Raw genomic sequence first — 57,671 nt, forward strand, 5'->3', positions numbered from 1 at the left:
CTCTTGTGGGGTGGGCAGCGTTCGACTGACTTGTACTGACTTTGCCTGCCCTGAGTCCTTCGACAAGCTCAGGGTAACACCTATCGAAGGGTCGAAGTAGCGCTCACGCCGAAGTCTTGCCCGCCCTAATTATGCAAGTTAAATGTGGAACAGCTTATCTCTCTCAGGGACTTCTAATTGAAAAATATCCCATCGTCGAGGCATATTACAATCATACGTGTCAACTTAACGTAAAAGCCATGTCCCGCAAGGAACTGAAGTTCCTTGGCTAATAGCTCAAGTCAATCTTTAGATGACTAAATAATCCGAAAAGTCTTTAGTCTACTTCAGTAGACTTTAGTTATTAGCCCTGAAATTTATTTCTGGGCGGGCCTGGAAGTCAACAAGCGATTTCTAGCTTAAGTTGACACCAATGTATTACAATACACCCCTACAAATGTAGAAATAATTTGGGATGATTTATTTTTTGTCAGTCCCTTATCTGCCTCATTTTTCCATCTTCCCTGCAAGGGCTTGTTCCCAAATCGGCAAATCCTCCGGTCGGTCAACATCAGCTAAAAGCGACAAGTTCACATGAGATAAATTCAGTTTCTGGGCAATATCCACAGTTTTCTGGAATACTTGAGCAGTCCCCCACTCGATCTTAACGAACAACTCCGGGATGGGTTGGCGCAAACCAATTAAGTAATATCCACCATCGATCGCAGGGCCAAGTACCAGATCAAAGGCGTGTAAGTTCTCAAAAGCTGTTGCTAGAATCTGGGCATTTACTCCAGGACAATCTGTACCGATGATAATTACATTTTCTGCACCAGATTGAAAGGCATTTCCAAGCGATCGCGCCATCCGCGAACCTAGATCGCCTTCACCTTGAGAGTGGTAAACCAAATCCAACCCCAGCCAGTCTTGCATGAGTTGCAAATCGCCACCTGTAAACCGCACTTCCACAGATATGGCAATGGCTTTTTGCAATTCTTCAACCTGAAATATTGTATATTCAGTCATCTGACGTTGAAGATTGGCAGCACCAACGCTTCCCAAAACAGGTATCAATCAAGTTTTTGTCTTCCCTGGTTCTGGATAGCGAGTGAAAATAATCAAGTGTTGTTTTGGGTTTGCTGGTAAGTTCAGCACACAATACCTTATCTAATTAACTCCACAAAAAATATCTTAATAGCAATACTTGTCGTGATCAGTTGTAGTATGCTCCTTTGCTGTTCGCATTGCTCCTAAAATCGTCGAAACTATTACACAACGTTTAGCTTTACCACCAGACTTGCTGGATAACGTGATCCTTCCTAAATCTTTAGCATTACCTTTGTAGTCAAATCTAACTTCTTGTACAGTAGTGAGTGACGGTTGGAAGTTTGTCTCAGAATCTAAACGCACATTAGAATGTAGATTATTCCAGTTAGCAGCAGATGGGTTTACTGTAGCAGGATGAACCGCCCATTGAACAATACCGTTTTGTTCACGAAAACTAGCTTGCCAACTCAATTTTTCCTTGGTAGCTTGGCTTTTGGCTTGGCGCATAGCAAGGTGCACTTCGCTTCGGGCAGTATTGAGGCGTTGAATGTTCACAAAAGTTAGCCAGCTGGGTATTCCCTGCGTAGCTAATATACCAATTAATAGAATAACTACTAACATCTCTGGTAAGGTAAAACCACTGTTAGAGTGCTTATTCAATAGATTTTTTGCATTAAATGTAGATGCACTTGAGTATCCATTTTTGTTTTCTGGTCGTTTTTCAGCTTCCCATCTGTTGAGCAATGTTTCCGGTTCTGGGCTTCTTGCTTTACGTTGGTTAGTAATACTGTAGAGCAAGGAGGGGAAAGTAAAAATTATGACAATTTTCAATGACATTTTTAAGGTGAAATTTATATTCTGAAGTCTTGAAGAGTCGTTAAGAAAATACTTCCATATAAATCTCGCAGCAGTTAAACCTTTTTGTCGATTAAACGGCATTTGTAGGGCTTTGCAGGTCAGGTATTTGTATAAATTTCGTAGGCTGATATTCCAACTATTCTTAAGTGTGGAAGGTCTTTTTTTGTACGCTCTCTCAAGCACTTGCAAGCACGATTTTTCCTGCCTGAGAAGATTGCAAGAAACTGAATTAGGACTTATGCGATATAAAATTTGTACAGATGGTACACAGATAAAATCAAACTTAGAAGCTAATCGCAGCCACATATCCCAATCCTGAGCCGCACTCAGAAATTCGTCAAAGCCACCTAATGTAATTAAAGCTTTTTTACAAATTAAGGGATTAGAACCATTCTCTAGAAAGTTATTTAGTAATAAATTCTCATAAATATTTCCATTTTCATTAATGCGTTTACCTGAAAATAGAAATTGACCCTTTGTATCAATATAATCAGTCCAACTGTAAGCAACTTTTGCAGTAACGTTTTCTTGCAGAGCTTTTAACTGAGACTGAAGTTTATCAGGTGTCCAAAGATCATCTGCATCTAAAAAACTAACAAATTCTCCACCTGCACGGTCTAGTCCACGGTTACGGCTGACGTTTCCACCAGCATTGGAATAGGAAAATACTTTTATTCTTGGGTCTTGGATTTGTGTAACAACTTCTAAAGTCGAGTCTTGTGAACCATCATTAATTACAATTAATTCAAAGTCAATAAAAGTTTGGTTCAAAACAGATTGAATTGTTTCCTTAATAGTTTTCTCGGTATTGTAAGCAGGTATGATTACAGAAATTATGGGTAAATTTTTGCTATTTTTAATCATTTTATAGGGCTGCTTTATTTTTTAATCCTCTGCCTAAATTAGATTTTAAGTAGTAAAAAGGACTCATCATACTAGCCAAGTAAAACTCTATCTCAAAAAGTGCAATAAGATTACTTTTCAATTCCCCTCTATACTTAATCAGGTGCTGTAATACTCGGCGTAAATTCCCTAAAATAGTTTTTACAAACACTATTGGTTTTTGCCAATTTTTAGTATTTATCAAACGTAACTGGAAAATACACAAGCCACAGCCGCGTGCCAAAGTTAGGAGGTAATCTCTCTCAAGTCGCCAATGTGGTATTTGATGATAAGTATGCATAGTAGGGTTATACCAAATTTGCCAACCTGCATAATGTATGTAAAGCAATGGTTCATAATCATCACCCTGCACTAAAATCCCAGGCAACTTCCCACTTAAAGTAGGTCGTTGTGGTACATTATCACACCATACTTGTTTGCGAACAACAAGAGCCGCACCAGGAGGAAGTCTTAAATTATCTGCATCAAACAAATGTGGATTTGAACCATGTTCTCTGATAGCTAAAAAAGCTTGAATTCTTTCAAAATTTTCTGGTGGTTTTACTTCAAAATCACCATGAATCTGTCCACTCCAAGCACCTGCTTGAGGATGCTCCAAGCCAAAGGTATATGCTTGGGCTAACCAATCAGAAGCAGGTAAGTTATCATCATCTAAAAATGCGATTAGCTGGCCTCTGGCTTCACGTACTGCTCGCAGTCGTGCAAAAGCGGCTCCCTGTTCGGTTTCTAAAAAATATCTTAAATGAGAACTTCCATCATATATTTTTTGGTAATTCTGGATGATTTCAGATGTGTTATCAGAACTATTATTATCCACAATAATAATTTCCCAGTTAAGTTTTTCTACTCCTGTCTGGGTTAATAGCTTATCCAAAATTTTAGGTAAACGGGTTGCTCCATTATATGCAGGAATGGCTACGCTCACATCTAAATTCTCAACTAATAATTCACTCATACATAATACCTAAATTTTTAATAATTTATTTTTTAAAATATCCGTTTTTCCAAAGATAAAAAGGACTAATGAAACTACTTAAAAAAAGTTCCATTTCGCAAGCAACTACTAAATCATATTTTAGTTTGGTTCGATATTTGAGTAAGTGTAAAGCAATTTTACGCAAATCATTTATCATATAAGATAAAAGAGCAACTGGTCTATACACCTGTTTTATATTAACCATTCTAGTTACATAACGGCTAAGTCCAATACCTCGAAAGAACGGAATTAAATAGTCTTTTTGTAAACGAAACTTTGGTATTCTGTGAAAAATTTCCATTTCTGGGTTATACCAAATTTCCCATCCTGATTTTTGGATGTAAGACAACATTTCTAAGTCTTCACTGGTAAGCATATTGCCTTTAACTCTCCCAGTTAAAATAAACTTATCTGGGACACTTTCTAACCACGCTTGTCTACGAACAACAAGTCCAGCAGAGGGGGGTAGTAATTTTTTGCCTGCTTCGTATAAGAGCGGTAAATTACCTCGCTCTGTAATTGCCAAAAATGGAGCAATTCGAGCAAAATTTTCTGGTGGTTCTACTTCCCAGTCAGGGTGAATTTGGCTGCCATAAGCTCCCGCTTTCGGATATTTTTCACCAAAAGCATAAGCTGCGGCTACCCAATTTGATAGTGGGTAGTTGTCATCATCTAGAAAACCGATGAATTTACCTTTAGCTTCTGCAACTGCCCTTTTTCGGGCATAAGCTGCTCCCTGTCGCGCTTCAAAGCAATACTTTAAAGGGTAAGGACACTGCCAATTTTGTTGATAGCTTTGGACAACTTTAGCTGTGTTATCAGTGCTGTTGTTGTCTACAACTATAATTTCCCATCGCAAAGCGTGTTGTAGACAAGAGAGATTTTCGGTGTGAAGTTGGTTTTGTAGTCGTTCTAGTAGTTCAGGCAAACGACTTTCACCGTTATAAGTTGGGATAGCTACAGTAAAGTCAAGGTTTTCAGTCATTTGACAAAAGTTACATTTTGATATTTTGATTAAGTAGATGGGTATATATATAATAGAGTGTGATTGCGCGAACGTCATTTCATCTCGCAATAACATATTACATTTAATTATGCCTACCTACTTAGGAAGCTTTTTAGATGTTCAGCCAAGGGCTAATTTATCAACGACTCTTAAATAAATCTATCAAAGATTAAAACTGTACACGATATTTCAATTTTGCTATCAACGTACAGTTTTATGCACAGTATTATTACGTATTTTTATAAAATTTTGCTATAAAAACTACTTAATTGCATTGGGAGTCTTTTGCTGTTACCATTGTTCCCAAGAGAGTTTCCACAACGACGCATCGCTTTATGCTACTAGGCGATGTAGAATTGGCAGAGCTTGGAACAGCTACCACTATTTTTAACCCTGTAGCTGTTCCAAAGTTTGGAGATGTTGAAGTTGCTAAAGCTCCCGTAGAATCAAAGGTAATCGTTGCTGACGGACTTGAAGTTGTTAACACACTTGAAGCAGCGTAGGATACAGTAGAAGTAGAATTGACAATGTTTGTACTACTGAGATTTGCGCCCAACAGTAATTGATTAGAATTGGCTCCCACATCTGCCCCTAAAAGTTTCCATGTGCTGATGCTGCTGATTCCAGCATTAGTACTATAAATAGCAACCTCTATATCTTGATTTGCGCTATTTTTCTGAAAACTAACACTGTAGCTAAGTTTAGTTTTCTTAGCTTGGCTCTGTGCTTCTTCCAGTGCGGCGAAAACAGCGTCGTTAGCCTTATTTATCTGCTGTCGATTTACAAAGGCAAGCCAACTAGGAGCTGCGATCGCTGATAAAATTCCGATCATCAGGATTACTACTACTAATTCTATTAAAGTAAAGCCAGTATCCTGTTGAGGATGAAATCGCTCCTTGGTATCTTTATTACATATCTTAGTGTGGAATAACTTTAAAGTTAGGTTGCTCATAATGCCCCATCATTAGTTGTGCTGTGTATTATCGAGTTTATTTAGCAAATAAATATCCACGTCCCTGCACGCGGACATTTGCTGTTGGAAAGTAAGTTTGGTTATTTGAAGAGTAATCAAAATTGCTAGTTTGCAACCGAGCTAGTGCATTACCTCGTAAAAACACCTGTGCTGTCGTGTTGGCAACATCAACGCAAGTATAGAAGCCCATAAAACTACCTGAACTAAGTGTTCCAGTGGGGCAAGTAGGAAGTGTTGAACCAATAGAGGTTTGATCGATATAATCAATTAGTACAGAAGCTTGTTGAGTGTAAGCTGTTGAGGCTGTAGCTTTCCATGAATTCATTTTCTGAGTTAGACCTGTGGCACTTGCTAGATTCAGGTTAAAACGCTGAAAACCTGCATCAGGGCAGTGGCTGGTGTCAATATATGTATCATTGGCATAGCCAGTACAATTCCCAGTAGTGCCAGTAGTAGTACCACTAGCCGCCAGAACTCCATCGGTAATTTCAAATCTGGCAATACGAGCCGCTTTTGACCAAGTAGTACTACTATCTTTGATTAAATAGTAGGCAACTAGTGAGTAAACAAAAGTGTCATCTTTTGTGTTTGTTGTAGTGCTGGTGGAAAGTGTAATCGAACTTGTGAGAAACTTGCGTTTCCAAAACACCAAAATTGGTTGACAAGTAGAAGAATTACATCCAGTAGCGATGTTAACAGGGGGTATTTGGTCTTGAATTCCTGGTGGGACAGTGCTTGAAGTGTGAGTCAGTGCGTAATTATCATATATGTAGACAGCTTGTTGTAAATCATTGGCAATGTAATCAACTGCTGTCTGGATTTCTTGTTCAGAATTTGCCTTTGCTTGCTCCTTCTGATCTGTACTGAGAATATTAACCATGAATCCTAGCAGCGGTGTAAGCACGAGGAATGCTATCAATAAGGCTACCAAAAGTTCTATTAGGGTAAAACCATTAGCTTGCTGAACAAACTTAGAGTGTTTCAGCTCAATGCTGAGAATAAATTTGAGTACATTCTTCATAACTACAGTCTGCCCCTTAGAGGATATTTTAAAAGTATTGGGCGAATATAATTCATTACTACATAACTAAAGTCCACACTTCGACCCTTTGACAAAGCTCAGGGCAACGCAAGCTCAGTGACCGCCTCCGTGAACTAATACAAATTCAAGGGTTTGTTAACCTGCGGAGGCAGGTTTTGTCTGTGTAGCCGCGACTTCTAGTCGCCCAGGCGAATATAATTCGCTACTACATATCTGGAAAACCTCTCTCCAAACCTCTCTCCTAAGAGGAGAGAGGCTTTGAATTTTCCCCCTTACCTTGTAGGGAAGGGGGCTAGGGGGTTAGGTTTCGCGTTGGTTTTTCCACATAACCTGAAAAGTCAGTTTTCAACCTGACTGCATAGGATTAATTACAAGTGCTGTTACTAGGAGGAGGAGTGGTGCTGCTATAAACAGCAAGACGCTGACACAGAGCATTGAAGGAAGTGTTTTTAGAACCAATTACAGTGGTCATTTCCACTAGTGGGAATTGGCTATTGCCCAAAGTCCCAGTGAAAGTGTTTTGTCTATTATTCTGACTACTGTTGCTAGCCTTGGCATTCGTAAAGTCAATATCTGACCGATAAACTCGAATTCCTAAACCGTAACCATCGATTGGTAAACCTGTTGTGCTATCAATTGGGGTACTTCCTGTTCCTATAATTTTTACAGCCTGAATGTAAAATAGGGTACTTGTACAGTTTGGGGGACTAATAGTTAGGTTGTTGTTTGCGTCTTTTGTCACGCAATATAAGGATGTTGATGCTGTAGGAACTGGCATATTTCCGGTGGCACCGGTGGTAAGTAAATTGTCAGCTAAACTCCTGGTTGCATTGGTTGATGCAGGCAATACAATAGTGGCATTAGTCGTAGTAGTGAAATTAGTGGGTTCAGGAATTGCCACTGCTCCGGTTTTAACACCATCAATGAAAGTTCTGACAGCTTGTGTCGCTAGTTCTACGCGTTTTGATTGGACGCGAGTTGCTGTTGCAATCACAATTGTAGGCGCGATCGCTGCCAGTAAAATAGCAACCACAATTATTGCTACCAGTGACTCAATGATGGTGAAACCAGACTCATCAGATGGTTGACTTACTTGCTGTTGTTTGTGCTTAATCATAGTTAATCACCAGTTTCTAAGAATTAAAGATTAACTACAGCCAGAGGTAGGACGTTGATCGGCATCGACGGCATAAGTACTGTCTGTGGCTTTTTTGGCACATAACAACGTTTGCACCCATGTATCATCTCGACCAACTTCTCGGAAGTACTCATTGGGTTTGTTATTTGGCGTTATCGCTAACTTTTGCGAAAATGCATCTGGTGATTGCGACAGCAAGGCGACATCATAACCCCACTGGCGAGTGGGAGCCTGGTAAAAAGGTAATAGACCACTGCCATTACCGATCGGATATGCTGCGGATGAAGAACTTAAGTATGCTACAAATGGTCCAGTAGCATAGGCACTACGAGTTCTTTGGATAAAAGAGCCGTTAATTGTAGCTATAATAGCTGTGCTGCTAGTTGGGCTCCAATTTTCTAAGAAGCGGACAAAATTGTGTAAGCCACCATTATCTTCTGTAGGACGAGCTGGGGTGTCTGCTCCTGCTGCGACTAAGTTAAAGGTGGTAGGTATTGCCCATTGCATCCAATAAGAACCCTGTTGGTTGCCAGGTCCCATTAGGTTATTAGATCCTGATGGTGGTGCATTTTCATCGCTAGTGCTGAAAGCAACTTCAATTTGTAACACTGGCGATAAAGCTGGTTGGGTTGTTGGTGTAGCAGTTGCTGGTGGTGGAGACACTATTGGGGGATTAGTATCACTGTTGCTTGATCGGAACCATAGAGCATTAGCTTTGTTAGTTGGTTGGCTAGAACTAAAAGTACTCAGTGGAAATGAAGTTATTTTCCCGCTCTTGATACCTATAATGGTTGGTTGTATAATGGTTGGTTGACCACTAGTAAGCATGAGTTGTCCAGATGCAGCATTACGGAGAAAGGCAACACGACGAGGATAGCTTAGATATTTAGAATTAGTCGGTGATTGTGCTGTTGTACCTGCTAAATGGGTACTCAGAGAAAAAGTCTGTCCACCAGCAGGAAGAGCAGCAGTAACATCCGAGGCTCTTAGACCTAGTGGATATAGAGCAACATCACCGGGTAGTGTTACGTACCAACCAATACCCGGAGTACCAGTACCTGGATCGCAAGCTGAAACAGGTAGTGTCTGACATACTTCCATTAAATACTCTGGGGCACTTTTCCTTCGCTGGATGGGTGTAACAAAGTTATTGAGGTAAGAACTACCTTGAATACCAGGAAGTGTACTATCAAGGTCTTGGGGCAAGCCGTCACTACCATACCAGGCAGCATTGATGACATTAGCGTTGTTTGTATTAAAAAACCCATTGTTCAGAAATTTGGTAATAGAAGTGCTATCCCCCAAATTATTATTCAGGTCATAGTCTCCATCGCTGCGGTAACCCCTCACAAAGTTACCAGAAAGAAGTGTGATCGCATCTGACAACACGCTGACAGGTCGCCATGCGTCCCCAGTGGTACAGTTTGGTAATCTAGAGTCACCAGTACGACAAGCAAAGTTTGTATTAAAGTCTGATGAGGTTCCACCGCGAGAGTAAAAATTGCCCCAATTACTAGCTAGAGTTGTATTGAACTCTTCTTGGGTATGTATATTAAAGTTGCCTAGAATATATACAGGTAAATTAGAAGCTAGAACCAAGCCTTTTTCTGCATCTGTGTAACCCGGAACACGCCAGACGCTTCCGTTGGGGTTGCCAGTGGGAGTGGGGTCGCCGTTGATCAACATAATCGCATTGGGACGGCGAGTTGGGTCAAGTTTGAAGTCTACAGGGCTATTTAATTTTTGTATATCTGTGCCACTACTAGAACTGGCACTTAAATCTAAAAGTGCATCATCACGAGTAGCGTAAATAATACCGCTATTGGGAATTAAGTATTCCTGTGGTGTTGCACTACCATATTGCTTCAGCCGCAGCGCGTTATAGTCTAATACAGTGGTGCGAATTTCCAGAGGTTGGCGGGTTTTTTTGTCCAGTTCATAGTCTGGAGCCGTCAAACCAGGAGATGGATCTGGTACGTGTGCTATTGTCCCAGTAGTTCCATCTCGATTTGTACCATCAGCGTTGGTGAACGTTTCTACACCAGCTGTTGATACATCTTGATGAATTGCCTTAATCTGTCTGGCATCTAAAAAAGCAGTTTCGTAAATTGCGCCGTGAGGGATGACACTAGTACTTGGAGAGCCGATAGTACCATCTAATATTTGGATGGCACAAATAGCAGCATCAATAGCAGACTGCTGTGAGATTGTCGGAGAGGAAGCTGCCAGAGCTTGGCTCAGTATTTCATTTACCAACCGCCCATTGGGATACATTAAACTAGCTTGGTAGGTTAGTAAAGCTGAATAGTCAGAAACACCCTTTGTTGGAGCTGCGTAGACAATACCATTATGGGAGTTGCCACCCGTGGCTTTGTTATAGATAAAACCTGTCACAGACGGAAGACTAGTGCTATTGAGGTTCTTAGCTGTAGTGCTATTAGTGGGGTCGTAGAAGCTACTTATACAAGCAATTGGTGTAGGGGTTGCCTGATTGTAGCCAGTCGATTGGTAGTGATAAACTGCTGTAGCCCTCATCCGTAAATACGGCGTAAGAGGCGTAAGAGGCGAAAGCAGAGGAGGAATTATTGGTAATACTATCTTGCTGCTATTGTAGGTATCTTGGATTGATTTATCAGCATTAATGGCAATACTATTAGGCACCGGCATCATATCTGACCAAATTCTATTTGTACCACCAACAGCTGGATTTAAGGCGGTGTTCAAAGCCGCTTGGGTACTACTACTAACAGTATAACCTTGAGGCAAATAAATCCCTGCACCAGTCACTACCCGTAAGCCACCCACAGGAGCGGCGACAGTAGTTGGTACTGTAGCAGCTGCTGATTCCCAGTCTCCATCTCGAACAACAGTTCCTAAATCAGCTAGTTGCTGTACACGAGTGCTGCGAGTGCGAGTTGAAGTTGGCGTTGACGGGAAATTCCAGTTAATATTTACAATATTTTGGGTATCTGTGGTAGTATCTGCACCAACAAATGTCGTTCCGTTCCACCACAATGCAGGTAGGTTATTGCCAAGCAAAACGCGATCGCCAAGGTATTTTTCTTGACCTAGTTGTTGTTCTGTAGTTGGTTGTGTAGCACTAGGTAGCAGGTTAGAACTACTAGTATTAAGTGTTAAATTGGAATAATTAGTTTTAGTTTTACCATCACTAGCTTGAAAGGGATAAACCCAAGTGTCTGGTGGACGCAGTGAATTACCACTTCCTTGTAGCGGTGTATTACTAGTAAGATTATAAGTTCCTACTGCATTTACACCAAAAGCAACTTCACCATAGGGTACACGGCGGGTACGTTGTTGAAAGTAAAGTACTAACTGGTTATTACGGGCAGTAGCTAGTTGCGCTGCACTGGCATTAGCTATGGCAGCAGCTGGAGTTAGAGTTGGATTTAAATTTTGTAGTTGCTGTGTAATGGCGTTTTGGACTACCTGTGGATCACTAGATGGAGCCTTAGCCGTCTGTGCTTGCACCAAAAGATTGGTACGCTGTACATAAGCTAGGCTATTGTAGGCAATATTACTCGGTTGGTCAGTGACTGATTTCTGATTTTGAACACCATAAGCTGTATTAGGAGTAACTCCTTGGCCTTGGAATAAATGCACTCCAGTACTGTTACTTGAATCACCACTAGCAGTGAAAAGACCCGCTCCTAAATTGCCACCTACAACAATTTTGGCATTTTCCTCACTGTAGTAACAGGAATTTTGACTACTAACCTGATAAAGTGTGATAGTAGCATTATTGCTACCAGTCAGTAAGTTACTATTAGTCAAGATCCGTCCATTTAGGTTAAATGTGGTACCAGGGGTAAGTTCTATATCATCGTTATAAACCACCGCATTGTTAACTAGCGGTAGTTGTACACGGTCTTGCTGATACTCTAAACTTGAAAAACCTTTATTCCCTGTAAAAGTTTCGTAATTATTACCTGGATCACTAAGAGTGGTTGGTTTAATAGTGATAGGAACATTAGCAGTGTAGACAAAAAAGCTTTTTTGGAGCTGACTAGCAATACTAACCCAGCCCGAACTGCCCACCAAAGTAGCACTTGTTGCCACACTATTTTTACAACTGTTGCTTACACTACCAGAACTCATGGGCGGAGTTCTTGCCTCTAGAGGATTTCTAGGGCGGCTGTATGTGCCACTAGTTATAGGCGGAGTTCGGAAGTAAATTCCATAAAGAGTATAGGAGTCAAACTTCCCATTGTTATTTGTATCAATGGGGAACATCCATGCAGTTGTCATATCTGCTGGCTGATTTGTTTCTCCTGTTGGTACAGTTGGATAGTTATAATGTACTTTTAGTGGAGTTTCGTCTCCAAAAGTATATTGAGGCAAATTAGCAGCACTACTTAAGGTACTCTCTAAAACTGTATCTGAAGGTACGGCTCGTGGCAGTCGGGTGTCAATAAATAGCTTGTCTAATTTTGCTCTAGCTCTGTCAAGGGCTGGTGCTGCGGCGTTAAGTACAGCCTGATTCACGCGGACATTACTAGCATTTTTTGAGCGCTCAAAAGACCGAAACAAAATCGCAGTTGTTAACAGCACGACAACTAAAGATACCATCGCCACTGTCGGCAACAAAAACCCAGCATTCTCCGAGCCGCGTCTTCTTGGAGTGCCAGAAATAGTCCGCAGTAGCCAAATGATTTGCTTGTTAATTGCAGATAAAAACTGCTTGCTAATTTGTCTAAAGGTTTTTTGAATTACCTTGAATAGCTGAGGTTTTCGAGACATAGCTGCTTCCCTGTCAAGTGATTTATAGCGGATTTTTTATTTTTTATCAAAATTGATAATTGTGCCTACGAATTAATTTTTTAGGCAAAGAATAAAACTATATTTATGTAACTACTGCATCTGGCTTTCCTAACTTCCAAATCAAGTAGCTAAAACAAAAGAGAATTTACTAAAGTTATATCATTTATGAGTTGTTCATCTTATCCGGTAAATACTGATTTTTTGAGAATTATTTAATCCAATTCCACAAATAATAAAAGCATGATGTCACAGTAGAATTGCGGTAATGTATTTTATTTGAAGGCGAATTTATGAAGATATTGTTAGTATGGCAAGCTTATAATACCCACCTGTTAAAGGAAAGATATCAGTTAGGTGCAAAATAATCAGAGGTTCGGCTCAAATTCGCCGGGCGTCTGGAAGTCGCGGCTACACGAGACTTTACCCACAAGAAAAGCGACGGGCTGAACGTTTAGCAGAGCAGCTACGCGCACTTGGTATCAAGCCTGATTTTGGTGATGAGTAAGATTAATTAATTTTATCATTCAGGTTTAATCCTGCTCCCCTCTCCTTAATAAGGAGAGGGGCTGGGGGTGAGGTTCAACTACTATCCCCTTAAATTTCGTATATTCTGAGCAATACTTTCCAGCACCCCAGACAAATTAGCATATACATCATTATTGCTAAATCTAATAAACTTAATTCCTGCTGATTGAATAAATTCTTGTCTTGCCTTATCGTATTCAGCAGCACCTTCTTGAAAATGGCTTTCACCATCAATTTCTATAGCTAACTTAAATTCAGAACTATAAAAATATATAACAAACTTATCGACACTATATTGTCGGCGAAACTTGCAGTTTTCTAGCTGTCTATCTCTTATTTTATCCCAAATAAGTTTCTCGGCTTTTGTGATATTTTGGCGTAATATTCGCCTTTTTTCTATTTCACTATTTTTGTTATAAAGTTTAGTCATTTTTATTTCCGATTCCAGTCCCCTCTCCTTAATTAGGAGAGGGTTAGGGTGAGGTTATTGTCTAGCCTACAAGATAATAACCTCACCCCGCCCTTCGGGCACCCCTCTCCTTGGTAAGGAGAGGGGAAGGATTAGGCGCTGTGTTCACAAGATAATAACCTCACCCCGCCCTTCGGGCACCCCTCTCCTTGGTAAGGAGAGGGGAAGGATTAGGCGCTGTGTTCACAAGATAATAACCTCACCCCGCCCTTCGGGCACCCCTCTCCTTGGTAAGGAGAGGGGAAAGATTAGGCGCTGAAGTATTTTGCTAGTGGGTGATAAGCAATAATCGCAGTGGTAGACTGTTCTGGATAAAGTTGTTCGCTTTCATCCATATACAAGTTAATTCTGTCAGTCTGCAATAACTCCAGTTGCTTATACTGGTCTTGGATATTCGGGCAAGCTGGATACCCAAAACTATACCGTGAGCCACGATAGCGTTGTGCCAATATATCCCGAATATTGTCGGGTTCTTCAGCAGTAAAACCTAATTCTCGGCGAATTCTGGCGTGTGTCCACTCAGCCACAGCCTCCGCTACCTGCACGGTCATACCGTGGAAATACAGATAATCGGTGTATTGATTATCAGCAAACAGCTTTTGAGCGAACTCTGTTGCAATCTCCCCTACAGTCACCGCCTGCATCGGGAAGACATCAATAATTCCTGACTCCTTTGATGCAAAGAAATCTGCTATGCACAGCCGCCTTAATGACTTTTGTCTGGGAAACTCAAAAGTTGCAACCTGTTGTGATTGGTTTTTTGAGTCATATATATGTAGAAAATTCCCCTCAGACTGACAAGGGAAATACCCATAAATCACTTGGGGATGCAACAGATTCTCCTCAATAATTCGCTGTTTCCAAGTTTCTAAAATTGGATAAACCTTTTCAGCTAAGAAAGCCTGATATTCTTCCTTAGATTGCTCTTTTGGTTTGCGGAATTGCCACTGTCCAGCAATTAAAGCTTGTAAATCCAAGTGCCAGAATATTTCCTCGATGGGAATATCACTAGGCTGCAATAACTTGGTTCCCCAGAAAGGTGGTGTCGGGCGTTCAATATCTATCGCCACAGCATCAGAACGTCTCGTATCTACTTCTTTTGGTTCAGCAGATGTTGTTGCTTCAGCAGTTGTAGTTACTGATTCTTTGTGACCATTTGTCGAAGCATCAGCAGTTTCGACTTCGTTCAAAAAACCCTGCAAATCTTCCCAGTTACCAGCGGCCTTTGCTGGCATTAATTTATCCATGAAGTGCAAGTCAGAAAAAGCATCTTTGCCATAAACAACTTTACCTTTGTAGGTTTTTTGGCAATCTTCATACACAAATTTGGGAGTCAGCGCCGCACCACCTAATATCACCGGGACACTAATTCCCTTTTCGTTGAATATCTCCAAGTTCTCTTTCATGAAGGCGGTGGATTTTACCAGCAAACCACTCATGGCAATACAATCAGCTTTGTGCTGTTCGTAAGCTTTGATAATATTTTCCACGGGCTGTTTAATTCCCAGGTTAATCACCTTGTAGCCGTTGTTGGATAAGATAATATCCACCAAGTTTTTACCAATGTCGTGGACATCGCCTTTGACTGTGGCAATGATAAAGCTTCCCTTACCATTGTTGCCAGATTCTGATTTTTCCATGAACGGTTCTAAATACGCTACCGCCGCTTTCATGGTTTCCGCAGATTGTAAGACGAAGGGTAGCTGCATTTGTCCAGAACCGAATAATTCCCCGACAACTTTCATCCCATCTAGCAGGAAGGTGTTGATAATTTCTAAGGGGGGATATTCTTCTAGGGCTTTTTTCAAATGTTCTTCTAAGCCAATGCGTTCGCCGTCGATGATATGGCGTTTGAGACGTTCTGGGATGGGAAGACTTTCATCTAAGGAGCGATCGCGCTTAGTTGTCACCCCAGCAAATACTGTGGTAAGCTCTCCCAAGGGATCATAAACGCAAACATTACCCTCAAACTTGCGATCGTCATAAATCAACTGGCGACAGATTTCTTGATGGCGTGCCTCAATCTTCGAGAGTGGTAAAATCTTATTAGCGCTGACAATGGCTGCATCCATTCCCGCCGTCGTCGCCTCGTGCAAAAATACTGAATTCAGCACCATGCGCGACGCTGGATTTAAACCAAAGGAAATATTGGAAACACCCAAAATTACATGACTTCCAGGCAATTCTTGACGAATTCGCCGGATAGATTCAATTGTCGCCTTGCCGTTTTCTCGGTCTTCTTCAATCCCGGTGGAAATTGGTAACGCGAGGGTATCAAAGAATATTTCTGTGGCAGGTATGCCATATTCTACAGCTTGACGGTATGCGCGTTGGGCGATCGCAAACTTTTTGTCTGCTGTCCGCGCCATCCCATCTTCATCGATAGTACCAATGATTACACCAGCACCGTACTTTTTCGCTAACTCCAGCACTTTCAAAAAGCGCGGTTCCCCATCTTCGTAGTTGGTGGAGTTCAGCAAACACTTACCACCGGCAACTTTTAAACCCGCCTCCATCTTTTCCCATTCGGTGGAGTCAAGCATTAAAGGCAGTGTCACATTATTCACAATGCGCGAAACTAATTCGTGCATATCCCGCACACCATCGCGTCCCACATAATCCACGTTGATATCAAGGATATGTGCGCCTTCTTTTACTTGCGCCCTCGCCATTGAAACGAGTCCATCCCAATCTTCCGCATTTAGCAAATCGCGGCACTTCTTGGAACCACTGGCGTTAAGACGTTCACCGACAATCAAGAAGGAATTATCTTGGTCGTAGGGCTGAGTGGTGTAAATTGATGCTGCTGCTGGTTCTAAGCTAGGATGTCTAACTTTTGGCTTCAGGTCTTTAGCAAGTTCTGCCAATTGTTGAATGTGTTCTGGACGCGTCCCACAGCAACCCCCAATCACTTGGACACCCAAATCTTCAACAAAATGCATCAATGACATCCGTAATTCCAACGGTGTCAGGCGGTAGTGCGCTTGACCGCCGACGTTCTCAGGTAAACCCGCGTTGGGAATACAGGAAACGATGAAAGGTGAATGTTCTGCCAAATACTTAATATGTGGTTTCATCAAGTCTGGGCCTGTGGCGCAATTCAAACCGAGAATGTCAATTGGATAAGGTGCCAAAATTGTCAGCACAGCACTGATTTCGGAACCAACCAACATTGTGCCCATGCTTTCCATTGTCACAGATACCATCAACGGCCGGCGATCGCCTTTTTTGGCAAACACTTCTTCAATCCCATTCAGCGCCGCTTTAATTTGCAGCACATCTTGGCAAGTTTCCACCAGAAATAAATCGACACCACCATCCCACAGCGCTTCTGCTTGTTCAGCAAAAGTTGCTTTCATGGTGTCAAAGTCAATATGTCCCAAGGTAGGGAGTTTAGTTGTGGGGCCAATGGAACCTGCCACAAATCGGGGTTTTTCGGGCGTGGAAAATTCCGCCGCCACACGCTTGGCTAATTCTGCGGCTGTCCTGCTGAGGTAATATGCTTGGTCTGCCAAATCATATTCTGCCAGCACCAGGGACGTACTGCCAAAGGTATCCGTTTCAATGACATCAGCACCAGCCGCGAGAAAGTCGCGGTGAACCTTAGCGACAGCTTCCGGTTTCGTGTGGACTAAGTATTCGTTACAACCTTCATACTGTGGGCCGCCGAAGTCTTCAGCAGTCAGGTTTTGGGTTTGTAAGTTGGTTCCCATCGCCCCGTCAAAGACGAGGACTGGGCTATCTGGACTACGCAGGCGTTCGAGGAAAGGATGAGTCATATTTTCCGAGAGGAATTTGGGTCAGTCGTATAATATTCGACTTACTTTCTTATTTTCCCAAATTGTGATATTTTTGGCAGCCTTTATTCTGAAGTTAGGTAAAAGCGCCTTGGCGAATAGAATTCGCGTGTACACCGTAGGCAAGCGAGGAGGGGGCTATGATGTACTTCATGGGATTGGGAAACGCTATAAGTAGGTAGGCGTAATTAAACATAAGATCAAACCTCACCCTCAATCCCTCTCCTTACTAAGGAGAGGGAAGCCGGAGGCAGGGTGAGGTTTTATATTTAATCTGACCCACTTACTTATAAGTTCTTAAATAAACAATGCGATTAATTTTATACAGTAAACCCGGCTGTCATTTATGTGAAGGTTTGCAAGAAAAGCTAGAACAAATCCAAAATCTCAGTTTCGAGTTGGAAATTAGGGATATTACGACTCGTGAAGATTGGTTCGCTGCGTATGAGTATGAGGTGCCAGTAATTTATTTATCAAACCACAGAGGCGCAGAGGGGAGTGAGAAATTATTGCCGCGTCCTTCTCCTCGTGCTAGTGTGCAGCAGTTGGAGCAAATGTTGCGTAAGTATTTAGCTAATTAGAAAAAAATAATGCAGAATAAGCGCAAGATTAAGAATGTGAGGGGATTCACAAGATGAAATTGCGGGAATTACTAACGGCGGTGGATAGTGTTGAGCAATTGCCTAGTTATCCGATTTTTGAGGATGTGGAAGTTAGGGGTTTGAAGACGAATTCCCATGCTTGTATTGTGGGAGATTTGTTTATTGGGATGCCAGGAACGCGGGTTGATGGTGGGGAATTTTGGCAAAGTGCGATCGCATCTGGTGCCGTAGCTGCGATCGTCTCTCCCGAAGCTGCACATAAAAATCCTCCCACAAATCAGGCTGTGGTGATCAGCGCAAGTAACATAACTCAAGCTTGCGCCCAGATAGCCACTGCTTTTTACGGTTATCCAGGACAAAAACTCAAGCTGGTAGGCGTGACTGGTACAAACGGCAAAACTACAACGACTCATCTAATTGAATTTCTGCTGATTAAAGCTAATTTAGCTACAGCTTTGATGGGAACTCTCTACACTCGTTGGCCAGGTTTTGAGCAAACTGCTACCCACACTACGCCCTTTGCGGTGGAACTGCAACAGCAGCTAGCTGAGGCTGTAAATGCTGGTAGTGAGTTCGGGGTGATGGAAGTAAGTTCTCACGCTTTGGCTCAAGGTAGAGTGTTGGGTTGTGAATTTGAGGTGGCGGTATTCAGTAATCTTACCCAAGACCATCTCGACTATCATAGCGACATGGAAGATTATTTTACTGCCAAAGCGTTGTTGTTTAGCCCTGATTATCTCAAGGGACGGGCAATAATTAATGCTGATGATTCCTATGGCAAACGGTTAATTGCCTCGTTGGATTCCCAACGGGTTTGGAGTTACAGTGTCAACGATAACAGCGCTGATTTATGGATGAGTGATTTAAATTACCAGCCCAATGGTGTCAGTGGGACATTACATACACCTCATAGTAAGGTAGCTTTTCGATCGCCTCTAGTCGGACAATATAATTTAGAAAATCTTCTCGCAGCCGTAGGAGCAGTTTTACACTTAGGGCTAGATTTGCAGTTAGTTGCATCTGTGATACCGGAGTTTCCAGGAGTCCCCGGACGGATGGAACGGGTACAAATTAGTCCTGACCAAGATATTAGCGTGATTGTGGATTATGCCCACACACCGGATAGTTTAGAAAATTTACTGAAAGCTGCACGTCCGTTTATACCTGGGAAAATGATTTGTGTGTTTGGTTGTGGAGGCGATCGCGATCGCACTAAGCGCCCAAAAATGGGTAAAATTGCTGCTGAATTAGCTGATGTAGCGGTGGTGACATCGGATAATCCCCGCACTGAAGACCCAGAACGGATTTTGCAAGATATTTTGGGGGGAATTGGTGACACAGTGCAGCCAACTGTAATTTGCGATCGCGCGATCGCAATTCGTACTGCTATTTTACAAGCACAACCCGGTGATGGAGTCTTGCTTGCTGGTAAAGGTCACGAAGACTATCAAATTCTTGGTACTGAAAAAATACATTTTGACGACCGAGAACACGCACGCGACGCTTTACACCAAAGACTGAATACACAAGTCTAACTCCAAGGGTAGCACAGCTGTGCTACCCTAAAATGTGGATTTCACAAAATTCAAATCGTCCATAATTGATTGTTCATGTTTCTTTCCGTGGGGATTTTGTAAAAAATGCACACATAAAGCTGAGAATCGAAAACAGAATTATTTCTTGCTTGATCCTTGTTGTGCTTGACTGATGAATGTATCTCTGACTAAGGAACTGTCTGTTTATCAACTGGTTATGGGAGTGCAAGTGCCTCCTAAACCATTGTCCCTCAGTCCTGCTACTCTGCTATCACTGGTGAGAGCGCAAATTGACTTACTAATTGAGCAGCAAATTGCAGCAACTTTATGGGTGAAGCTACCACCAGATAAAATTTGGCAATCAGAATTAGCGCGTTATAAATCCTCGGTAGGTGGATCTAGTCTCATTTATACTTGCCAGATTGAGGAAGCAGGGGGAGATGGGGCAGAGGGAATAAATGCATCCCCCTCATCCTCTCATCATGTCTCTGTTCACCTCCCACCAGATAGCCAAATGCGACGGGAAAATTTTTTGATGGTGTTATCGCCCCAGTTTTGCAGTTTAATTTTGGCTCATCGACCACTTAAAAAACGCCAAAATCAGATATCGGTGAAGGTAAATACTAATAAAAACAAAAAACAGCCGTTGCTGATTATAACTACTGTTGAGGGGAGAATAATTCAGCAAGTATTAGATGGCATCCGAAAAGGGATTCCGCCAGAATCATCGCCGATTTTACTTGCTAGTTTTGTTTGTCCAACTGTGCCTCAAGCCGCACTGATGAATCAACTGTTGGCAAAACAACTCCTGCGACAAGATGAAATTAATCGTCAAATCATCACATTAGGCACCACTCGGTTGGAGCAGAAAAAGCAAGAACTGCACAACAAAGAGCAACTCAAAGATGAATACCTGAAAAATGTATGTCAGGAATTGCGTACACCCCTAACGCACATGAAGACAGCACTTTCGATATTGAATTCCCCTAATCTTAAACCCCCCCAGCGACAACGTTATTTACAGATGTTAAATACCCAGTGCGATCAACAAAATTCCCTGATTACTGGTTTGTTGGAACTAGTGCAGCTAGAAGGGAATTTGGAGGGGAGGGCTTTGGAGTCAGTGCGTCTCTCAGATATTGTGCCTGGAGTAGTCAGTACGTATCAAACTGTAGCCCAAGAAAAAGGGATTATCTTAGCCTACACTGTACCGCCTGAAATCCCATCTGTTTGGTGCGTGAGCGGTGGTCTGAGGCAAATTGTGATCAAAATGCTGCATAACAGCATTAAGTTTACCCCTAATGGTGGTCAAGTATGGTTGCGTGCCCGGATTCAAGGCGATTATGTCCAATTAGAATTCCGTGACACAGGTATCGGTATTGCCGAAAATGAGATTCCCAAAATCTTTGAGCGGTTTTATCGTGTGCGTACAGCCGCAACTGAAGATTATGGTGGTGCTGGGTTGGGGTTAACAATTGTACAGCAATTGCTGTTGCGCTCTGGCGGATCTATTTCTGTAAAAAGTAAATTATCTGAAGGTTCCACATTTACAGTGCAACTGGCAATTGTTGGCAATAGCCCAAGAGCGTAGGCGTAGCCAGCCGTAGGCATCGCTACAGAAAATTAGTGATGAGTTATGAATTTTTAACTCCAAACTCCTGTACAGACGCGATTAATCGCGTCTCTTAACTCCAAACTCCTGTACAGACGCGATTAATCGCGTCTCTTAACTCCTAACTCCCGGCTTCTGCTTGCTAACTTCTAAAGGCAGGAAAATCGTCAAAACTTCCCCATAATGTGGACGCTGGCGCACAATCAATTTACCACCGATCGCCTGAAACAAATGCTTGGTTGCGGCAATATTCAAACTAATCGTACCCGTTTCTGGTTGGAACATCAGCAGTTGACCCAGCGCCTTACGAATTGGTGGCCTTGTAGGTGTGGCGGCTTTACTTGAATCTTTGCACCCGAATTGGGGCGATAATTGTAACTTCAGTTGATCTCCAGCCGGGATAACTTGTACTTGAATATGGCTGCCGGGGGGTAAGGTGCGAGTGAAATTCTCTATCAAACCAGTGAGTACCTGATCCAGCATGGTAGGATTACTCACTACCGTTGGTAGTTGCTGGGGTAAAACAACATTTAAAGTTAAGTTCCGCCGATGCGCTGCTTGTTCCCACCGGGGAATACTCTGCTGCAACACTTGATCTAAAGACATCGGCGTGAGTTGAGTTTTTGAAGATTTTGTGGAAGCAGTAGTTTCCAGTTCTGCTGCCTTAAACAGCAACTCCATGCGGTCAATTTGCTCGGTACACTCGTGATCGATAATTTTTAAGCGATTGATCACCCCAGCATCTAAGTCTCGCCGCTTCAACAGCAGACGAGTCATAGTGCGAATAGTTGTTAAAGGTGTGCGGACTTCGTGAGCAAAGGCTTGGAGCAATTCTACATCAGGATTTGAGGATTGGGCACTTGTACTGAGCGTTCGCGTAGCGTCTGGTAGAGAAGTCGTTGGCGTAGCCTCTCGTAGAGAAGTATTGAGCATTGGGCATTGGGCACTTGTACTGAGCGTTCGCGTAGCGTCTGGTAGAGAAGTCGTTGGCGCAGCCTCTCGTAGAGAAGTATTGGGCACTTGTATTGACTTGTACTGAGCGGCGTCGAAGTAGCGTTGTCGAAGTATTGGGCATGGGTTATTCTCCTTGTCCCCCTTGTCCCCAGTCCCTTCTGGTTCGGTTAATTCCTGAAGCAACAACTGGCTAAACTCAATTATGATCCGGTAATCTGGTGCTACCGGGGAATACTGTTCTACTAATGCATCCAGGCGGGCAAAAAATTCTGGATTAGCGAGCATTACCCTTGCTCCTAGCGATCGCCAAGCCTGCTGTACTACCTCTGGCTCAAAAGAAAATGAAAAGGTTTTTTTACCGTTCTTGTGTGTTGCTAAAACCAGTACTAATCTAAATTTATCTGTAAAAACTAAGCAAAACTGCTCTGTACCCAACGGATCGGCAGGTAGTAAGGAAAGTAGCGATTCATGGGGAATGATTTCTTCATTTACAGACGCATTGGCGTAACCCGCACTTTGACTTACTTCAACTCCGTTCACTAGAACTGGCTCTGTTACCACCGCAGGCATCGCATCTGGCATTTGAAATGGCATCAGCGCCAAAGGATTAAATGGTTTTGCCGTAAAAGTTACTGTTTGTAAGCTTTGAGTCAGTTTTGGCTGACTAAATAAGGGTGCTGGTGCAGCTAAAACCAATCCTTGGGTTGTGTCTGTTGAAGAATCTGCTAAAGTATTTAATAGCAAATGTTCTGTCGCTGCGAGGCTGACACGCCACTGCTGCTGTGCTTTAGCAGGTGAACATTCAGTCACACTCGATTGATTTTCAGCCAAGATTTCGCTCAGGCTTGGCAATATCCATTTGTACACAAGTTTTCACCCCTTAATTCAAGAGCGACTAACAGCGTCTAGGGTAGACATTTCACTACTACCTAAGAGGTTATATCTATTTGTGTACTGATGACAGTGGTAGAACCGAACAATTGGGGCGCAATTTCCCCTCTAAGTGCGATGTCTACGATGATCACTGAGCTTGCGGAAGTGCGGGCTATTCGGTGACGCAGTTATCGCCTAAAAAACATTCGTGCTGACTTTTACCGCCTACGAGTGGGCTGTATTCCATACAATTGAGAACCGCATAGACTATCTCAAAGGCACTTTTATGACTTCTTTTGAAACTTCAGTTAAAGATTTGGTACTAGTTACTGGTGCTACTGGTGGAGTAGGGCAACTCGTGGTAGGCAAGCTGCTAGAAAAGGGCTTGAAAGTTCGTGTCCTGACACGCAATGCCGCAAAAGCTGAAGAAATGTTTAACCAGAGGGTAGAAATTGCCGTTGGTGACATCCGCCAGCCAGCTACACTGCCAGCCGCAATGCCAGATATAAGCCAGATCATAAGTTGTACCGGAACCACTGCCTTTCCCTCTACGCGATGGGAGTTTGACCAACCCCCAAACTTAATTGAATGGGGAATCACTTTCCTTAACCCCAAATCTAGTGAAGCAAAAGCAAAGAATAGTCCGGCAAAGGTCGATGCCCAAGGTATCAGCAACCTAGTGGCAGCAGCACCCCGGAATTTGCAGCGATTCGTTTTCGTCTCTTCCTGTGGAATTCTCCGTAAAAATCAGTTTCCTTTTAGTATTCTTAATGCCTTCGGCGTGTTGGATGCCAAACAAAAGGGTGAGGAGTCGATTATTAATTCTGGATTACCCTACACCATTATCCGCCCAGGACGCCTCATTGACGGGCCATATACCTCATACGACCTCAACACCCTTCTCAAGGCAAAAACCGGGGGTAAATACGGTGTGGTCGTAGCCACCGGGGATACACTTTCGGGTGATGCCAGCCGGATTGACGTAGCAAACGCTTGTGTGGAATGCCTTTTTCAGCCAAGTAGTTCTAGGAAAATTTTTGAAATAGTCAACCAGGGACAAAGACCGCCTGTAATTGAGTGGGAAACTCTTTTTTCTTTGCTCTGAGTAAGTGCTGAGTAGTGAGTGCTAAGTGCTGAGTAATAGCCCCAATGCCCAATCCCTAATCCCCAAATAAATATAAATATTGCCGATTATACAAAATTACGGAAGCAATGCCGGTGGCGGGCTGTGACGCTCGTTGCGCTAAAGCGTCTCCCCTTCTCTACGAGACGCTACGGCAAGGGAGAAGACTCGCTAACGCAACGCTTAGGGTGACGCACCTTTTAATCTCCTTCTGTCCTCAGTGTTTCTGTAGTTTTTTGCCTCTAAAGACGGCAAACACCACTCTGACGTTACGGTTCACCCTAATTGCTGAAAGTATTAATTCTTATACATTAGACAGAGTGAAGGCAAATTAATTCATGAACCAACTAACAAACACAATTTAGTTAGTTTAACCGTCCCAAGCAAGGTTCGGGAAACCACCCTTCATGGACTGGCTACCACTAAGCTTCAGTATATATATCAGCATAATCTGGAGTTTTAACCCCAGGCAAGCCAAACCAAAGGTATTCATGCTGAACTGGCTGATTTATTGACCCTGTTGGTTCAAAATTTAGTCCTTTATATTCTCATTCATTCATTTGTACTTATACGGAGCCAGCACCTAAAATGGCAAAAGTAGTTGGAATTGACTTAGGAACAACGAACTCCTGCGTGGCAGTGATGGAAGGTGGTAAACCCACAGTAATTGCTAATGCTGAAGGTTTTCGGACAACGCCATCAGTAGTCGCATTTGCGAAAAATGGCGACAATTTGGTTGGTCAAATCGCCAAACGCCAAGCGGTGATGAACCCCGAAAATACGTTTTATTCAGTCAAACGCTTTATCGGACGCCGCTACGACGAAGTGAGTAATGAAGCTACGGAAGTTTCTTACAAAGTCCTCAGCAGCAACGGCAATGTCAAACTAGATTGCCCAATCGTTGGTAAACCATTTGCTCCTGAAGAAATTTCGGCAAAAGTTCTTCGCAAACTAGTTGAAGATGCCAGCAAATACCTGGGCGAAACCGTAACCCAAGCTGTAATCACCGTTCCGGCATACTTCAACGACTCTCAACGCCAAGCGACAAAAGACGCTGGTAAAATTGCCGGGATTGAAGTTCTGCGGATTATCAACGAGCCTACTGCTGCTTCTCTGGCTTATGGGTTTGACAAGAAGAGTAACGAAACCATTCTTGTGTTTGACCTTGGTGGTGGTACTTTCGACGTATCCGTGCTGGAAGTAGGAGACGGAGTTTTTGAAGTCCTAGCCACATCTGGTGATACCCACCTCGGCGGTGACGACTTCGATAAAAAAATAGTTGACTTCTTAGCTGAGAAGTTCAAGAAAGACGAAGGCATTGAGCTACGAAAAGATAAGCAAGCTTTACAACGTCTAACTGAAGCCGCAGAAAAAGCCAAAATTGAGCTTTCTAGTGTCAGTCAAGCAGAAATCAACCTGCCATTTATCACCGCTACCCAGGATGGTCCCAAGCACCTGGATACAACGCTGACTCGCGGCAAATTTGAAGAACTTTGCTCTGACTTAATCGACCGTTGCCGTATTCCTGTGGAAAACGCCCTTCGGGATGCCAAGTTAAACAAAGGCGATATTGATGAAGTGGTGTTAGTTGGTGGTTCTACCCGGATTCCCGCAGTCCAACAGATTGTGAAGCAGGTATTGGGTAAAGACCCCAACCAAAGTGTTAACCCCGATGAAGTGGTAGCAGTTGGTGCAGCCATTCAAGCTGGGGTACTGGCTGGTGATGTAACTGGCATCTTGCTGTTAGACGTGACACCGCTATCTTTGGGTGTAGAAACATTGGGCGGCGTGATGACCAAAATTATCCCCCGGAACACGACAATTCCTACCAAAAAATCCGAAGTTTTCTCCACTGCTGTGGATGGTCAAACCAACGTAGAAATTCACGTCCTCCAAGGTGAACGCGAATTCTCTAACGATAATAAGAGTTTGGGAACCTTCCGCCTTGATGGTATTCCACCTGCACCACGCGGCGTTCCTCAAATTGAAGTCGTGTTCGACATTGATGCCAATGGTATCCTTAATGTCACCGCTAAGGATAAAGGTACTGCTAAAGAACAGTCCATCAGCATAACTGGCGCTTCCACCCTGGATAAAAATGACGTTGACCGGATGGTGAGAGAAGCTGAACAGAACGCTTCATCTGACAAAGAACGGCGTGAGAAGATTGAACGCAAGAACCAAGCCGACTCTTTGGCATACCAAGCTGAGAAGCAGCTACAAGAATTGGGCGATAAAGTTCCGGCTGCTGATAAGACCAAAGTCGAAGGTTTGGTAAAAGAAGTGCGGGAAGCAGTTGCTAAAGAAGATGATGAGCAAATCAAGAAGCTGACCCCAGAATTGCAACAAGCCCTATTCGCTGTCGGTAGCAACATCTATCAACAAGCCGGTGGCGGAGCTGCACCAGGTGCTGAACCTCAAGATGGTGGTTCTACATCTAGCTCTGGTAGCGCCGATGATGTGATTGACGCTGATTTTACAGAGAGCAAATAATTCCCTTACTTCTTTTGGGAAGATTATCTTGTCCTACCTCATATTACTCACTCAGGCAAATGTCTGGGTGGGGATTTTTTTTAGGAGTTGGCAATTATATCATGTCCGCATATTTTATAGTCTAGCTCCCGGCTGTGCGATCGCCTCGCCACAATCTAAATGTATCATCATCGAATAGCTCCACTTAGCTATACCTCTAAATCAGATTCGTACTCACTAACTCCAATCAATAATGCTACTTTAACCATTTAAATACTCAATAGTACTACAAAGTTTTGAATATATCTTGAGTATTCACTTTTACGGACTCTAGCGTAATATTCCACTTAGAGCGAGTAACCAACGCATTCTTTGGGATTAATTATTGTCCGACACAGATGTGAAATACGTTCTTTCTCTTGCGGGAGAATATTGTATTAACCCATTCGTTATCGTCAACAATTATCGCCACGTCGCCGGAAACTGTTACAACTATTCTGGGAATAATCCGAAGAATTTGATTGCAGCATTGGACAAAGCCATTGCCAAAGGTGGGCATCATTATCCTCTCAAAACTCACATCAAGAATTAGTAAAGGGGATAGATGACATTCGCTTGCTGCGAAGCACCCATCCCCGAATAGCTGCCCAGATGATGAACCGGTATCTAATCATTTAAGTATCAGCCGAGATATATTAATTGTCACTGGGATAGATACTGATTTTCAACATATCTACAAAAAGATAGTTACACAATTACTGTTGTTTACCCTTTCTTACATCCCCCATCGCCAATAGCGCCGTTCCGTAAGCAGCTTCGGTATACACTGACGCTACTAGAGGAACCTGCAAATGACGCGCCCTAATTGCAGTCCAAGTGTCATTTACCGCGCCACCACCAGCAGTATAAACACGGGTCAACTTATCTGCGCCCATTTTTTGTAATAATTCATACCCTCGCGCTTCTATGCGGGCAATACTTTCTAACAACCCATGCAGAAATTCCACTGGGTTATCTGGGCGTGGTTCCAAGCGTGGGGCTAAATTAGGATCATTAATCGGAAAGCGATCGCCTGCTTTCAATAATGGATAATAATCTAACTCGCTGGCTTTTGATAGATCAATCTCACGACTAAGGCTTTCTAACTCAGCGTTTGTGAAAAATTGCTTAAGTACTGCACCCCCAGTATTAGAAGCACCACCAGTCAGCCACAAATCCCCCAAACGATGGCTGTAAATCCCATATCTGGCATCCTCTACACGGGTACGGCTTAATAACTTTAGTACCAACGTTGAACCAAGGGAAGTCACGGCTTCACCAGGCAATTTTGCTCCACTGGCGAGAAAAGCAGCAATACTATCAGTTGTACCAGCACATAAGAGACAATCACGGCGGAAATGAAACTTCTCTGCAATTTCAGGGCGCAATTCTGCAATCGGAGTCCCAGGAGGTAAAACTTTGGGTAGCTGAATCGGTATTTGCAACTTTTCTAGCCATTCTGGGTATTTCAACTCTTCCACGTCATAACCCAGCTTTAAAGCATTATGGTAATCGCTAATACCCAACTGACCATGTAGAAGGAACGCCAGCCAATCTGCTTGATGTAGGAAATATCTAGCTTCATTAAAAGTAGGTAATTGTCTCATCCACAAAAGTTTGACTAGGCTGGAGGTGGCACTCAACACGGTATGATTAGGTGGTGCGATACTCCTCAAATGCTCTAGCATCAATGATCCCCGCGCATCGTTGTACAGCAATGGTGCATCTGTTGGATTGCCAGCAGCATCGACCAGCAAGACTGTGGAAGAAGTACCATTAATTGCGATCGCTTTAATTTCTCGCCGCAATTCTTCAGGTATTTGTTCCACCAGCACAAACAAAGCCTCTTGCCAAATTTTTGGCATAATAGGCGCTGGTGAATCCTGGAAGGGATATCGCACCTCAGCCTGGATACAAGCAGCTTCCTCGTCAATCACCACACCGCGTGCGCCAGATGTGCCGAAGTCGATACCGAAATACAAATTCATATTTTTTATAAATTTTTATAAAATGGAGAATAACTAACGACTACTGACTATTAACTGCTTTTGTTGCATCTTGTAACAAGATATTCCCCAATCTAGGCAAAACAAGGAAAAGTAGTAAACGAACTGTTCAAAATCTATTCAGGTTAGGAGGTTTTCAGCCATGCCTATCTTAGATACTCTGTACATCGCTCAGGTGTCTTCCATCTCAGATACTCAAGTCTACATCGCTCTAGTTGTGGCGTTGATCCCAGGAGTTCTAGCTTGGCGATTAGCCACAGAACTTTACAAATAAGGCTACGATGTGACACAGTTAAAAAGCTAATAATCCTGGCAGTACGGGGTGCAATTTCTATACCTTGTGGCTTTATGCCATAAGTAGTTAGAAACCTTGCACTTACGTAAGCCAGGTTATTTTTTAATTATTGCAATACTTGTAGCTATTTGCAAAAAATGAAGTAATATGACAGCTAAATCAAGCAGTAATTACCGCCAGAGCGCTTTTACAGTGCTTCCCTTCACTAAGCGAGGTTATTTTTTAGGATCATGAACGCGATTCAACCCTCCAGACCACCGTTACAACCTATACAAAAACGCCGGGTCATTCTTCGACCAAAACGGCATCTTCGTCAACGTTCTTACCAAGTGATGGCACTAGAAAGCACAGCCAAAATAGCGGTTAATCTTGTGATTACAGCTGTTGCAGCATCTGCTTTAGCACAACTTTTGTCTTATCATTGGTCACAGCAACAAAAGTTAGGAGAAATTAGTACTGAAGTCAAGCTGATGGAAGAACATGTCAATGGTTTGCAAGCGGAATTTAGCCGTAACTTCGATCCTCAGCAAACTAAAACTATTATGCAACAACAAGGATACCGATTTGATCCTAGCCAGCGTCGGGTGGTGTTGATGAATCACGATCGCCGAGAAGATGAACAAACAGAGTCATCACCCGAAGAAAAATAGCGAATTTGGGATTATTTAGGCTTCTTGTGATTCGGGCTACGTATAAACTGGGTGTTAATTTATATTATTGCTAATAAATAATGGTTAATAGCTAATTCAAGAATTAGCTATGTAGTTATCATCTATTAGTCATTAGTAATACAGCGTCGCTAAACTCTAATTCAAAATTTAATAATTTATTTTGAATTTTGGATCTCCCAGAAGGACTAATCTACCAAATAGGACGCTGATCAGATAGGAGTTCGTTTAGCCAATTTTCAAGTTGTAAACGCAAACGATAACCAGTAATATCCTTACTGTTGCCGATAGAGGGCAGTTGAGTCAGGGCGCGACGATAATCAGCAACGGCATAATTCCAGTCACCCCAAAGATGGTAAGTTCTGCCACGTTCAGCCCAGATATGAGCTTCTAGTTGACCGAAAAGCAGTGCTACCTCAAAATTCTCAATTGCCTGATCATATTTCCCCAAGTCACGCCAAGTAATGCCTCGATTAATCCACGCCCGGATATGGCAAGGATTGAAATCAATCGCTTGATCGTAGTCGGCAAGTGCTGCTGCTAGTTCTCCACAAGTAGCGTAGTAATTTGCCCGGTTATTATAAGCACTAGCCAAATTGGGATTAAATTTAAGGGCAGTATTATAGTCGTAAAGCGCTTTTTGCGTTTCACCACTTTGGAAATAAATCAGCCCCCGGTTGTTGTAATCAACGGCATTGTAGGGATGGCGGTAAATTAGTTGGGTTAAAAGTGCGATCGCCTCAGTATAATCTCCTTCTTGAGCCAACCTGAAAGCAAAAGAGCGTAAGTAGCTATCCCCTAAAGTCGGTTCGCTGCGATCGTTTTTGCGATGTTCTTGGGCTTTATTTGTACTATTTAGTACAAAATTGTATTGTTGACTTTGCTGGTCATCGTCAGCTAAAAATGAGTGTATATTCATCTTTCCCTGCCTGAAATCCCTGCTTTGTGAAATTAAATTCTAGTTTTTTCTTGCTAGTGGTTTTACCACTGTGTTTATTCTTAAGGTATTTATGGCTACTTGAAAGCTATCTGAAGAGAGAACTTAACCTAATCGCACAAATAGAAATCTACGCCCAAAATAAACAATTGCTCTTCAAACCTAATCATGGATACTTAATCCCGAAGGTGAATTCCAGAAATAGCAGATGTCAATCTCAAAGACTAGTCAAGTAGTGAGAGCGACAAATTGGTAGAATGCCAAGAAGCCGTTCATTAGACACGGGGACTGGGGGACTGGGAACTGGGGACAAGGAGAATAACCAATGCCCAATACTTCTCTACGAGAGGCTGCGCCAACGACTTCTCTACCAGACGCTGTTCGCGTTCGCTCAGTACAAGTGCCCAATGCCCCAATCGCTAGATTTAATTTTTAAGTTTTGAGAAATTTTCCGATGACAACTGCAATTTCCTATTCCAATGCTCCTGATTTAGCAACCGATGATTACATTGTTATCGGCTTGGCAACCTGCTTCGTCAAAGAAGATGGAGAAGTTTATCAAATCGAAGTTATAGAACCGATTCCCTCTGCGGCTTTGGAAGCGCTATTAAAGGGCATTCCTACCTCCTATAAGCTGGCTTATGCAACAACTTTGGGATCTGTGCTCGATGGCGATTCACAACTGGCGCCAGATGGCTTCCCAGAGTCAGCTCAGTTTGGAGAGGAATTTGTGCCACGGGCATTTGCAGCAGCTCGTACCTACAAGCGTCGTCAATCTGCAAAATCCCTGATTCCCTTAGGTACAAACTACACTGATTTTAAATATTCCATTGAGCGCAAACGGGTGTTAAATGCCGCTAGAGTTGTCACAAAAGAAGACAATGTTAAACAACATTCTCACACTCACAAAGTTCTTTAAATTATGCTAAAATTTTACGGCAGTACTCGTAGTCGAGCGTCAATTGTTCACTGGTATTTAGAGGAAATAAAAGTTCCCTACGAATTTGTCAAGCTCGATATGCAGGCGGGTGAACACCTCCAACCGGAATATTTGGTAATTAACCCAGTTGGTAAAGTTCCAGCAATTGTTGATGGAGATTTTAAACTTTGGGAATCTGGGGCGATTTTGCTCTATCTTGCCGATAAGTATAGTAAAAGCATACTTTCACCAGAGGAACGTGGTGTATTTTCCCAGTGGGTATTGTTTGCCAATGCTACCCTTGCTCCAGGGATTTTTCAAGAAGCAAGTCGGGAGCGGGAAATGCCCCGTTTATTGACTCCCTTAAATGAAATTTTCAGTAAGCAACCTTTCTTGCTTGGCAATGAGTTCACTGTTGCTGATGTGGCAGTGGGGTCTGTGCTAAATTACATTCCCATGATCCTGAAGCTAGACCTTAGTTCTTACCCAGCCGTGTTGAACTATATGAAGCAGTTATCTGAGCGTCCGGCATTTCAAAAAAGTATTGCCGGAACAACTTAAAGTAATTCGTAATTCGTAATTCCTAATTCGTAATTGAAGTCTTAATTACGAATTACGAATCTGTTAACGATAATTTGTAAATTGCAAAGCAACTGGGTAGTCTTCTTGTTTGAGTCGCTGCATGACAACTTGTAAGTCATCTTTAGATTTGGCAGAAACCCGTACAGCATCACCTTGAATTGAGGCTTGTACCTTTTTGAATTCGTCCCGAATCAATTTGGAGATTTGTTTGGCGATTTCCTGACTAATGCCTTTTTTGAGTTTGATTTCTTGACGCACGCGATTACCACTGGCTGATTCAACTTTGCCTAAATCAAAGATTTTCTGAGAGAGGTTACGCTTGGCGGCTTTTTCCCGCAGGATGTCGTGTATAGAATCTAGGGTAAACTCGCTGTCAGTACTAACGTTAATACTTTCTTCGACTAACTCGACAGTAGTTTGAGTGTCTTTGAGGTCATAACGACCTTTGATGTCTCGTATAACTTGATCGACAGCATTAACCAACTCTTGTCGGTCAAAGTCGCTCACAATGTCAAAGGAAAAAGTAGAAGCCATAAAACATTTTGGATTTTAGATTTTGGACTTTCCTGCGGAACGCTACGCGTAGCTTGCTTCTCCGTTCGCGGAGCGTCTCGTAGAAAAGGAGTACGGCTACGCTCAGTCGAACAATTTTAGATTGGGGATTGGTATTTCTGCCCACTCCCCAATTAACTAGTTGCTTGGATGATGCTCAAGAAGATGAGAGTGGCAGAGCTAACGGTGCCAATGCCAAACATGAGAGTTCGCAAAAGGGGTATATTCAAAATATAAAACAATTGAGTATAGCAAACGCGCCACCACAAAGGCGATGTCTGACGACAAGCCGCTTTGCGTCTACGCAGATCCTATTCCTGTAGGAGAATTTACACCAGTTATATATGTCATCAATGCAGCTGCGGCAAATATCATAAACGCTTCAAAGGTGTTCTGATGTGCCCAAGTAGCTCGTTGAGCATAAGGTGGCAATTTATCAAGCATAGCGCCAGGAGTAGAAAACGTTTCATACCCCATACGCATACGGGCATAAGCTACCAGCAAAAATGGCACATAAATTAGAGCGGCAGCAGCAGCGATCGAGTACAAAAAAATTATCATTACTTATTAGTCATTGGTTATTAGTCATCAGTCATTAGTCATTGGTCATTAGTCATTGGTCATTCGCCAAACACTTAGATGCGTCAGCAGCTTTCCGCAGGGTAGGACAAAAGACAAATGACAAATGACTAATCAAAGTAGAAGAGAGTCACCACTTTTCTTTGTTCTTCCGCATCTTGACAAGTTTGTAACAAAGTCCCACTGTCGTGAAACGCAAAGCAAATCAGTTGCTGGCAACGAGAGACAATTTCCTTGTTGCACAGGTAACTAGCTTCAGCAAGGGACAGATTATCATTACTGGGATTTTCCACTAAATGCATTACCTGTTCTAGTTGCTGGCGCGATTCCAAAGGCTGGCGTTCCAGGCTTTGGGGTAGAATCACCGTTAACAAATTCGGATCGGCCCGCGTTGCTCCCCGGATGGCAGCTGAATTTGTACCTGTAGCACCAGAAGTAATGATTCGATTACCCGATAAAACTAGGGCATATGTCATCATTTCAATCAGATTCTGATGCGTAATCGGGACGTGACGAGAACCCAGCAAGGCAATTCTTTTAGAACCCGTTTGCTGGATTGTTGCCAGTTCTTGCGCTAATGTATCGAGGCTAATAAGGTCTGTTGATTGGGTCAAAGATGGAGATAATCCGATTAAACGACCCACATATTTTACCAAACAGCGTGTAGGTGCGAGGCAAACCTAAGTTAGACATTGCTACATTTTTTTGATTGTTTGGATTACTTGGTAACACCAAGCCAGCCAATGTGTTTCATAAGTAATACCATTCAGGAGAGTTAAATACTGAAATTTTGCGGATTCTGGGAGTTCTTGCGGATTCTGAAAGCATTCTTGTTCTAAATCCTTGTATGTAGTTAATTTTTTTAAGTGGGCTTTTTGGTGACGCTCAAGCTCTGCCAAGATCATCTGGTTAGAACCAATATGGCCAGCAAAAATTTTCACAAGCAAATCATCTTTAATCGGGGTGGGTTCACAAGGTTGAGCAATCCACTCTTTGAACTGCTGTTGTCCCAAGTCTGTAACGCTGTAGAGCTTTTTATCTGGGCGTCCTGCTTGGACAATCGACTCGGAACTGATCCATCCTTGCTCTTCTAGCTTGGACAACTCTCGATAAATCTGCTGGTGACTTGCTGACCAGAAAAAGCCTACAGAGCCATCGAATCGTTTTGCTAAATCATACCCACTACAAGGGGCGTCAACCAGAGCCGCTAATATTGCGTGCGCTAATGCCATAATTTTTAATTCACTACTTGGCATATGCAACTAATTGGATAAAGATATCTGTATGCAACTAATTGCATATTAAACTAAAATAACAAGGAGTGAGTAGTAGATGCCTCAAGTAATACCAGGAAGATTTACAGCCGAGATTAATGAACCCTTTGTTGTGTTTTTGATTGGGATGCGAATTAATAAATTATTCGCTTTCTCCAAATGGATTCCGACTGCAACGGCGATGTCACCCATGCTACAAAGCCTTTACCAGAATCCTGAAAAAGGGTTTTTAGGGGGAGAAACTTTTGTTTACTGGCGAGGAGTGGGACTGATTCAGTATTGGCGATCGTTCGAGGATTTGGAGCATTTTGCCAGAAATCCAGCTGATGCACATCTAAAAGCTTGGCAAAGGTTTAATCAAGCCATTGGTGCTGATGGCAGTGTTGGCATTTGGCACGAAACTTATTTAATCGAACCGGGAAAGTATGAGGCGATTTACGGGAATATGCCCGTCTTTGGATTAGCTGCTGCAACTAAGCACGTCCCAGCTATGGGCCCCAAGGAGACAGCACGCCGTCGCCTGGGAGGTGACGGCGAACCAGCTGTACCCTCACCAGTAATACAGCCTCCTAACTTTTGCATTTGAGCAAGAGTTGCCTAAGCCATTAGCTACAATTCCAGTTGTGGGAGTGGATTTGGGAATAAAAGTGCGAATCGTTGGCTAGAAACTAAGACCCATAAGGGTTTGGAGGATTAGCCGCAAGGTAAGAACCTTGACAACTGAATGACCATGTAGGTGAGAGTTATTATCCTAGAACCCTCAAATCCTACCCCGTAGGTGCAACGGTGAAAGCATCACCCCCAGGTTCGAGAATAGTCATCAACGCCTGAAGCGGGGTGAAAAGGTGTCTTTACTGACAGCCTAAGTCGGTAAGCATCGAGCAAAGTACCCATGAGTAAAGCCTCGGCTTGAAGATGCGTTTGAATCGTCGTTACAATAAACCAGCGAAATAAGGCTTAACGCGCTGGAGCCAAAAGGCACAGGATAAGGAGTTGGCAAGTTTTTATTTGACCAATATGCACTTCTAAATAAACCCGGCGAACAGCATCACTCTAAAGGTACACAGTATGGTCATTCGGAACGAGATAACCTCTCGCCTGCTCTCAGGTGGTCGAATCCCTGAGTAGGTGCTAACCGTATGCAGCGAGTAGGAGAGATTAAGTCAAAAGCGAATGTCTGGGGTAATGCCCAGAATATGCAAACAGACTTACGGTGATTTGGATGATAAAGTCCCAAGTAGTGAGTAAATATGTCTAATACACAGTCTCAACAACTGATGGTGGAATGGCATTCTATTAACTGGCGCAAGCTAGAGCGTAGTGTGTATAAGCTCCAAAAGAGAATTTATCAAGCCTCTGCCCGTGGTGATGTGAAAGCATATCGCAGACTCCAAAAGACGCTGATGAAGTCTTGGTCAGCAAGAGCTTTATCGGTTCGTAGAGTTCAGGACAACCAGGGGAAAAAGACGGCGGGTGTAGATGGCATCAAATCGCTAACTCCAAAGCAACGTCTAGAACTCACTAGTAATTTAAACCTGGGTTCAAAGGTCAGCCCAAATAGGCGGGTATGGATTCCTAAGCCTGGAACCGAAGAGAAGCGACCTTTGGGGATACCTACAATGAAAGACCGAGCCTTGCAAGCACTTGTCAGACTGGCACTAGAGCCAGAATGGGAAGCGCGATTTGAACCTAACAGTTATGGGTTCAGAGCCGGACGCTCATGCCATGATGCGGTTGAGGCAATATTTAGTGCAATTAGGCTCAAGCCAAAATTTGTGTTAGATGCCGATATAGCAAAATGTTTTGACCGCATCGACCAGGAAGCACTGCTCAGAAAATTAAATACATTCCCCACCATCCGCCGACAAGTTCGAGCATGGTTAAAAGCGGGAGTAATGGATGGCAAGCAGTTGTTTCCAACATCTGAGGGTACTCCACAGGGCGGGGTCATTTCTCCGTTACTGGCAAATATTGCCCTTCACGGAATGGAAGAACGGATTAAACAATATGCCGAAACCCTGCCCACTCGAAGTGGTCATGGTAAACGGGATAACCGTAGAAACCTAAGTTTAATCCGTTATGCCGACGATTTTGTGATTCTCCACGAAAACCTAACCGTTGTCCAAAGATGCAAAGAGATTATCTCTGAATGGTTAAAAAGGCATGGGTTTGGAATTAAAGCCCAGTAAAACGAGACTTGCTCACACCCTCAACCAGTATGAACAAGAAAAACTAGGGTTCGACTTCCTTGGCTTTACGATACAACAATTTCCACAAGGAAAGTATCACTCGAAACAGGGATTTAAGACAATCATCACCCCAAGCAAGCAGAAGCAAAAGGTACATTACGAACAAATCGCTAGGGTTATTGAAGCCCACAAGGCAGCACCGCAAGCGGCGCTAATCAGCCATTTAAACCCAATAATTAGGGGATGGACTAACTACTATGCGACTGTGGTAAGTAAGGTAGCTTACTCAGATATCGATGACCTCACGTACCAAAAGTTAAGAGCTTGGGCAAAACGCCGCCACCCCAAAAAGAATGGGGAATGGGTGTCAAAAAGGTATTGGCAATCCATAGGCGGTGATAACTGGGTATTCGCAACCAGGAAGGAAGGTTTAACCCCACTTCGGTTAATAAATCATGCCAACACCCCGATAGTGCGTCATGTGAAAGTTAAAGGCGAATCGTCACCATACGACGGAAATCTGGTTTATTGGAGTACAAGAATGGGTAATAACCCAGAAATGCCTAGTAAGGTGTCCAAACTCCTGAAAAAGCAAAAAGGGAAGTGTACCCACTGCGAAATGTTCTTCCGCGAAAGCGATGTCCTAGAAGTTGACCATAAAATCCCAAAATCGCAAGGTGGTAAGGATTCCTATGAAAACTGGCAACTCCTGCACCGACATTGCCACGATACAAAGACTGCCAGCGATGGTAGTCCTGGTACAAAATCCGGCTGCAATAGTGCCGAGCCTAAGCCCACCAGAAAACTTGAAAGACTTGAGGATAAATGGGTAATGAGGTATGCGTGACAAGCACCAAATTATTGAGGAGCCGGATGAGGTGAAAATCTCACGTCCGGTTTTGAAGATCAACGAGACTGGTGACAGTCTCGTTGAGTTTAATGCGTTAGCCACTTTATCCACAGGGGTTGTTTTTAGCAATCCCAAAGCTAGAGATAAAATGAATAAAAAATTGGCGAAACAATCTCGCCAATTAATTAATAAAACTAGAGGTTCTAAAAGATATCTTCAGCAAAAGTTAAGAGTTGCAAAAACCCATAAACCCACTTCTGACATGAGGCTGGATGCCACACATAAAGCTACAACTACTTATTAGCAAAAACCACGCAAAAATAGTAGTTGAAAGCTTAAATGTCAAAGGAATGATGGCAAATCACAAATTAGCTGGTGCTGTGGGCGATGCGAACTTCTATGAATTTCGGAGGCAATTTCGGAGGCAATTGGAGTACAAATCTCAGAAATTCGGGTCTGAGATTCTATTTGCTCACCTGTTTTACTCTTCTACTAAAACTTGTTCAAGTTGCGGTTATGTTCAAGATATGTCACTAGCTGTAAGAATCTTTGACTGTCAAAGTTGTAAAATAAGTCTAGACAGGGATTGGAATGCCGCCAAAAACCTAGAAAAACTCTTGGTTTAGGTATTAAAACACGGATGGCTAAACCGTGTCTGGACGCGGAGGGAAATGGTGCCAACTCCACCCGATGAAACGTCAAGTAAAGGAAGGATGTCCAAGGATGTCTAGAGTTTATATAGCAGTTAAACCCAGTTTAGATAACAGGCGCTCAATGTCAAAATGCTCAGACATCAACTGGCGAATGCACTGAACCTTAATCGGCTCGTGGAGGCGGACTTGCCCGAAAGTGCGGTTAACAATTTCTACAGTGGTGAGGGTGTCTAAGTCAACAGATAAAATAGGGATTTCTAGTTCTTCAGCGCGACTGAGAATGAACGGCGGCGGGGGTAGTTGCCCGGTGAGAATTAAACACTGGGTAGAAGTTTCCAAAGCCGCTTGCTGAATTTCCACCCGATCGCCTCCTGTCACTACTGCCATATTCCGGCGTTTGCGGAAATATTTCACGGCTGAATTGACATTCATCGCTCCAATTGCTAAACTTTCCACCAACAAATCTAAGCGATCGTTGCGACAGAGAACATCAGCCTTTAATTGCTTAACTAGTTCGCCAACACTCACGCTACGGAGCAAATCGCTATTCGGCAGCATTGCTAGCACCGGAATCCCCTGCTGTTCCAAAAATGGGCGCAAGAGAGTGTCAACCGCTTCTAGTTGGGCCAGAGGGATATCATTGATCACAACTCCAATCAAGCGATCGCCCACACGCCCTTTCGCAGCCAATAGCGCCTCAACCGAAAGCAACGATTTATAGCGGGTTACTAACAGCACAGCCGCATCCAATACTTCAGCGATTTGCAACAAAGACAAGTCAAACAAATTGCCTTCGGACAAATCACCAGGCCCCTCCAATAACACCAAATCTCCTTGGGACATTTGCAAATATTGCTGTATTAGGGACTGCTGATAATCGGTTTTATCTTCCCCCAGTAAGCGCTTTTGCACATTTAGTTCATCCAAGGCCAGCATTGTAGGTGCAACGCGGTTTGTCGGCAAATTGAGGCTAAGAGCAATGAATTGGACATCTTCCTCAATGACGGTTCCACTAGACGAATTCAAACACGTACCGAGCGGTTTACCGTAGGTAATATCCAGTCCTTTTTGCTGTAGCTGATCAGACAAACCCAGAACAGTTGCAGATTTACCGCTATAAGTCTCGGTTGATCCAATCAGCAAATATTTAGGGGATTTTGGCACACATGCACTCCTAATTTCAAAAGTCAGAAGAACCCAGCTAGGCGTTTCCTAATTCTAGTTCCTTCTGGCGAAAGCCTCTCGCTCTCACAAATTAAGGTTTCCCAGAATTACCTTTTGGTTGAAGAACAAGCAGGGGTAGGGCAGGGCAGGGGTTTTCTTTGCTTGTGTCGGTGCTAACTTGTATGCCTACTCTTCAAGTCAAAAAATCAGGAATGTCATTCTGAGCGGAACGCAGTAGAGAGAAGAATCTCACAGATGTTCGCTCTGCTCAACATGACAATTTAAGCATTTATGCAAGAGGTCTAATCTTCGCAAGAATCTGATTAACAGTTACCAGGATTCCAAGCACAGGCTGAGTTCAATAGAGACTTTTAACACAGTAATAGACTTTTGCATCTAGTAAATTTGCCCTTACTGAGAGGTTAGTTTATACAGTAATCTTAGGTATTCTAGAAAGTTTTCGGCAAATTGTTGGTTAAGTTTTTTTAATTCACACTAGATTTGGTTAATTTTATTTATGCAGAAATTTTCAGCAGCAGGGATGCTGGCAATGTACCTGTTGTTCCTGATTGATACTGAAACTGGATTTTAGTAATCTGAGAATTTTGACATCCTCACCGCTTTTTTAGGAGGGGTGATTCCCTAGTAACCCAAGTTGCTAGTTACTCTTATGGGCGATGATCGCTTCCAGTTTGCAGTAAGCGATCGCAGCTGAAACCCATTCAAGACTTTCCTGAAAAACCCAACACCTGCTTTGACTTTTCAAGTACTTCTTTGGGGCGAAATGGTTTAGTTAGATATAAATCTGCACCAACCTCAATTCCTTTTTGTTTATCAAATTCCTGTCCCTTAGCTGTCAAGATCACAATATAGACATCAGTCATTTGCAGGTCGTGTTTAACAATTTCGCAGACTTTCAGACCATTCATTTTAGGCATCATCACATCGAGAAAAACTAGATTTGGTTTTTCAGTTTTAATAATTTCGAGAGCTTCTTCTCCATTTCTGGCAGTTAGAAGTTCAACACCCTCATCTTCTAATGCTTCTAGAGCTTGTTCCATCAAAATCAAGATGTTCGGTTCATCGTCAACAATCAGAATTTTCTGGGTCATAGGAATTGCGGAGTGGGGAGTTGGGAGTAGGCTTGCCGTGAGCGTAGCCGAATGGGAGTGGGAATTCCCTAGTACAGTACGGCGTAAATAAGCCACCCCTTCGGGTTCACCAGTCGCCTGCGGAGGGAAACCCTCCCGCAGCGCTGGTTCACCATTTGTAATGTCTGAAACCCTTGCTAAAAGGTAATTACGAATTACGAATTATGCGTTCGCGCAGGGTCTCGTAGAGAAGCGGTACTAGTAGCAGCGATTACTGATCCGATAGCATAACAAAAAATACATTTTCTAACTTTTTCTCAAACTGTAGGGTTTCCACCAAATCGCTTTCTTCAGAGAAGATAGAATCGATGATGATTATGTCAGGTTTGACTGACCGAACCTTATTGATGCATTCTTGGGGATCGGAGGCTTCAATCACGCTGTATCCCTGAGCTTGCAGTACATCCGATAGGGTTTTTAAAGTGGATTCATTTTTATCTACAATCAATACCTTTTTACTAGAAGTGCCCTGGTAAAGCAATGAGCCAACTTCGTTGAGGAGTTTCTCTGTGTTAATGGGCTTGGTGAGATAGCGATCAATGCCAATTTGGTAGCCCCGTTCTCTGTTTTCAATAATTGACAGAATGATAATCGGAATATCTGCGGTTTGGGGATTATTTTTAAGGACGGCTGCCACGTCGAAGCCGTTGATTTGGGGCATCATTACATCCAAGAGAATCAGATCGGGACGGGCTGTTTTGATTTGATGAATCGCATCCACACCGTCTTTCGCTTCCCGAACGTTGTAACCTTGGTTTTCCAGTTGTTGACGGAGCAATTCTCGAATGTTAACGTCATCATCTACAACCAAAATCATTTTGTGGTTTTGGTTCAGCACAGTGTTTGTGGTGATAACGTGTTCTTTGAGTTGTTTGACTAGCGCATCCAGATTCAGATTAGCAGTAGTTTTTTGATCGCTCTCAGTGGTGGGAATGATGAACGAGAATGTGCTGCCGTTGCCTAGTTCACTCTCAACCCAGATTCTACCGCCGTGATGATCGACGATTTGTTTACAAATGGGCAGTCCTAACCCTGAACCTTTGGGTTTATCAGTGAGGGTGTCCCCAACTTGGCGGAATTTCTCGAACACTTTCGGTTGGTCTTCAGGTGCAATACCAATGCCGGTGTCGATGACACTGATGCAAACACCGTTGTTTTCTCGTTTGATGCGGCAGATGACAGAACCGGATTCAGTGAATTTAACGGCATTGGAAATCAGATTGATTAAAACTTGCAATAGACGGTTGCGATCGCCTACTATCTGAGGCAGTCCAGGTTCAATCTCGCTCACCAATTCCAAGCTATTGGTTTGAAACAACCCGGCGGTGGAATTGGTAGCTAAATCGAGTAATTCGCTGGGATCAATGGGCTGCATCTGCCATTCCACCTTACCTGCTTCCATCTTGGCAATATCTAAGACATCGTTAATCAAATACGTCAGCCGTTCTGCTTCCGACACAATAATATTGAGATTGTCACCCACCCGCTTAATGGTTTTCTGAAGCTTACGATCTTCGGTAGAAAGTAGTGGGAAAACATCGGTTTCCAGCTTTTCTTTAATGATCGACGCAAAACCGAGGACAGAAGTTAGTGGCGTCCGCAACTCGTGGGAAACCGTAGAGATAAAATCGGTTTTCATCTGATCGATCTCTTTCTCAGCCGTAATATCCCGAATCAAGATCACTGAACCTAGCCACCTCGCGGCCTTATCCTTAGACGCTTCTTTGAAGATGTTGGTTGCTAAAGCTTGACCAACCCGGCTTTTTGCTAGATATATCTCAGAGGTGAATATCTCTCGGGATTGTTTGTGGGTCTGCTTTACCAAATCAGCAATTTCAGCTTGAGAAATTTCTTTGCTGTCTTTTCCTTTGAGGTCAATGTCGCCAAGGTGGAACATTTTGAGTAGCGCCGGGTTAAAGCGGGTGATTTGGCCGCTGGTATTAGTTACCAATAACCCATCCGCTAAATTGTCAATAATTGCAGTCAGGTCAGCGAATGTTGCTTGCAGTTCTGTGTCTGCCTGTTGTCGTCGTAAGCGGGATAGGGCTAATAGCCAAGAACCCACCCCAATCAACCCAGTCATAACCAGATAAAACAGCAGGAGTCGCTTAAAAGAACTTTGCGATCGCACATTTAAGATCGCAGGGGGAACATGAGTTAAAATTTTCCAACGGTAAGATTTGGCATCCACCTTCCCTTGACTGGAATCGAAGGCACGGGTCGCCCCCGTACTGGATTGAGCTTTTTGAACTTCCAATAGCGGATACAGGGTTTTGAAAGTGAATAATCCCTCAGCCGTTTGAAACTGTCCCGACTCCGTTGTGGCCATCTGCTGCCAGACTTTCGGGAAGGCTTTTGCAAAGGTCTGGTCTTTGCGGTTTTCGTACATAAAGCCCCACTCATTCTCTGGCTTTGGTCCCTTAAGCCAGTAACCATCAGCATTGAGTAGCAGGATTTCGCCTAAAGTTGTCGAGTTTTCTTTTTGCAGATTCTGGATAAATTTCTCACCTAGATAGTTCAGCACAACGATGCCGCGTTTTTGCCCTTGGGAATCAAATACAGGAGTGCCAAAACGGATCATTGGTTTGAGCGGTTGTTCAATCTTGCCCCGCTCAAAATTTAGATCCAGTGGCGATATAAACACCTCGCCTGATTGCAAGGACAAGGTGTCTTTAAACCAGTAACGCTTTGCTTGGACTTGCAGTTTTTCGTCAGGGACAACGCTGGGCTGACCTTTATTAAAGTTGACTCTGACAATTTCTTTGCCAGTTATGTCAAGAAAGCGAATCTGGTCATAGAGTTGTTTCTGCTGAGATATGGAAAAATACTCTTTAGCGATCGCCTGCCTCAACTCTAGTGTTTCAGTTGTACCCCCAGGTCTGTTGAGCATGGACTGTAGCTCGTTTTCGGTAGCCAAAAACATCAAGTCTGACTTAATTAAATTGAAGTCATTAGCAGCTATTTTGGCTTGAAGGTCAACGTTCCGGGTTTCGTTGATGGAAATTGCGCCCCGTTCAGCTTTACTCTCTACCTGGTGAATGATCAGCAGCACGCCCCCAACCAGGACGGACAGTGGTAAAAAAGTGATCAGGAATTGTTTGAGGATTCCTTGATGACCGATTTTTAAGAATTCAAAGTTTCTGAGCATAAGATAATTCTGTAGGAGTCAAGGTAATTGATAATTGATAATTCATAATTTCAATCAGTACTTGCTCTGTACCCTGTTAATTACGAATTAGAAATTATTTTGAATTTTCAATTCCTTCTCCCAAGGGGAGACGCTGCGCGAACGGCTTGGTGCAGTCACTCATGGGGAGCCACTGCGTTGGACGGGTTCCCCGGCTTAAAGCAAGTGGCATGGAAACCCCCTGTTCCCGCGCTGCTTCACCAAAATCCAAAATTTAAAAGCGTTCGACTGAGCGCTCATGCCGAAGTCTAAAATTCGGTCAGAGGAACCAAAGAAGTTGAAAACGCTAGTGGTCGATGTCGGTTGGGTTAGGACAAATGAACCAGGACAACAAGGTAGCGTAAAGCTTTAACGAAATTGGGTGGCGTTGGAATATCTGGTAAATTTGCTCTGGTGATGCCGCGTCCAGGTTTGGACTCTGCTGTGAAAGTCGTTGAATCAGTTGATTATGGCGGATTAATAGATCAGTTGGTTTGAGCTTTGGAGTTGTTGAGGGAATGAAGCCCTCTGCATCGGGACTGGGGGATGATTCGGTTGTGAAAGAGGCGTAAGCCATCTTCGCCTCAGAGATTCTGAAATTGTGATTTTCAACAGCGTCCACCACTGCACAACTCACTGGAATCTGAATCCAGAATTCTGTCCCTTCACCTAACGCAGAACGGCACTTGAGAAATCCCCGGTGTCTGTTCACAATAATTTGGTAACTGATTGCCATACCCAATCCGGTTCCCTTACCAACTTCTTTCGTGGTAAAGAACGGATCGTAAATGCGTCGGATCACATCCTCCTTCATCCCTGAGCCGTTATCGGCAATGCGAATCACCACAAACTGGTTGTCGAGGACTTCAGTACGAATGGTGATTTGGGGAGATATTTTTTCATGGTTACTGAGCGTAGCCGTTGGCGTGGTCACTGAGCCTTGCCGTTCGCGCAGCGTCTCGTAGAGAAGTGCAGCCTCTGGTAGAGAAGTGTCGCCCATTCCTTCCTCTAGAGCATCAATGGCATTTGCCAGGATGTTCATAAATACCTGATTCAACTGTCCGGGGTAGCATTCAATCAGGGGAAATTTGCCATAGTCTTTAATAATTTCAATTGCCGGGCGACAACCATCTGCTTTCAGGCGATGTTGAAGAATCATCAGCGTTCCGTCGATGCCATCGTGGATGTTAACGGCTTTCATTTCGGCTTCGTCATGGCGGGAGAAGTTTTTCAGAGATTGCACAATTTCCACAATGCGATCAGTGCCCACCTGCATCGAATTCAGCAGTTTGGGGAGATCCTCCAGGATAAATTCCAGATCGATTTTGTCTAGCTCTGATTCCAACTCCGAAGGAAGAACAGGTAGAAATTTCTGATACTCTTGCACCAGATGCAACAAGTCATTGGCGTACTCGGCAACATATTTTAAATTGCCGGAAATAAAGTTAAGCGGGTTGTTGATTTCGTGGGCAACTCCGGCAATGAGTTGCCCGAGACTGGACATTTTTTCGCTTTGGATCAACTGAGTTTGGGCTAATTGCAATTCATGGAGAGCTTGCTGAAGCTTCTGTGTCTGGGCTTTTGCCTGGACAGCTGTTTGAGTGCTATGTTCATAAATTACAGCTTTGTCAATAGCGATCGCAGTTTGAGAGGCAAAGATACTCACAAGTTTCAGGTGTTTAGCCTGGTATGAGTCAGTTTTGGGCGTTCCAATGGCGATCGCTCCCAGTACCCGCTCTTTGGCTCGCAACGGTACACAAATCATGGCGTTAACGTTTTCTTGCCCCTGTAATCGAGGATCGGCTTGCACATCATTGACGAGTTCTGCCCGGTTGGATTGGACAATGTTGCCAATAATTCCCTTATCTGGTTCCGGCTGACTGTGGTCAAAAAATACTCCAAATTCGGCAATGATTTCAAATGCAGTTGCATCTGGACTCAGAAGCAGAATCATCCCCGCAGACGATTCAATTAATTGACTCAATTCCTGAAGCACAAGTTGGGCAATCTGTCGCGTATCTAAACTTGTTGTCAGTTTAGTCGAGATATCCTCAAACAAATCAATTTCCTGATATCGCTCCAGCAATTCTATAGCGAGTTCTTTCTTCTCAGTTTCCTGTTTTGCTACAAACGAGAGCAAAGTCGCAACTAGAGTTGCCTGTTCTCCCCCAACAACCCAACCGATGATTTCTCTTAACACCTCGATTGGATATCGGTTTTCCCCAGTTTGCTCGCCAATGCTAATTAGTTTTGTGCCGTCTACCAGTTCAACATCAATCGCTATGTTGAGCTGATAAACTAAGTTATGAAGGATAGATGGCAACTCTTTTTTGTTGAGAATCTTTCTGAGGCTAACTGCGGGCATGAAACACCTCATCTAGAGCAGATTGCAAATTTACGACAATCAAGCCAACTGGGTTATTACAGCTATTTCCAGGTAAATACACTCGCGGGGTAGGGTACAGCAATGCTGTACCCCTACAAGATATATGGTTCAAATAAATCAAAACTGCTGTAATTTTATCTGCCACCTCTGCCGCTAAGTTTCCCAAGACGGACATTTTCTCACTTTCTACCAGTTGCGCGATCGCGTAGCGCGTTGCCCTGAGCCCTTCGACAAGCTCAGGGTAACACTTGTCGTTCGCGCAGTGTCTCGTAGAGAAGGGTCTCCAAGAGTTGCCTACACTGTATTGCAACCTCCTGCCTTCTTCACCGTAGCTATCCGTACCCCTTTGGATCAGCAAGCTACGCCCAGCATCTCCAGAAAAGAAAGGAATTGTCATAAAAATCTAGTAATATAATAATTTACTAATTAAGATTAGTTTTCCCAAAAACATTGACGATATAACAGCGAAGTTGATCGGTAGCAAATACCTTTAAAATCCGTACCAGAGGTGTACTTAGCTCTGTGTAAGTCACTGACAAATAAAGTAGGAAAATCAGCTGCGATACCTTCGGTAAGCTTCGCTAACGTAGCTGATTTTCCTACTTTTAAAAGTATTTAGGTAAGCGGTAGCTTCAGTTAGATCCGAGAGTAGCGAAAACGAAGTCTGAGTAACCGAAGCCAGCGTAACCAGATTTGTGCAGGTTGTTCAAAAAAGGTGAAAATGTCACCGAAACCCAAATTAGTTTTGTGATGGTGTAACCAGTGTCTCTCAGGAGTCGTAATAAATAAAATTTGGCATAAAATATTTACAGGCTTTGGAGTTTGCCAACCCAGTACACTTATGTGTCTCCACCATACATGAAACTGACCAAGCAGTAATCCAGAGATCACGCCAATGGGAGAGAAAGGCCACAAGACTACTGCTATGAGTACATAAGGCAAAGCTCCCAAGATACCATCTAAAAGAACCTGGGGATTAAAAGTCAAAATAGCGTAGTGGCGAAAGTCCTTCTTCCAGGAGTGGTGCGTTTTTAAATGAAGGCTACCAAAAACGTGCTCGGGTACATGGTAAATGAATGTAGATACAAAATCGCCAAAAAACAGTAATAACCAAGCAACAGCGATCGCCTCAAGCATTTCTACTCCTCAAGTAAGTTAAGAAAACTCCACAGAAAATAGCCAAATGTCATGCTGTCGGCGTAAACACCTGGTTTTCCGCTATCCAAGCAGCACCTGTGCGTCTCATCGGTCTACGCTCCAGTTAATTTTGCTCAGAGTATATGTAATTGGGTCACTTGCAGTTTCATAAATCTCCAATCCTTAATGCAGTCAACACCAACTCGTAATAACCTCCAATTTGACTTCTGACTCTGAGCTAATGGTAGCAATACATCTAAAACCCGATAATAATACAGTATTTTGCTATAGTTACTACACAATCTTCTTACTAAGACATACAGCGTAAGCAAAGGTTGAGTTAAAGTTAGTACAAATTTAGGTTAAGAGTTTCTTAAACATTGTTAATTGTGAATTGATTGCAATTAAGCTTCAATTATGAATCTAATCAGAACGATATAAATAGACATTGCACCAATATAATCTTGGTTGTCGAGGTAAAGAAAGCGAGTTTATAATCAATTTGAGATATGGCAAAATTTGGATTATCTAGAATTAACTAAATGCCATAATAGTCGGCTATCAATTAACAATTCATGGGTAGGGATCGACGCAATCAGAGGAAGCCACAGTGACGCTGAGAATCAATAGACTTCTTGTATAAATCAAAAAAAGAACCCCACCCTGCCTTTGACTTACGTCAAAGTCTTCCCTAAAAGCAGGCGGGGAGGGGGAAAATTCAAAGGCTCTTTCCTTTTAGGAGAGAGATTTTCCATATCAGATGAAAAGTCAGTTAGGTTCACCCCTCTTTTGATTTATGAAAACTGAACACAATTAATCAAGCTATAGAGTATAAAAATATGATTAACTTTCATCACTACAAGGCTTTAACTTTCGATTGTTACGGAACCCTAATTGATTGGGAGAACGGCATCTTCGGGGTACTAAAGCCACTTCTGCTGGCACATAACACTAATTTGGATGACGAGCAAATTCTGAAACTTTTTACTGAATTTGAAGCTGAACTGGAAAAAGGAGAATATATCAAATATCGAGAAGTTTTGAACAGAGTAGTCCAGAAATTTGGTGAACGATTCGGCTTTGACCCAACTGCTGAGGAACTAAATTCACTTGCTGATTCGATTCAACATTGGCTGCCTTTTCCCGATACAGTTGAAGCACTTAGAGCTTTAAAGCAAAAGTTTAAACTGGTAATTATCTCAAACGTAGATGACGATCTCTTTGCTTTCTCGGCAAAGCACTTGGAGGTAGAATTTGACCAGATAATCACAGCAGAACAGGCAAAAAGCTACAAACCCTCCTTAAACAACTTCAGAGTGGCTATTGAGAGAATTGATTTGCCGCTAGAGCAGATATTACACGTTGCTGCTAGTCTATATCACGATATCGTTACAGCCAAATCTCTGGGACTATTAACAGTCTGGGTAAACCGTCGCGGAGATCAAAAAGGACTTAATACCACAGGTTCAGCAGTAAGTCAACCTGACTTAGAAGTGCCTGATTTAAAGACTCTCGCAACTTTGAGTTTAAATTAGTTTGCTGATCTTAATTTAATTAGGACTTACGCAAAACTACACGCCCTCCGGGGCAATTCATGTAGCTTTAGCTGACCGCAGGGTATTGCCCTAAGAAGAAAATCATTCTTTTCGGCTATTGTTTGCGTAAGTCTTGTTAATCACGGGAGAAACAAAAAGTATTCATAACCTCGTTTTGCGTTGCTTTCCCGCCCTGCAATAAATTGCGGGCTAATAGCTAAAGTGCGTTGAAACGCACTGAAATTAAAGAAATTAAGGATGCCAAAGTGAAAATCTGTTGTTAAAAAACGAAACAGGGATTGCAAGATAGATTGATTCTGCTTTACTCTGGAAAAACTACTACCCGAGTTTGAGTTCTTAAACTTTGGGAACCACAGCACATAAGTGGCTCTCCTTTCCTCAGCACCCAGCCGATAAACTTGTTCAATAAAACACTTTGATAGCCTAAAACGATGAAAGCATCTGCTAATTTCGACTTTGAAGACGATAAATTTAATGCGCCGCCTTCTCAAGTCATCCCCTGGTGTCAGATGATTAATCCTCGGTATGGCACAGATGGTATACAATCTCACGGTTTGGCAATTAAGGTAGATAATGCCAATGCTGTCGGCTTTGTGCCAGATGAGAATTGGCAGCAAGTGGAGCATGAATTTAGCTCTGGAGTCGAAACCGTCTTTATTACCACTACTCCACGCTTGGTTATGGTGCGTCGGGGGCCATTGTCTGTCAAAGACCGGGAAAGTGGTCTAAAACTGGGTACGCTCAAAGAGAATTATGATGCTTTTTTAGCAGACAAACTTAAATTTAAAACCTTTACTCGCTATCTAATTTTTATAGTGGGAGAGAATAAAAAGTTTTTACATGAATCACCACTACAACTAACTCTTAATGGTGCCGCCGGAGCGAGTTTCAGCAAAACTTACTGCGAATATCAACAAGGCAAAGTAGTTAGTGGATTCGTCGCTGAACTAGAAAAAGCTTATGCTGTTTACCGCAAGCAACCTTTGACACCAAAAGGGCCTTTGTTCCACGCTCACGGGATTTTTTGCCCGATAATTGAGTCTGAAGAAAGAGGTATTGAACCAAATACAGTTCTGGTAGCTTCAACTGTAGACTACAAACATCCGACGGTAGGCACTTTAACAGAATATTTAATTGCTTCGGATTCTCTTGAGTCTGCAATGATTTGCAAGACTTTTGAAGAATACAAAGATTTTGGCAAGGAACCTGTAAAATCAGAAACGCCTAAATTGGCAATGGCGGGAGTTTCCAACTCTTACGTTTATGCTGATGAAGATGATTTTGCTTATCCGCCGTATTAGGTGGGAGTGGGGAGACAAGGGAGACAAGGGAGACAAGGGAGACAAGGGAGACAAGGGGAATAACCCATGCCTCATGCCCAATACTTCTCTACGAGAGGCTGCGCCAACGGCTTCTCTACCAGACGCTGTTCGCGTTCGCTCAGTACAAGTGCCCAATGCCCCAATACCTATTCTTTGAGCAGCAAATAATATAATGAACCATTGCCGCCTGTGATGCCAGCGCGATCGCCTGCTAGTTTCCCAGACCCCATGAAATAATCCACCCGACCCGGGCCTTTGATGGCGCTTCCTGTATCCTGGTCAAGCACAAAGCGGCTAACAGTACGATTCTCTAGTTTGCCACGACTGGTTAAATAGGGAAATGAGTTGTAAATCAGCGCTAGCGCTCCGGGTGGCATGAGAGATTTATCTGTGGCAATGGAACGTTCTGCTGTCACTGGCACATGAATACTACCAGCAGCTCCGGTACCACCAGTTTCCTCGAAGAAAACAAATCGTTCCCAGCGTGGTAAATAATTGTTTAACTCCTGCGGGTATCGCCGGAAGTAAGCAATCATTCGTGGTAGCGTCAATCCATTCAGTGGAAGTTTGCCATCTTTCGCTAGTTCTTTGCCGATACTAGTCCAAGGGTAATCAGTTCCACCTGCATAGCCGATTGACGTTGTTTTGCCATTAGTTAACTTAATTTGGGCAGAACCTTGGATATGTACCATGTATGCGTCAAGGCGATCGCGGAACCAAAGCAGTTCTAAACCGCGCAACTTGCTCTTATTCCCTTGTAAACCATCCTTCCCTTCCAAATCAATTCGTTTTGGGTGGGGTTTAGGCCATTGGCTAAAATCAGGTGGTAGCCGATAAAGGGGATACTTATATATTGAGGTCCTGACACGGCTAGCAGTATAAACAGGTTCGTAGTAAGCAGTGAACTTAACAGTACCCTTGCCATCGTTGCCCACGGATTGGTAAAAGACAAACTCACGGCGGACATCGGCTTGTAGTTGGGCTGCTGACTTAGAACTAACAACCAGTTGGCGGAAACGTAGCAAACTTCGGCGGACGCGATCAAGGGTGATTTCCTTAACTGGATAATTTTGATATGCTGCGATCGCCTCACTCTTTGTTAGGTAAAGCAGACTGTTGTCAATGGAAGCCAACAACGCATTGCGATCACCTGTTTTACCTATTTGACCCCAAATTTGGTCATCCCAACCCAAACAAGTCGGCCGGAGCGTACAATCGGTTCTGATAGTGATTGGTTTTAGCGGTGGCGTTAACTCAGGAGTGCTTGGTACTGGCAGAGGTGGGAAACCAGGAGTTATGGGTACTGGTAACGGCAGAAAGTTAGGAACCTGAGCAACAGCCGCCCAGAGAGGGTTGATAAAGGCAATTCCCAGACTCAAGGAAAGCAAAGTAAGGGTTTTTCTGATCATTTAATTGAATCTTTCAACACTGGAACTAAAAATGGGTTCTACCCGGATTGCCACGATCCGAGAGGGTCTTACTACCATATACTCACCTTGAATATTTTTGATCGGGACGCTAATAAAGTCATTAGAAGCAGACTTTGGCACAAGTTCGCCGCTATACCACTTCTGAAACTCTTGAATAGTCGGAAAACGTACTTCTTCCCGGTGGCCGCTTTCCAGTAGGAGGAATACGGCATATTCATTTGCAGTTCTAGTCATCAGGTTGAACCATTAAAAAAACATTCAACCCATTGTTAACCACGTAACCCCGGAATGAAAAGGGTAAGCATACGGGAGGTAGGGAGGAAAGGGGCAAGAGGGAATAAATGACAATGACTAATACCCAATACCCAATGCCCAATGACTCTTGACTCTAGACGGCTAATTTTTTACCCTGTTCCTTAAAAAGTGTAAGTTTATATTAGCTCTTGCATAACTCTCCAATTAAGCTCTGATAAATCATTGGCATTGTTGAACAACAGTTATTCAGGAGGCGAAAATTATGAAACTTTTCTATCGTGGTCTCAACTACGAATACGACCGAAGCAAGCTTGCCAGCAAAAAAACAGAACAGCCGTTTGAGCCAATTCCTCAACTTGGGCTAGCTTATAATCTGATATCCCGTGCCGTTAACTATCCTGTTGAACCGAATTCTAAATCGCCGGAAGTTCCTCTACCACCAGTAGCCTATAAATTGAGCTTTAGGGGAATCACCTATTTTCTAAATAAAACTGCACAAGGGGAGTTACCGTAGTCTCTCAACCAGCAAGTACTTCAAAAATTGGGGCACTGCCGATTTCTGAGGAATTATTAAAGCTTGAACAAACAATAATATGGCAGCAAGCCGATCTGGAGTCTAGGGAGTCACAAACTTGTAGTACAATCCTCAAAAAACCTTGAAATTTCAGCACTACCTACCTACTTTCTTTCTCAACAAACCTTGCCAAAGCTGGTAGTTGTGCCAAGATGAATTTGAGGACTTAAGGCTTGTGACACAATGTTAGGACAGTTATTAGACGGACGTTATCAAGTTGTCCAGGTCTTAGGTAAAGGTGGATTCGGTCAAACCTACATAGCCCAAGATACCCATCGCCCAGGTTTCCCGAAATGCGTTGTCAAACACCTTAAGCCCGTTACTCGTAGCCCTGAATTTCTCGAAATTGCTAGACGACTATTTAACAGTGAGGCAGAAACACTAGAACAACTGGGCAACCATGACCAGATTCCTCGGCTTTTAGCCTATTTTGAAAGCAACCAAGAGTTCTTATTGGTGCAAGAATTCATTGAAGGGCATACTCTGAAAGCGGAACTGTTCCCCAATCAACCTTGGACAGAAGAGAAAGTAATTCAACTGCTCCAACAGGTGTTGGGTATTCTACAATTTATTCACAGCCACAATGTTATCCATCGAGATATCAAGCCGGACAATATAATCAGGCGACAACAAGACGGCAAGTTAGTGCTGATTGACTTTGGCGCAGTTAAACAAGTCCAAACGCAACTGCTTACAGTTGCAGGGCACACGGGGGCTACTATTATCATTGGCACCCCAGGATATATGTCTACAGAACAGGGGCAAGGTAAGCCCCGCCCCAACAGCGATATTTATTCCTTGGGGATTATTGGTATTCAATCGCTGACAGGGTTACATCCGATAAACTTTCAGGAAGACCCAGATACAGGAGAAATTTCTTGGCAGCACCAAGCTAACGTCAGTTCTGGGTTGGCATCTGTGCTATCTAAGATGGTGCTACATCACTTCAAACAGCGCTATCAGTCTGCGGCTGAAGTTCTACAGGCGCTTAAGCATCTGGATACTAAAGTAGAAGCACAATTAACTCAACCACCATCTTTTATACAACCGCCTCAAGCTTCACTTTCTCAACAAAACTCAATTGGATATTCGTCTGCTTGTATCCTGTCTCCAGAAAATTACAGTCGGCTGGAAACAATTCTCTTAGAATTTGTCGGCCCCGTTGCCTCAAGATTACTACGACAAGTTGCAGCATCAGCGCCCAACCGCGAAGAATTAATTAGTCAATTGGCCGTTCATCTTCGAGGAAATCAACAAATTGATTTTAAGAAGAAAACAATGTTTGTACTAGAGAAATCTACTCTATTCCAGGAAGTTACTGTTAAATCTGAAACTAAGTCAAATAATTTACCAAGCCCAGAACTTCAAGTAATCAGCGATAGCTTTGTGCATCAGTGCGAGCGGGAATTGGCTGATTTAATTGGGCCAATAGCTAAGTTCTTAGTCCAAAAAGCTGTGAGGTCTTCTGGACAAATTTCTCGTGCAGAATTTGTGAAAGTTTTAGCATCACAAATTCCCGATCCTCAAAAAGCTTTGCAATTTCAGCAGCGCCTACTCTCTTAATTTTTTCACTCATACAAATTTTGCAAAAAATGCAACACATGCGTAAGTTGTGTTTAGCTTGACTCTTTCATAATCCAAAATCTAAAATCTAAAATCCAAAATGGTGTTAGTCCTGGCTATTCAGCATCTCCAAAGCTATTTTTAAGCTAGATTTCATCCGATTAAATGCTTCTGCTAACCCGCCAATTTCATCATTAGAGCTTTCTTCAAAATCTGCGCTCATATCACCAACACTAACTTTTTGGGCGATTTTTTCTATTTTTCTGATGCGCTGAATCACATATTTTTTGATTAAGAAGTTAATTAAGAATACTATGCTCGCAAAGATAGTAACTAAAACTCCCATTATCAATGTCCAAGTCCGTTTGGCATTGGCAAAAATCTCTTGGGAAGGAACAGAGATTATTTGGGCAGAAACAATCTGATTGAGTTGCCAGCCAAAACCATTTTCCGATCCATAAGTTACCAACTGACTCTTAGGAGCCTGATCTGGTGTAGAATGACATCGCAAGCATTCCGCTTGTGTAATCTTTAGTGGTTGTGCAATATAAAATACTTCGCCTTGTGACAAGTTACGAAACCCTGTAATTTCTAGAGTCTTGGAGTCGTTGCGAAAACGCTCTACAAGTTGAGTTTCAAAATTATCAGCTTTATCAGCTAAATTAGTTGGATTAAGTGTTGCATCCTTATGAAAAAAGTTTTTATATTCAGGCTTTTTCCGAAAATTTTCAAAAACCTCTTTAGAGGAAAAATTTGGTACTACTTCGGGTATGAACGTTGGATTAGTATCTACTCTAGGTTCTAATAGGGGATTTATACGATCTTGTGTATAATCTCTAACTGCGTTCACCATTTGGATGAGAATCTGCGCTTGAGAAGCTACTTCATTTTGCGCTCTCCCCTGAAGTACACTGGATAAGGCAACGCCACTCCCCACAATACTGACTATGAAAACTAATATTAAAAGGAAGTTAAATTTAGCACCTATTTTTAAGTTTTTTAACGTAATGTTGCTTAACATAACCTAACCAACGAAGGTGGTATCTGAGTTTCTCTAATATTTATTTATACCTGTTAGAAAGCATCTCAACAATATTTAAATAAATATTAATGTTTTGCTGCAACATAACCTATTTAGGCAGCAGTCAAACTTATCTAAATTAGCCCTGAAAGCCAAGTTATTTTCTTAACCATAATTAGTAATGTTTTTGCGATTTTCCCGTCGTTTCTTTCTGTTTAATCTGTTAGGTTTGACATTTGCTGCCTGCCAATCACCAAAGGAGTTTGAGGGCACGTTAACTGTTGGTGTAATTAACTATGGTGGAGGTGAACAGATAATTAACCAATATGCTAAATTCAATAGTTACTTGGGTGAAAAGACAAATGCATATATTCAGCTAGAGCCTGTTTTTAATGAAAATAGAGCGGTTGAGCGTCTTCAGGCTCGTGCTTGGTCATTGGTATTTGCTCCACCGGGTTTAGCGGCTATTGCGATCGCACGCTACCAATATGTTCCTCTGTTTCCTTTAATAGGTATTAATAATTTACGTTCAATTTTCGTTGTTCGCAAAGACAATCCCATAACTAACTTGAAACAACTAGAAGGTCAAATAGTCGCTTTAGGGCAGTTAGGTTCAGCAACAGGATATTATTTTCCACTTTACAATCTTTATGGTACAACACTGGCAGAAATAGTCTTTGCACCCACACCCAAAGCCGCGCTGCAATTGGTAGCTGAAGGAAAAGCGATCGCTTGTGCTGTCTCGGAGGCTGAATTAAGTCTCTACGGTTCACAGTTAGACCCAACCGAATTCCGCATACTATTTAAAGACCCTCACTATGTACCATTAGGTGTAGTCTTAATTGGGCCTAATGTAGAACGTAATCGTCAAGAGTTTATCCACAAAGTGATGAGTGATTCGCCTTCAGGTTTAGCTCAAGAAGTGGGGTATGTACCCAATGGACAAGTACCAGATTATAAATACATGATTTCTCTGGTTGATCGAGTAAGCTCGATTAGTTCCAAGCTGGAAAAAAAGCCTGTTCGTTTATTTTAAGTTTGAGCATTTGTCATTCCCCACTCCCGATCATCTTGCTCAAAAAAACAATTTGAATCGTGCTAACTGATTTTCAATGGTTCCTGTGAGAATTTGATTCAGTTCTGTGGTGTCTTGGAATTGCAAAATTTGCTGTGTCGGTAAGTCGAAGGGAAATTGCCCTTCAAAGTCGGGGCGTTGCATATGCGCTAATAGAATCTGTTCAGATCGTTTACTTTGGATGGCATAGCCAATCTCAATACAGACATTCGGACTCGGAATTAGTTGAGGGGTTTCTTTAGCATCAATGCTAGCAATGGGCGTGGTGTCAGCGATAAACAACAAACTCTTACGGATTTTTCGCATGATCGTGCGGTTAATTCGGACAGTAGCACCAGTGGGACGAGAGGATTCTACTAATGTTAGGGGAAGGCGCGATCGCAAGTTTAAACTATCTAAACTTTTTCGCAGTTCTTCTCTGAGAATATTCGTCGCTGCGGCATACTCAGTTTGATAGGATAAAAAAATCGTTGGTTCTAACTGAGCCAACACCGCCTGTTTGGTGAAATAAATTTCATGACTAATTAAGTCAATGTTAGCGACGCAATAGCCACCACTACCTTCAATATAAAATTCAATATTTTCCCCTTCCAGATAGCGCCCAAACCAAGTTGATTTGTTAACTTCGTCACTTTCTTCTAAAAAGTCTGCTCGCAAGCCTGATTTGAGCAGGCTTTTTTTGCTTAAGCGAATGTCTGGCGGACGTTTTTCCAGTTCTGGAATCGGCTCGTAATCTTGTAGATACCACGCTCTCAGCGCAATAATTGACATAAGGCGCTATTTAAACTCTTTCTCCCTATTCTACTTCGTATAATCTTACACCTAGAGGAGTCTCTATTTCAGACTTTTCTTTAAACAGCCAAACTTTTCAAATCATCAAAGCCGGAAACGGCCTATTTTGTTAAAAGCATACCATGATTAATTTGTACACTAGCGGGTGAGCCAAATCAACCTCACACTCAAAGCCGCAGGATGGAGCATCATCTACTTAACTATTTTGGCTGGAGGTTTTGGTGGGAATCTCAATCCAAAACTCTGTACCTTGGCCAGGTTCGGAAATGCACTCCATTGTTCCACCATGTTTTTCGACAATAATCTGATAGCTAATTGACAGTCCCAGTCCTGTACCCTTACCCACAGGTTTAGTAGTGTAAAACGGGTCAAAAATTCGCTTTTTCACCTCTTCAGTCATTCCAGATCCATTGTCACTAATACGAATCAACAGACGAGAGTTGTCTGCTGAGATTCTAGTAGAGATGTGGATAGTGGGCACTTGGCATGGGTTATCCCCCTTGTCCCCCATGTCCCCCTTCTCTTCGGTTCCCATTCGCAGGGCATCTATGGCATTGCTGAGAATATTCATGAATACCTGATTCATTTGGCCAGCATAGCATTGCACCCCTGGTATGTTGCCATATTCTTTGATTACCTTAATGTCGGGAAATTCCGCATTTGCTTTCAGCTGATGTTGCAAAATTAATAAGGTGTTGTCAATGCCTTCATGTATGTCAACGCGCTTGTTTTCAGCCTCATCTAAGCGAGAAAAATTGCGTAATGACAGCACTATTGAGCGAATGCGATCGGTTCCTACTTGCATTGAGGTGATGATTTTCGGCAGGTCTTCTACCAAAAATTCAAAGTCCATTACTTTGATCGCAGTTCTAA

Annotated in this window: 47 protein-coding genes and 2 pseudogenes (1 of these 49 running past the window's edge); 21 read left to right on the forward strand and 28 right to left on the reverse strand. The window is 42.8% G+C overall.

The annotated features are described in order from the left end of the window. Window positions 1–486: 486 nt before the first annotated feature. From HWQ38_RS32925 to metH, 10 genes and pseudogenes are all read right to left on the reverse strand, one after another. Window positions 487–1,134 (reverse strand): annotated as a pseudogene (locus HWQ38_RS32925) (TIGR04282 family arsenosugar biosynthesis glycosyltransferase). Between the two features lie 36 nt (window positions 1,135–1,170). Next, window positions 1,171–2,748: a glycosyltransferase gene (locus HWQ38_RS40655; RefSeq protein ID WP_366933368.1), complete on the reverse strand. Its 1,578-nt coding sequence runs from the start codon at window positions 2,746–2,748 to the stop codon at window positions 1,171–1,173. Window position 2,749: 1 nt separating this feature from the next. Next, window positions 2,750–3,742, reverse strand: coding sequence for a hormogonium polysaccharide biosynthesis glycosyltransferase HpsE (hpsE, locus tag HWQ38_RS32940; protein ID WP_292802223.1), 993 nt, complete (start codon window positions 3,740–3,742; stop codon window positions 2,750–2,752). A 25-nt stretch (window positions 3,743–3,767) separates the two neighbouring features. Beyond that, window positions 3,768–4,748 (reverse strand): hormogonium polysaccharide biosynthesis glycosyltransferase HpsE, encoded by a 981-nt coding sequence (gene hpsE, locus HWQ38_RS32945; protein WP_292802225.1) that lies wholly within the window; start codon window positions 4,746–4,748, stop codon window positions 3,768–3,770. Between the two features lie 286 nt (window positions 4,749–5,034). Then, window positions 5,035–5,721 carry a Tfp pilus assembly protein FimT/FimU gene (locus tag HWQ38_RS32950; protein ID WP_292802227.1) on the reverse strand — a complete coding sequence of 229 codons (687 nt, stop codon included), beginning with the start codon at window positions 5,719–5,721 and terminating at the stop codon, window positions 5,035–5,037. A 37-nt stretch (window positions 5,722–5,758) separates the two neighbouring features. Beyond that, window positions 5,759–6,763 (reverse strand): hormogonium polysaccharide secretion pseudopilin HpsC, encoded by a 1,005-nt coding sequence (gene hpsC, locus HWQ38_RS32955; RefSeq protein ID WP_292802230.1) that lies wholly within the window; start codon window positions 6,761–6,763, stop codon window positions 5,759–5,761. A 385-nt stretch (window positions 6,764–7,148) separates the two neighbouring features. Next, window positions 7,149–7,901, reverse strand: coding sequence for a hormogonium polysaccharide secretion pseudopilin HpsB (hpsB, locus tag HWQ38_RS32960; protein WP_292802233.1), 753 nt, complete (start codon window positions 7,899–7,901; stop codon window positions 7,149–7,151). A 30-nt stretch (window positions 7,902–7,931) separates the two neighbouring features. Then, window positions 7,932–12,680, reverse strand: coding sequence for a hormogonium polysaccharide biosynthesis protein HpsA (gene hpsA / locus HWQ38_RS32965; RefSeq protein WP_292802236.1), 4,749 nt, complete (start codon window positions 12,678–12,680; stop codon window positions 7,932–7,934). A gap of 607 nt (window positions 12,681–13,287) precedes the next feature. Continuing rightward, entirely contained in the window at window positions 13,288–13,656 is a 369-nt protein-coding gene (locus HWQ38_RS32970; RefSeq protein ID WP_292802239.1) for an endonuclease domain-containing protein, read from the reverse strand. 287 nt (window positions 13,657–13,943) lie between these two features. After that, window positions 13,944–17,474: a methionine synthase gene (metH, locus tag HWQ38_RS32975; protein WP_292802241.1), complete on the reverse strand. Its 3,531-nt coding sequence runs from the start codon at window positions 17,472–17,474 to the stop codon at window positions 13,944–13,946. 326 nt (window positions 17,475–17,800) lie between these two features. On the opposite strand from metH, the gene HWQ38_RS32980 reads away from it, so the two are divergent. From HWQ38_RS32980 to HWQ38_RS32990, 3 genes are all read left to right on the forward strand, one after another. Next, a complete protein-coding gene (locus HWQ38_RS32980) occupies window positions 17,801–18,073 on the forward strand; it encodes a glutaredoxin family protein (RefSeq protein ID WP_292802244.1) in 273 nt (90 codons plus the stop codon). 53 nt (window positions 18,074–18,126) lie between these two features. After that, window positions 18,127–19,629 (forward strand): UDP-N-acetylmuramoyl-L-alanyl-D-glutamate--2,6-diaminopimelate ligase, encoded by a 1,503-nt coding sequence (locus tag HWQ38_RS32985; protein WP_292802247.1) that lies wholly within the window; start codon window positions 18,127–18,129, stop codon window positions 19,627–19,629. A gap of 172 nt (window positions 19,630–19,801) precedes the next feature. Further along, complete coding sequence (locus HWQ38_RS32990; protein ID WP_292802250.1) at window positions 19,802–21,220, forward strand: DICT sensory domain-containing protein; 1,419 nt, start codon at window positions 19,802–19,804, stop codon at window positions 21,218–21,220. Window positions 21,221–21,355: 135 nt separating this feature from the next. Here HWQ38_RS32990 and HWQ38_RS32995 read toward each other — a convergent pair whose 3' ends face one another. Beyond that, a complete protein-coding gene (locus HWQ38_RS32995; protein WP_292802253.1) occupies window positions 21,356–23,062 on the reverse strand; it encodes a HAMP domain-containing sensor histidine kinase in 1,707 nt (568 codons plus the stop codon). A gap of 292 nt (window positions 23,063–23,354) precedes the next feature. Here HWQ38_RS32995 and HWQ38_RS33000 point away from each other — a divergent pair, with 292 nt between their 5' ends. The 3 genes from HWQ38_RS33000 to HWQ38_RS33010 all read left to right on the forward strand — a co-directional run bounded on the left by HWQ38_RS33000 (window position 23,355) and on the right by HWQ38_RS33010 (window position 27,255). Beyond that, window positions 23,355–24,173 (forward strand): SDR family oxidoreductase, encoded by an 819-nt coding sequence (locus HWQ38_RS33000; RefSeq protein ID WP_292802367.1) that lies wholly within the window; start codon window positions 23,355–23,357, stop codon window positions 24,171–24,173. A gap of 606 nt (window positions 24,174–24,779) precedes the next feature. Next, window positions 24,780–26,684 (forward strand): molecular chaperone DnaK, encoded by a 1,905-nt coding sequence (dnaK, locus tag HWQ38_RS33005; protein WP_292802256.1) that lies wholly within the window; start codon window positions 24,780–24,782, stop codon window positions 26,682–26,684. A gap of 364 nt (window positions 26,685–27,048) precedes the next feature. After that, complete coding sequence (locus HWQ38_RS33010) at window positions 27,049–27,255, forward strand: hypothetical protein (protein WP_292802378.1); 207 nt, start codon at window positions 27,049–27,051, stop codon at window positions 27,253–27,255. 163 nt (window positions 27,256–27,418) lie between these two features. Here HWQ38_RS33010 and HWQ38_RS33015 read toward each other — a convergent pair whose 3' ends face one another. After that, the gene (locus HWQ38_RS33015; RefSeq protein ID WP_292802259.1) at window positions 27,419–28,690 is read right to left on the reverse strand and encodes an FGGY-family carbohydrate kinase; all 1,272 of its coding nucleotides are present in this window, start codon (window positions 28,688–28,690) and stop codon (window positions 27,419–27,421) included. 160 nt (window positions 28,691–28,850) lie between these two features. On the opposite strand from HWQ38_RS33015, the gene psaM reads away from it, so the two are divergent. Continuing rightward, the gene (gene psaM, locus HWQ38_RS33020) at window positions 28,851–28,982 is read left to right on the forward strand and encodes a photosystem I reaction center subunit XII (protein ID WP_190912801.1); all 132 of its coding nucleotides are present in this window, start codon (window positions 28,851–28,853) and stop codon (window positions 28,980–28,982) included. 251 nt (window positions 28,983–29,233) lie between these two features. Continuing rightward, window positions 29,234–29,653, forward strand: coding sequence for a hypothetical protein (locus tag HWQ38_RS33025; protein ID WP_292802268.1), 420 nt, complete (start codon window positions 29,234–29,236; stop codon window positions 29,651–29,653). A gap of 211 nt (window positions 29,654–29,864) precedes the next feature. On the opposite strand, the gene HWQ38_RS33030 is transcribed toward HWQ38_RS33025, so the two are convergent. Then, on the reverse strand, window positions 29,865–30,590 hold the full coding sequence (locus HWQ38_RS33030; protein ID WP_292802271.1) for a tetratricopeptide repeat protein: 726 nt from the start codon (window positions 30,588–30,590) through the stop codon (window positions 29,865–29,867). A gap of 472 nt (window positions 30,591–31,062) precedes the next feature. Between HWQ38_RS33030 and HWQ38_RS33035 the strand changes: the two genes are divergently transcribed. Together HWQ38_RS33035 and HWQ38_RS33040 are read left to right on the forward strand one after the other, a co-directional pair. After that, complete coding sequence (locus tag HWQ38_RS33035) at window positions 31,063–31,527, forward strand: hypothetical protein (RefSeq protein WP_292802274.1); 465 nt, start codon at window positions 31,063–31,065, stop codon at window positions 31,525–31,527. Between the two features lie 3 nt (window positions 31,528–31,530). After that, entirely contained in the window at window positions 31,531–32,088 is a 558-nt protein-coding gene (locus HWQ38_RS33040; protein WP_292802277.1) for a glutathione S-transferase family protein, read from the forward strand. Window positions 32,089–32,151: 63 nt separating this feature from the next. Here HWQ38_RS33040 and HWQ38_RS33045 read toward each other — a convergent pair whose 3' ends face one another. The 4 genes and pseudogenes from HWQ38_RS33045 to HWQ38_RS33060 form a co-directional block, all read right to left on the reverse strand. Then, window positions 32,152–32,643, reverse strand: coding sequence for a YajQ family cyclic di-GMP-binding protein (locus HWQ38_RS33045; RefSeq protein ID WP_292802280.1), 492 nt, complete (start codon window positions 32,641–32,643; stop codon window positions 32,152–32,154). A 152-nt stretch (window positions 32,644–32,795) separates the two neighbouring features. Then, a pseudogene (locus HWQ38_RS33050) lies at window positions 32,796–33,222 on the reverse strand (MAPEG family protein). Window positions 33,223–33,350: 128 nt separating this feature from the next. Continuing rightward, window positions 33,351–33,854, reverse strand: coding sequence for a DNA recombination-mediator protein A (locus HWQ38_RS33055; protein WP_292802370.1), 504 nt, complete (start codon window positions 33,852–33,854; stop codon window positions 33,351–33,353). Between the two features lie 81 nt (window positions 33,855–33,935). After that, entirely contained in the window at window positions 33,936–34,472 is a 537-nt protein-coding gene (locus tag HWQ38_RS33060) for a PadR family transcriptional regulator (protein WP_292802283.1), read from the reverse strand. 100 nt (window positions 34,473–34,572) lie between these two features. On the opposite strand from HWQ38_RS33060, the gene HWQ38_RS33065 reads away from it, so the two are divergent. The 5 genes from HWQ38_RS33065 to HWQ38_RS40660 all read left to right on the forward strand — a co-directional run bounded on the left by HWQ38_RS33065 (window position 34,573) and on the right by HWQ38_RS40660 (window position 38,179). Further along, the gene (locus HWQ38_RS33065; RefSeq protein WP_292802286.1) at window positions 34,573–35,100 is read left to right on the forward strand and encodes a DUF4188 domain-containing protein; all 528 of its coding nucleotides are present in this window, start codon (window positions 34,573–34,575) and stop codon (window positions 35,098–35,100) included. 664 nt (window positions 35,101–35,764) lie between these two features. Beyond that, the gene (locus HWQ38_RS33070; protein WP_292802289.1) at window positions 35,765–36,703 is read left to right on the forward strand and encodes a reverse transcriptase domain-containing protein; all 939 of its coding nucleotides are present in this window, start codon (window positions 35,765–35,767) and stop codon (window positions 36,701–36,703) included. Next, window positions 36,678–37,550 carry a group II intron maturase-specific domain-containing protein gene (locus HWQ38_RS33075; RefSeq protein WP_292802292.1) on the forward strand — a complete coding sequence of 291 codons (873 nt, stop codon included), beginning with the start codon at window positions 36,678–36,680 and terminating at the stop codon, window positions 37,548–37,550. Before HWQ38_RS33070 ends, HWQ38_RS33075 begins: the two co-directional genes overlap by 26 nt. Beyond that, the gene (locus HWQ38_RS33080) at window positions 37,543–37,857 is read left to right on the forward strand and encodes a transposase (RefSeq protein WP_292802295.1); all 315 of its coding nucleotides are present in this window, start codon (window positions 37,543–37,545) and stop codon (window positions 37,855–37,857) included. Before HWQ38_RS33075 ends, HWQ38_RS33080 begins: the two co-directional genes overlap by 8 nt. 49 nt (window positions 37,858–37,906) lie before the next feature. Then, complete coding sequence (locus HWQ38_RS40660) at window positions 37,907–38,179, forward strand: zinc ribbon domain-containing protein (protein ID WP_366933369.1); 273 nt, start codon at window positions 37,907–37,909, stop codon at window positions 38,177–38,179. Between the two features lie 108 nt (window positions 38,180–38,287). Here the strand turns inward: HWQ38_RS40660 and HWQ38_RS33085 are convergent, their stop codons facing one another. The 6 genes from HWQ38_RS33085 to HWQ38_RS33110 all read right to left on the reverse strand — a co-directional run bounded on the left by HWQ38_RS33085 (window position 38,288) and on the right by HWQ38_RS33110 (window position 47,210). Further along, window positions 38,288–39,370, reverse strand: coding sequence for a phosphotransacetylase family protein (locus HWQ38_RS33085; RefSeq protein WP_292802298.1), 1,083 nt, complete (start codon window positions 39,368–39,370; stop codon window positions 38,288–38,290). 722 nt (window positions 39,371–40,092) lie between these two features. Next, window positions 40,093–40,482, reverse strand: coding sequence for a response regulator (locus HWQ38_RS33090; protein ID WP_292802301.1), 390 nt, complete (start codon window positions 40,480–40,482; stop codon window positions 40,093–40,095). Between the two features lie 250 nt (window positions 40,483–40,732). Continuing rightward, on the reverse strand, window positions 40,733–43,669 hold the full coding sequence (locus HWQ38_RS33095) for a response regulator (protein ID WP_292802303.1): 2,937 nt from the start codon (window positions 43,667–43,669) through the stop codon (window positions 40,733–40,735). Window positions 43,670–43,994: 325 nt separating this feature from the next. Next, the gene (locus HWQ38_RS33100; RefSeq protein ID WP_292802306.1) at window positions 43,995–46,052 is read right to left on the reverse strand and encodes a GAF domain-containing protein; all 2,058 of its coding nucleotides are present in this window, start codon (window positions 46,050–46,052) and stop codon (window positions 43,995–43,997) included. Further along, window positions 46,039–46,470 (reverse strand): hypothetical protein, encoded by a 432-nt coding sequence (locus HWQ38_RS33105; protein ID WP_292802309.1) that lies wholly within the window; start codon window positions 46,468–46,470, stop codon window positions 46,039–46,041. The genes HWQ38_RS33100 and HWQ38_RS33105 overlap by 14 nt, the downstream gene beginning before the upstream one ends. 239 nt (window positions 46,471–46,709) lie before the next feature. Then, window positions 46,710–47,210, reverse strand: coding sequence for a fatty acid hydroxylase (locus HWQ38_RS33110; RefSeq protein ID WP_292802312.1), 501 nt, complete (start codon window positions 47,208–47,210; stop codon window positions 46,710–46,712). Between the two features lie 839 nt (window positions 47,211–48,049). On the opposite strand from HWQ38_RS33110, the gene HWQ38_RS33115 reads away from it, so the two are divergent. The 3 genes from HWQ38_RS33115 (at window position 48,050) to HWQ38_RS33125 (ending at window position 50,245) form a co-directional block, all read left to right on the forward strand. Further along, on the forward strand, window positions 48,050–48,745 hold the full coding sequence (locus tag HWQ38_RS33115; RefSeq protein WP_292802315.1) for a haloacid dehalogenase type II: 696 nt from the start codon (window positions 48,050–48,052) through the stop codon (window positions 48,743–48,745). Between the two features lie 452 nt (window positions 48,746–49,197). Continuing rightward, window positions 49,198–50,067 carry a DUF5895 domain-containing protein gene (locus HWQ38_RS33120; protein ID WP_292802318.1) on the forward strand — a complete coding sequence of 290 codons (870 nt, stop codon included), beginning with the start codon at window positions 49,198–49,200 and terminating at the stop codon, window positions 50,065–50,067. After that, window positions 50,042–50,245 carry a hypothetical protein gene (locus HWQ38_RS33125; RefSeq protein WP_292802321.1) on the forward strand — a complete coding sequence of 68 codons (204 nt, stop codon included), beginning with the start codon at window positions 50,042–50,044 and terminating at the stop codon, window positions 50,243–50,245. Before HWQ38_RS33120 ends, HWQ38_RS33125 begins: the two co-directional genes overlap by 26 nt. On the opposite strand, the gene HWQ38_RS33130 is transcribed toward HWQ38_RS33125, so the two are convergent. Next, window positions 50,235–51,494, reverse strand: a complete 1,260-nt coding sequence (locus HWQ38_RS33130; protein WP_292802373.1) for a murein transglycosylase A — start codon at window positions 51,492–51,494, stop codon at window positions 50,235–50,237. The two genes, HWQ38_RS33125 and HWQ38_RS33130, sit on opposite strands and share 11 nt — an antisense overlap. A gap of 3 nt (window positions 51,495–51,497) precedes the next feature. Next, entirely contained in the window at window positions 51,498–51,752 is a 255-nt protein-coding gene (locus tag HWQ38_RS33135) for a hypothetical protein (protein ID WP_292802324.1), read from the reverse strand. 283 nt (window positions 51,753–52,035) lie between these two features. Between HWQ38_RS33135 and HWQ38_RS33140 the strand changes: the two genes are divergently transcribed. Next, window positions 52,036–52,287: a DUF4278 domain-containing protein gene (locus HWQ38_RS33140; protein WP_292802327.1), complete on the forward strand. Its 252-nt coding sequence runs from the start codon at window positions 52,036–52,038 to the stop codon at window positions 52,285–52,287. 243 nt (window positions 52,288–52,530) lie between these two features. Beyond that, window positions 52,531–53,910: a serine/threonine-protein kinase gene (locus tag HWQ38_RS33145; protein ID WP_292802330.1), complete on the forward strand. Its 1,380-nt coding sequence runs from the start codon at window positions 52,531–52,533 to the stop codon at window positions 53,908–53,910. Window positions 53,911–54,016: 106 nt separating this feature from the next. On the opposite strand, the gene HWQ38_RS33150 is transcribed toward HWQ38_RS33145, so the two are convergent. Further along, window positions 54,017–54,931, reverse strand: a complete 915-nt coding sequence (locus HWQ38_RS33150; protein WP_292802333.1) for a DUF3365 domain-containing protein — start codon at window positions 54,929–54,931, stop codon at window positions 54,017–54,019. Window positions 54,932–55,112: 181 nt separating this feature from the next. Here HWQ38_RS33150 and HWQ38_RS33155 point away from each other — a divergent pair, with 181 nt between their 5' ends. Next, on the forward strand, window positions 55,113–55,967 hold the full coding sequence (locus HWQ38_RS33155; protein WP_292802335.1) for a PhnD/SsuA/transferrin family substrate-binding protein: 855 nt from the start codon (window positions 55,113–55,115) through the stop codon (window positions 55,965–55,967). A 39-nt stretch (window positions 55,968–56,006) separates the two neighbouring features. On the opposite strand, the gene HWQ38_RS33160 is transcribed toward HWQ38_RS33155, so the two are convergent. Beyond that, window positions 56,007–56,777: a hypothetical protein gene (locus HWQ38_RS33160; protein ID WP_292802339.1), complete on the reverse strand. Its 771-nt coding sequence runs from the start codon at window positions 56,775–56,777 to the stop codon at window positions 56,007–56,009. 217 nt (window positions 56,778–56,994) lie between these two features. Further along, window positions 56,995–57,671 carry the final stretch of a GAF domain-containing protein gene (locus HWQ38_RS33165; protein WP_292802342.1) on the reverse strand. 2,062 nt of this gene lie beyond the right edge of the window, so the window shows 677 of its 2,739 coding nt (coding positions 2,063–2,739); the start codon falls outside the window, past its right edge; its stop codon occupies window positions 56,995–56,997.

The sequence above is a fragment of the Nostoc sp. NMS7 genome, assembly GCF_017115085.1.
Lineage (GTDB): Bacteria > Cyanobacteriota > Cyanobacteriia > Cyanobacteriales > Nostocaceae > Nostoc.

Bases quoted from the DNA above. Each gene is read 5' to 3' on its own strand.
- HWQ38_RS40655 (WP_366933368.1), bottom strand. From the start codon at position 2,748: ATGATTAAAAATAGCAAAAATTTACCCATAATTTCTGTAATCATACCT.
- hpsE (WP_292802223.1), bottom strand. From the start codon at position 3,742: ATGAGTGAATTATTAGTTGAGAATTTAGATGTGAGCGTAGCCATTCCT.
- hpsE (WP_292802225.1), bottom strand. From the start codon at position 4,748: ATGACTGAAAACCTTGACTTTACTGTAGCTATCCCAACTTATAACGGT.
- HWQ38_RS32950 (WP_292802227.1), bottom strand. From the start codon at position 5,721: ATGAGCAACCTAACTTTAAAGTTATTCCACACTAAGATATGTAATAAA.
- hpsC (WP_292802230.1), bottom strand. From the start codon at position 6,763: ATGAAGAATGTACTCAAATTTATTCTCAGCATTGAGCTGAAACACTCT.
- hpsB (WP_292802233.1), bottom strand. From the start codon at position 7,901: ATGATTAAGCACAAACAACAGCAAGTAAGTCAACCATCTGATGAGTCT.
- hpsA (WP_292802236.1), bottom strand. From the start codon at position 12,680: ATGTCTCGAAAACCTCAGCTATTCAAGGTAATTCAAAAAACCTTTAGA.
- HWQ38_RS32970 (WP_292802239.1), bottom strand. From the start codon at position 13,656: ATGACTAAACTTTATAACAAAAATAGTGAAATAGAAAAAAGGCGAATA.
- metH (WP_292802241.1), bottom strand. From the start codon at position 17,474: ATGACTCATCCTTTCCTCGAACGCCTGCGTAGTCCAGATAGCCCAGTC.
- HWQ38_RS32980 (WP_292802244.1), top strand. From the start codon at position 17,801: ATGCGATTAATTTTATACAGTAAACCCGGCTGTCATTTATGTGAAGGT.
- HWQ38_RS32985 (WP_292802247.1), top strand. From the start codon at position 18,127: ATGAAATTGCGGGAATTACTAACGGCGGTGGATAGTGTTGAGCAATTG.
- HWQ38_RS32990 (WP_292802250.1), top strand. From the start codon at position 19,802: ATGAATGTATCTCTGACTAAGGAACTGTCTGTTTATCAACTGGTTATG.
- HWQ38_RS33000 (WP_292802367.1), top strand. From the start codon at position 23,355: ATGACTTCTTTTGAAACTTCAGTTAAAGATTTGGTACTAGTTACTGGT.
- dnaK (WP_292802256.1), top strand. From the start codon at position 24,780: ATGGCAAAAGTAGTTGGAATTGACTTAGGAACAACGAACTCCTGCGTG.
- HWQ38_RS33015 (WP_292802259.1), bottom strand. From the start codon at position 28,690: ATGAATTTGTATTTCGGTATCGACTTCGGCACATCTGGCGCACGCGGT.
- psaM (WP_190912801.1), top strand. From the start codon at position 28,851: ATGCCTATCTTAGATACTCTGTACATCGCTCAGGTGTCTTCCATCTCA.
- HWQ38_RS33025 (WP_292802268.1), top strand. From the start codon at position 29,234: ATGAACGCGATTCAACCCTCCAGACCACCGTTACAACCTATACAAAAA.
- HWQ38_RS33030 (WP_292802271.1), bottom strand. From the start codon at position 30,590: ATGAATATACACTCATTTTTAGCTGACGATGACCAGCAAAGTCAACAA.
- HWQ38_RS33035 (WP_292802274.1), top strand. From the start codon at position 31,063: ATGACAACTGCAATTTCCTATTCCAATGCTCCTGATTTAGCAACCGAT.
- HWQ38_RS33040 (WP_292802277.1), top strand. From the start codon at position 31,531: ATGCTAAAATTTTACGGCAGTACTCGTAGTCGAGCGTCAATTGTTCAC.
- HWQ38_RS33045 (WP_292802280.1), bottom strand. From the start codon at position 32,643: ATGGCTTCTACTTTTTCCTTTGACATTGTGAGCGACTTTGACCGACAA.
- HWQ38_RS33060 (WP_292802283.1), bottom strand. From the start codon at position 34,472: ATGGCATTAGCGCACGCAATATTAGCGGCTCTGGTTGACGCCCCTTGT.
- HWQ38_RS33065 (WP_292802286.1), top strand. From the start codon at position 34,573: ATGCCTCAAGTAATACCAGGAAGATTTACAGCCGAGATTAATGAACCC.
- HWQ38_RS33070 (WP_292802289.1), top strand. From the start codon at position 35,765: ATGTCTAATACACAGTCTCAACAACTGATGGTGGAATGGCATTCTATT.
- HWQ38_RS33075 (WP_292802292.1), top strand. From the start codon at position 36,678: ATGGGTTTGGAATTAAAGCCCAGTAAAACGAGACTTGCTCACACCCTC.
- HWQ38_RS33080 (WP_292802295.1), top strand. From the start codon at position 37,543: ATGCGTGACAAGCACCAAATTATTGAGGAGCCGGATGAGGTGAAAATC.
- HWQ38_RS40660 (WP_366933369.1), top strand. From the start codon at position 37,907: ATGGCAAATCACAAATTAGCTGGTGCTGTGGGCGATGCGAACTTCTAT.
- HWQ38_RS33090 (WP_292802301.1), bottom strand. From the start codon at position 40,482: ATGACCCAGAAAATTCTGATTGTTGACGATGAACCGAACATCTTGATT.
- HWQ38_RS33095 (WP_292802303.1), bottom strand. From the start codon at position 43,669: ATGCTCAGAAACTTTGAATTCTTAAAAATCGGTCATCAAGGAATCCTC.
- HWQ38_RS33100 (WP_292802306.1), bottom strand. From the start codon at position 46,052: ATGCCCGCAGTTAGCCTCAGAAAGATTCTCAACAAAAAAGAGTTGCCA.
- HWQ38_RS33105 (WP_292802309.1), bottom strand. From the start codon at position 46,470: ATGACAATTCCTTTCTTTTCTGGAGATGCTGGGCGTAGCTTGCTGATC.
- HWQ38_RS33110 (WP_292802312.1), bottom strand. From the start codon at position 47,210: ATGCTTGAGGCGATCGCTGTTGCTTGGTTATTACTGTTTTTTGGCGAT.
- HWQ38_RS33115 (WP_292802315.1), top strand. From the start codon at position 48,050: ATGATTAACTTTCATCACTACAAGGCTTTAACTTTCGATTGTTACGGA.
- HWQ38_RS33120 (WP_292802318.1), top strand. From the start codon at position 49,198: ATGAAAGCATCTGCTAATTTCGACTTTGAAGACGATAAATTTAATGCG.
- HWQ38_RS33125 (WP_292802321.1), top strand. From the start codon at position 50,042: ATGATTTTGCTTATCCGCCGTATTAGGTGGGAGTGGGGAGACAAGGGA.
- HWQ38_RS33135 (WP_292802324.1), bottom strand. From the start codon at position 51,752: ATGACTAGAACTGCAAATGAATATGCCGTATTCCTCCTACTGGAAAGC.
- HWQ38_RS33140 (WP_292802327.1), top strand. From the start codon at position 52,036: ATGAAACTTTTCTATCGTGGTCTCAACTACGAATACGACCGAAGCAAG.
- HWQ38_RS33145 (WP_292802330.1), top strand. From the start codon at position 52,531: ATGTTAGGACAGTTATTAGACGGACGTTATCAAGTTGTCCAGGTCTTA.
- HWQ38_RS33150 (WP_292802333.1), bottom strand. From the start codon at position 54,931: ATGTTAAGCAACATTACGTTAAAAAACTTAAAAATAGGTGCTAAATTT.
- HWQ38_RS33155 (WP_292802335.1), top strand. From the start codon at position 55,113: ATGTTTTTGCGATTTTCCCGTCGTTTCTTTCTGTTTAATCTGTTAGGT.
- HWQ38_RS33160 (WP_292802339.1), bottom strand. From the start codon at position 56,777: ATGTCAATTATTGCGCTGAGAGCGTGGTATCTACAAGATTACGAGCCG.